Here is a 55,743-nt window from a genome sequence, read left to right as displayed (position 1 = left end):
GGGCCAAGGGCCTGTTCCGGGGATGGCTGCATTTCTCGAGCCGGATGATGCCGTTCGGCAGACTTTCTCGGCACCACGCCGAAATGGTGATCATCCGGACCGCCCATCTGCGCAACTGTCAGTACGAGCTCGACCATCACAAGCGGCTCGGCCGGCGGGCCGGTATCGACGAGGCCGAGTTCTCACGGCTACTTCAGGGCCCCGAGGCGGGCTGGTCCGGGGTTGACGAGGCCTTGCTCCGCGGCGTCGACGAGTTGGTGGGCACCAAGGACCTGAGCGATGCCACCTGGAAGGACCTGACCTCCCACCTCGACGAGCGTCAGCTGATCGAGTTCGTCCTCCTTGTCGGACAATACGATTCCCTCGCCACCACCATCGGAGCCCTGCGGATCCAACGAGACTTCTGAGTACTTCATCAATAGCGGCTATCGCTGAGCGCCAGTGGCGGGTAGGCCGTGGATGGCTCACCGTCCACGGTGGCGCCACCGAACTGGAGCATCGCCCGCACCGCGCCGTTCACCTGGGCCGGGTAATTCAAGATCGGCTCGGACACTGCATCGAGGCGCTGGATCTGCTCCGCCGTCAGGGACAACTCGAGGGCGGCCAGGTTGCCGGTGAGGTGCTCGATCCGCCGAGCACCGATGATCGGCACGACGGTGCCGATGCGCCCGCGTAACCAGGCCAGCGATACGGCAGATGCACTGGTCCCCAACTCGTCCGCGACCGCAACAACGGTGTCGATCACCTCGAACTCCTCCTCGCTTGGACCACCGACAAAGACGGCGCGGACCGAATCGAGGACCTCCGTGCCACGGCGGTATTTGCCGGACAGAAAGCCGTTTTTGAGTGGGCTCCACGGCACCAGTGCCATCCCCATATCCGCTGCGAGCGGCGCGATCTCACCCTCTACGGTCCGCGCCAGCAAGGAGTACTCGACCTGCAGCGCGATCAGGGGCGTCCAACCTTTGAGCATGGACATCACCTGCGCCTGAGCGGTTACCCACGCCGGGGTATTCGAGAACCCGATGTATCGGATCTTGCCGGCCCGCACCAGGTCGTCGAGGGTGCGCAGGGTTTCCTCGATCGGAGTGTTCCGGTCCCAATTGTGCAACCAGTACATGTCGAGGCGATCGGTCTTCATACGTCGCAGGCTCTCATCGAGCTGGGCGATGATCGATGCGCGGCCGGCACCCCCGCCGTTGGGATCACCGGGATGGAGATTGGTGAAGAACTTCGACGCCAACACCACCCGATCGCGTTGTCCGGGACGGGACGCGAAGTAGTCGCCGAGTATCGCCTCTGAGTGGCCATTGGTGTAGAAGTTCGCGGTGTCGATGAAGTTGCCCCCCAGGTCCAGATAGGTCGAGAGGATCTTCTCGGACTCTTCGACGCTGCACCCGGCGCCTCCCGGATCCTCACCGAAGGTCATGGCTCCGAGCGCAAATGGGCTGACGCGCAGCCCTGAGCGGCCCAGTGTGACGTAGTGGTCGAGTGACATGGTGACTCCTGAATCCTGTTGGAAATGCTGCAATCCGGTCACTCTCCACTGAACTCCGATTGCCACCGCGACGGTAGATCAATCCTCTCCCAGTCTTGCCCAATCCTGCCGGATGTGCCTGAAATAGGTTGCCTGAGCCGCCTCCGGGATGCTTGTGTTGGGCATGGACGAATCCGCCGGACTCCTGGCCGAGATCTGCCAACGCATTGAAGCGGCAGCGCGGTCCGACATGCGAACCACGATCGATGGGTTGCTGCTGTCCAGGGTCGACACTGCCACACCGGACCATTCACTGACCGAGCCGCTTTTGGTGGTGATGGCCCAGGGCGGTAAACGACTCTTGCTGGGCGAGAAGGTATTCGAGTACCATGCCGGTCAGTGCCTGGTCGTGACTGCAGACCTTCCGGTCACGGGCCACTTCATCGGCGCGAGTGCGCGCACTCCCGCGCTTGGTGTCGGCCTGAGGCTACGTCCGGGCAGTATCGCCCCGCTGTTGCTGCAGACCCCGGCCGAGGCCTGGGGGCGCAACAAGACCGGCAGGCCGGCGATCACCACCAGCGAGGCCCAGCCGGTGTTGCTGGATGCGGTGGTCCGGATGTTGCGACTGCTCGATCGCCCTTCGGATGCCCAAGTCCTGGCACCATTGATAGAGCAGGAAATCCTCTGGCGCCTACTCACCGGTCCGCACGCCGATGCGGTACGCCAGATCGGGTTGCCAGACAGCGACCTCGCCCACATCAACCACGCCATCAGATGGATCCGTGGAAACTATGCAGAACCGGTGCGCATCTGCGACCTGGCAGGCATGGCCGGGATGAGCACGTCGACGTTTCATCGGCGCTTTCGGGCCATCACGGCGATGAGTCCGCTCCAGTTCCAGAAGAACATCCGCCTACAGGAGGCGCGCACCCTGTTGCTCGCCGATGCCGGCGACGTCACCGGGATAGCCCATCTCGTCGGATATGACAGCCCGACGCAGTTCAACCGCGAGTACCGACGAATGTTCGGTGCACCACCCGGCCAAGACGCCAAACGCCTTCGCGCACTGGATATCGCTCATGACGGCCGCCGTCTCCCGTGATGGGGGTCAACTCGTCGCGTGAAGATCCTTCGCTGTCGGCGACTTCTCGACGGACTCCGGATCGGGATTCGTACCGAGAAGTCGATCTGCGGTTCCCGCGGTGGTCACAGTGAACCAGTAGTGCTCGTTTTTGTAGTGGTGGAATCGGTGATGTCGCCAGGCCGCCCGGTAGAGGCGACTCCTGGGTTTGTAGTCGGTGTGGATCAGGTAGTGCGTCCACTCGTAGATCAACCCGAGAAACCCGAGGGTCACCATGAACGTCAAACCCAATCCCGTTCTGCCGAAGGCAAACAGGCCGAGCGCGATCGCCACCGGCAATATGAGACAGAGCACTTGCCAGGGAATGAAGATCAGCGGGACGTCGCGCGGATTGTTGTGGTGCTCGCGGTGTTTGCGCGACAGCAGGGTGTCGATCTTCAGGCCGGCGACGGTCCGGGGTCGCCAGTGCAGGATGCAGACGTGAATCACCCACTCCGCAAACGGGAATGAAACGATCATCACCACCGGGACGAGCGCATCGGTCCAGGCGAAATCACCGACCAGAATACGGGCGATAGCCGACGCACCCAGGAAGACGATGATCATCCACGGTGACGGGTACCCGACGAACTCACCAAACGCGCTCCATAGCGAGACCTTCCGGCGATCCCTGCGCCTCGGCGCCGCTTGTTCAGTCACCATCGGGGGCCTCCCGGAGCAGGTCTTCCATCTCGGTGAACGCCGACATCAGAGTTGTGGTGGCGGGTTCGAGCAGAACGGTCGCGGCGCGGGCCGCCGCGTTCGGATCGCGTCGTTCAACGGCGGCGACTATCGCGCGATAGCCATCGGAATTCCCGACCTCCGCCGACAACGCACCCGCCAGCGCCGGGAGCGCAGGTTCGTACGCCGCCCGCATCGTGTTGTACATCAAACGGAACGCAATCGAATCCGCGCCGTCCACCAACGCGTCCCAGAAGTCCAGCGCGACAACCTGTTGTTCGATGGGGTCGACCAGATCGGCGAGCCTGGTCGCGGCCTCGCGCACGGCAGCGATTTGAGTGCTGTTCGCACGTAGCGCCGCCAACTCGGCCACCTTGGGCCCGATGTGGGCCCTGGCCTCGATGACCGAACGGGCCACTGACACATCGAGTTCGCCCTGCCTGATGAGCAGGCGGGGCAACAGGTCGAGGCCACCGAACTTCCGCACATCCCGGACCGTGGTGCCATCACCCTGCCTGATCGTGACAAGGCCGGCAGCGGCCACCCGCTTCAACGCCTCCCGCACCGCAGGCCGTGACACACCGAGCACCCGCGCGAGTTCGCGTTCGCTCGGCAACGACTGACCGGGAGCCAGATCACCACTGAGAACGCCTTCGATGATCTGCTCGAAGACGTCCTCGGGGACGCTGCGGTGTTCGATCGGCTGGAACGGCATGCTTCGACGGTAGAACCGTCAGCGGTAAGAGGTCAAGTGGTCTTACCAATCATCTGCAGTACCGTAAGCGCATGGCCGACCGCACCCACGTCCACGCTTTCACCGACGATGCACTGGGCGAGCACGATGCGGTGTCATTGGCGGCCGCCATCGCGGCCGGTGAGATCAGCGCCGACGAAGCCGCCGCCGCGGCGATCGCCCGCGCCGAAACTGTCGAACCAGACCTCAATGCGCTGGTCATCAAGGACTTCGACCGGGCTTTGGCAGCAGCGAGAACACCGGCGACCGGGGTGTTTGCCGGTGTCCCCACGGCCATCAAGGACAACAGTCACGTCGCCGGCCTGCCTACCGCATCCGGCTCGCGAGCGGTCCGACCGACACCGAAAGCGGCCAACGAACCGTACGTCGACCAATACCTGTCGACCGGTATGACGATGCTCGGCAAAACGCGTCTACCCGAGTTCGGCTTCAACGCCACCACGGAATTCGTCTCTGCGCCACCCACCCGGAACCCTTGGCACACCGGCTACTCCTCGGGTGCGTCGTCCGGTGGTTCGGCGGCACTCGTGGCCGCGGGCGTGGTGCCGATCGCGCATGCCAACGACGGCGGCGGCTCGATCCGGATTCCGGCTGCGGCCTGCGGATTGGTCGGCCTGAAGATGACGCGCGGCCGCGAAGTCCAGTCGATACAGGGCAAGGCGATGCCGATCGACATCATTTCCAACGGCGCCCTGACCCGAACGGTGCGTGATACCGCCGCATTCGTTGCCGCCATCGAGAAGTACCGGCCTGCAAAGAAACTACCCCCGATCGGGTCCGTCCACGGCCCGTCGGACCGTCGGCTGCGGGTCGGTCTGGTCCTCAACTCCATCGTCGGGGATCCGACCGACAGCGAGACCAAGACTGCCGTCGTGCAGACCGCGGAACTGCTGGAGTCACTCGGCCATGAGGTCTCGGAGATCGCCGTGCCCACCGACCAGACGTTTGTCCGCGACTTCGTGCACTACTGGGCAATGATGGCGTTCTCCATGAAGTACTTCGGCAAACAGGTCACCGGTGACAGGTTCGACAGACGCGAGCTCGATCCACTCACGGCGGGATTGGCCCGTGACTTCCTGCGACGCCCCTGGCTGACGCCGGCGTCGATCCGCGGGCTCAAGCGCAGCGAGAAGCAATACCGGGCGGCATTCTCCGACCTCGACGTGGTGCTCTCCCCCGTGCTGGGCCACACCACACCTGAACTCGGATTCCTCTCGCCCGCACTGGGTTTCGACGTGATGTTCCCGCGTCTGGTCAACTACGTCAGCTTCACGCCGCTGAACAATGCCGCCGGCAGCCCGGCGATCTCACTGCCCATGGGTCGCACCCGGACGGGACTACCCATCGGCGTCCACTTCTCGGCAGCACACGGCGACGAGCGCACCCTGCTCGAGCTCGCGTTCGAACTCGAAGCGGCCAAACCCTTCGCCAGGATCCAAGACCAGGAGCGCTCGACTGCGTACCGAGCTCTCTAGGCCCGCGCACCATGACCATCGAAGTTCGTCCGGCTTCAGCCTTCTCCGATGTCCGTACCCTGGTCGGCCCGAAGTCACCGGGGGCCAACGTCTGCTGGTGCCTGAGCTACCGGATCCCGTCCAAGCTCAACAACGAGCTTCGCGGGTCTGCCCGCGGTGAGTACGTCGCCGAGCTGTGCCGAGCCGAGCCCCCGCCCGGGGTGCTCGCCTATGACGGTGACGAGCCGGTCGGTTGGGCGGCCGTGGCGCCACGCTCGGACACCTCCTTCGCACGCAGCCGTAGGATCCCTTGCGTTGACGACCTGCCGGTCTGGTCGCTGTGGTGTATCCGCGTCCGTCCCGGTCATCGCAAAAAGGGGATCTCTCACGCCCTGATTGCCGGCGCGGTCGAGTTCGCCCGCGCCCACGGCGCACCGGTGATCGAGGCATACCCGCTCGACAACGGTGGTGCCAAGGTCGACCTGACGATGGCGTACGCCGGGATCCGGAAGAACTTCGAGCGCGCCGGGTTCAGCCACGCCGCCGACACCACCTCGGTGTTGGCCGGCCACCCCAGAGTCCTGATGCGGCTCGACCTGCGCTGATAGCTCAGCCCGGCGACTCAACGTCCGGCATGACGGTGGTCAGTGATCGAAGCAGTCGCTCAGATAGACCTCAGTTCGTGCTCGCCAGCGCGAACGGCAGTACCTCCGAGACTCCGGCGCGGCGTAGCTGCCGAGCCGCCATGGTCAATGTCCACCCGGTATCGGCAAGGTCGTCGACCAGGAGCACCGGTCCGGTGAGCGCGGCAACGGTCGCCGGGTCGGGATCATTCCATGCGTTTGCCAGGCCGGCCACCCGATACGCCGAGTTGGCGGCCGTCACCGGTCGGTGTTCTGGTGAGTAACGCAATGTCCCGAGATTGGTCAGACGTCCCAGTTCGGACAGCCGATCGACCACGGACCCGATCAGGATCGGATGCGAGTCCGAATCCAGCCCCATGATTGCAGTCGGCCGCGTCTGCCACGGCCACGCGGCGAGAACCGCCACCGCGGCGCGCACAACCTCTTCGGGAGCAGGCGCGTCGGGCTCATCCAGCAATCGGCGCAATCGGGTACCCCATCCGAGGTCACTGAGTCGACCGATCACGCGGCCCGTCGAGGGTCCATCCGAGATCTTGCCCGACAGTTCGACACCCAGCTTCTTCATACCCGTCGGCCACTGCTTGCGGGGTGCCAGCTCGACACCGGGACGCTGCAACTGTTCGCGCGCCGCGTCCAGCGACTTGCCGTCGACCGTTGCCGAATACCGTTGGCCCGCACAGTTGTCGCATCGACCGCATTTGCTGTCGGGGATCAGATCGGGATCGTCGAGCTGAGCACGCAGGAACACCATCCGACAGTTGGGGGTGTTCTGGTAGTCGAGCATCGCCTGCTGTTCGCGCTTTCGGGCCATCTCGAGCTTCTCATAGCGGGCCTCGTCATACGCCCATGGCTGACCCGTCCCGATCCAGCCACCCTTGACCCGCTTGACCGCACCATCGACGTCGAGCACTTTGAGAACCATCTCGAGTCGTGAGCGACCGAGGTCGACCAGCGGTTCGAGTGCCTGGGTGGACTGCGCCCTATCGGAATCCAGAACCTCGATCACCCTGCGTACCAACGTTTCCGAAGGGAATGCCACCGACGCGAAGTACCGCCAGATCTCCTGGTCCTCACTTCCCGGCAGCAAGATCACCTCGGCGCTGGCCGTCGAGCGGCCGGCACGGCCGACCTGCTGGTAATAGGCGATCGGCGACGACGGAGCCCCGAGATGGATGACAAAGCCGAGGTCGGGCTTGTCAAAACCCATACCGAGCGCGGAGGTGGCGACCAGCGCTTTGACCCGGTTGGCCATCAGGTCAGCTTCGAGCTGCTCCCGCTCGCCCGAATCGGTGGCACCGGTGTACGCGGCGACCTTGTGTCCGAGATCGTTGAGCAGGGTCGCGACGTCACGAGCCGCGGACACCGTGAGGGTATAGATGATGCCCGACCCCTCGATCGAATCGATATGGGCCGCAAGCCATGCCACCCGTTCAGCCGACGTCGGAACCTTCACCACCGACAGATGCAGCGATTCCCGATCGAGTCCGCCGCGCAACACAAGTGTGTCGCCGCCGCCGACACCGAGCTGCGCCGCCACGTCGTCGACAACCCGGTCATTGGCGGTCGCCGTGGTGGCGAGCACCGGCACGTCGGTCCCGAGTTCGGCGACAAGCGTCCGGATCCGGCGGTAGTCGGGGCGGAAGTCGTGACCCCAATCGGATACGCAGTGCGCCTCATCGACCACCACCAAACCGGCATCCGCGGCCAGTGCCGGCAGTACGTTGTCGCGGAAGTCCGGATTGTTGAGCCGCTCGGGGCTGACGAGCAGAACGTCGAGATCGCCACTGTTCACGCGCTCATGGATGTCGTCCCACTCGGTGACATTTCCCGAGTTGATGGTCGCCGCTTTCACCCCGGCCCGTTCGGCCGAGGCGACCTGGTTGCGCATCAGCGCAAGCAGCGGCGACACGATGACGGTCGCGCCGCGACCTTCGGCACGCAGCAGCTTGGCGGCGATGAAATACACCGCCGACTTGCCCCAGCCGGTCCGCTGTACCACCAGCGCCCGTCGTCGTTGAACAACCAATGCCTCGATCGCGGTCCACTGGTCGTCGCGCAACGTGGCGCCCGGTCCGGCCAGTTGCTCGAGGATGGTCTGAGCCTGCTCGCGGGTGGCGGTGATTCCAGTGGTCATGTGCCCATGGTGCCCTGCCACCCCGACAAGGGTCGTCAGCGGCATGCGAGCGAACGACGGTCACCTGCCATGACCCGCCAGATCACGAGTCCGCAGATACCGATCACGACGAACGACACATTCGCCAGCACTCCGGCCAGATGCACGTGCGCGTCACTGGACACCGCAGACATGTCGAAGATCGAGGCGGCCAACCCGCGCATCACTGCGATTTCGCTTCCGACCAGCACCAACAGCGTCGCAAGGCGATGCCAACGGCCGGGCAGCTCCGCCAGGCAGACCAGGACGCATATGACGGCTGCGGCGAGCAGCAGGGCCCCGGTGACAATTTCGTAGGCCAGAAACAACGGCCGACCCGCGAGCAGTGTGGCATCGACCGGCAGGCCGGTGCGCCACCCCGACGCCCACGCGAAGTGCAGACCGGCGAAGGCTGCGCACAGGATCGCCACCACGCACGCCAACACCCGGAACTCCACGGTGTTCTGAGGTCGTTTGATCACAGAACCAGCGTCACAAGCACAGCTGCCCGAAGACAACCGACAAATGGCTGGCCTTGACCAGGACATCGGCGGCGCGGATTCACCACCACCACCTCCGGTGGCGCGAGTTGTCGCGCCCGGGGCAGGTACATCAGATAGAACCACAACACCAGCAGCGGAAACGACAGAGCCGACACAAGGACAGACTGGAGCCGGGCGAGATACCGTTTACTGCGTCTGTCCCGATTCAGAGGTCTCGATAGTCGCGGGTCGGCATCCTGGGTGCCCGGCGGGCGGGCATCGGCATGTACAACTCGATCAGACGGATCACGCGATAGCGATGGCCGGAATAGGGTTCGAGAAGCTCGAGCATCCCGTCGTCGTCGACCCGTTTACCGATGAGCGCACCGCCGACCATGGACGGATAGTGAAAGTCGCCCACCGGCACCGCATCGGCGTCCCCGACCGCTCGCACCCTGGTCTGCGCCGCAGTCCACGGCCCGATTCCGCGCAGGAGATGCAATCGATCGGCCTTGCGTTCCACGTCGTAGCCGGCTGCGGAGACGATCGTCCGGCGTCGCGCCGGTTCGGCACCGCTGGCATGCCATTCCCATTGCGGGATCTCACGCCACACCTGTTGCGGCGGTGGCACTCTCATACTCGGAGCACCCGGTGCCGGTTCCCCATACTTTTTCAGGATGTACCGCCAGGACCGCCACGCCTCGGCGCCGGTCACCTTCTGTTCGAGAACCCCGGCCGCCAGCGACTCCCAGACCCGATCGGTGCGTCCGATGCGCAGCCCTCGTCCTTGACGCGCGAGCTTTGCGATGACGTCGTGATGGGCCACGAACTCCTCCGGGTTGTCCTGACTGCCGAGCATTGTCGGCAGGTGTTCAAGCAGCCACGGACCGCCGGGTCCCCACGCCCGCCCCAACACCTCGGCGCCGTGATGCGAAACTGCAAGCGTCCCAGGCCCATCCGGGGTGTGAATCGCGCGCCAGATGGAACCGTTCGGCGCGAATCTCGTGGACGGATCACCACTACCGCGACGATGCAGACCCAACGTGGCCCGCAGATCCACTGGTCCGGGCGGTGTCCACAGCCGAGAAATGAATGAAGGGCCCGGCGAATTGTCGCCGGGCCCTTCATCGGTCATGAAAATCTACAGGTTGATCATGTGACCGATGGCGCCATGGAAGGTTTCCTGCATGGCCTCACTCATCGTCGGATGGGTGTGGACGTTGCGGGCCAGTTCCTTGGCCGTCAGGTCCCACTTCTGTGCCAGCGTCAGCTCGGGCAGCATCTCGGAGACGTTGTCGCCGACCAGGTGTCCGCCGAGCAGTTCGTCGTTGGCCTTGTCGGTGATGAGCTTGACGAAACCGGTGGGTTCGCCGAGGCCGTGTGCCTTGCCGTTGGCGGAGAACGGGAAGGTGGTGACCTTCACGTCGTAGCCCTCGTCATTGGCCTGATCCTCGGTGAGACCGAAGGAAGCAACCTGCGGCTGACAGAACGTCGCCCGCGGCATCATCCGGTAGTCGTCGATGACCATCGTCTCGGCTCCGCCGATGGTCTCGGCAGCGATGACGCCCTGCGCCTCGGCCACGTGGGCGAGCATCAGCTTCGCGGTGACGTCACCGATCGCGTAGATGCCGTCGACGTTGGTCCGCATGTGATCATCGATCGCGATCGCGCCGCGATCGGTCAGCTCGACGCCGGTCTTGTCGAGGCCGAAGCCTTCGACGCGCGGAGCGAAGCCCACCGACATGAGGACCTTGTCGACCGTGAGCTCACCGGCGTTGTCCTTGGCGTCGACGTACTTGACCACGACCTTCGAACCCTGGTCATCGATCGACTGCACCTTGGTGGAGGTGAGGATCTTGATGCCGAGCTTCTTGTAGGCCTTGGCCAGGTCCTTCGACGCGTCCTTGTCTTCGTTCGGAAGCACGCGGTCGAGGAACTCGACGATGGTGACGTCGACCCCGTAGTTGGCCAGGACGTAGCCGAACTCCATGCCGATGGCGCCTGCGCCGACGATCACGATCGAGCCGGGGAGTTCACGGGTGAGGATCTGGTCCTCGTAGGTGACGACGTTGTCGGACAATTCGACGCCGGGCAGAAGCTTGACCACCGAGCCGGTACTGATGATCGCGTTGTCGAACGTGATCTCCTGATCGCCGACCTTGATCGTCTTGGGCCCGACGAACTCGCCGAACCCGTCGATCTCGGTGATCTTGTTCTTCTTCATCAGGAAGTGGACACCCTTGACCATCCGGTCCGCGACCGAGCGACTGCGATCAAACGCAGCACCGAAGTCGAAGGTCACATCCCCCGACATGCCGAAGGTCTTCGCCTGATGGTTGAAGATATGCGCCAGCTCGGCGTTGCGCAGCAACGCCTTGGACGGGATGCAGCCCACGTTCAGGCAGACACCGCCCCAGTACTTCTCTTCGATTACGGCGGTTTTAGCCCCGAGTTGCGCCGACCGGATCGCGGCGACGTAACCTCCCGGACCTCCGCCAAGGACAACAGTGTCAAAGTGTTCAGCCACGCGCTCTACCCTACGTCGCTGCACTTCGGCGTGCTGACAGATACCCCCTAGCCAGAGCGTGATTCACATGAACGACACGTAGTGACTGATCAACGATCATCCAGCCGGGATCCACAGCCACCGATCCGGCGGCGCCATCAGCCCGGCGTACCCACCACCACCATCGGCGAACTCCTGGGCGTCGGGGTCGGCAGGCAGGGCTTCGAGCAAACCGTCACAGTCACGATCACAGGGTCGAAGATGCTGCTTGTGCTGCGCTTTCATGGTGCACCCCTTGCCTCTGCAGTCCGCGACCACCGCAGGCAGCGACGGCGATACGCCGCGGCGAATCGGACCTTTACGCGCTATTCGTCACCCACCCCCCGTCGGATGGAATCACCAGTCCGCCAGAACTAGAACCTGTTCTTGTTCGCAGGTCGATTGGGAGATACCCTCAGCAGAGTGCAGCCCACACCGTTTGCCCCCGCGTCCCTCGGTCCGCTCAAACTCCGCAACAGGATCATCAAATGCGCCACGTTTGAGGGGGCAACACCTGATGCGCTGGTGACACCCGAACTCATCGAGTTCCACCGAGAGGTTGCCGCCGGTGGTGTCGCGATGAACACCGTCGCCTACTGCGCGATCTCGCCGGAAGGCCGCACCGACCGCCATCAGATCTGGATGCGCCCGGAGGCCGTGCCCGGTCTGATCGACCTGACCGAGGCCATTCACGCCGAGGGTGCCCTCGCCGCGGCTCAGCTCGGGCATGCCGGTCCGGTTGCGAACTCCATCTCCAATCACGCCAAAGCCCATGCCCCGTCCCGCATTCCGGCTCCGATGGGCATGGCGCTGTGTAAAAAGCTCACCACCGACGACATCGCCGACTCTGTGCTGAAGTACCGGCGGGCCGCCCGGCTCGCGGTCGACAGCGGTTTCGACGGACTAGAACTCCACTTCGGTCACAACTATCTGGCCAGCTGTTTTCTGAGCCCATTGCTGAATCGCCGCCACGACGAGTACGGCGGATCGCTGGTCAACCGGGCGCGGTTCTGCCGCGAGATCGCCGAAGCCGTCCGCGACGAGGTCGGCGACGATGTGGCGATCTGGGCCAAACTGAGCATGTACGACGGCTTCCCGGGTTCCTTCGGTGTCGACGAGGCGTGTGAGGTCGGCCGCATGTTCGAGTCCGACGGTTATCTCGATGCCATCGAACCGACCGCGGGCAGTTCGCTGCTCAACCCGATGTACCTGTTCCACGGCGAGGTACCGCGCAAAGAGTTCTCCGATGCCTTCCACGGCGTGATGCGCTGGGGCCTCAAAGCGGTTGCCCCGTTCTTCCTGAAGAAGTACGACTACGAGCCCGCCTACCTGCTGCCCCTCTCGCGCCAGTTGCGTGAAGCGGTGTCGATGCCGCTGATCCTGTTGGGCGGCATCACCGATCGTGCATCGATGGATCTGGCGCTGGCCGAAGGCTTCGACTTCGTTGCCATGGGCCGGGCGCTTCTTCGCGAGCCCGACCTTATTCTGCGCATCGAGGCCGACCCGACAACGGTCTCCAAATGCGTGCACTGCAACCTGTGCATGCCGACCATCTATTCGCGTACCCGCTGCCCGGTCCGCACCGGCGAGGTCTCCGAAGCCGAGGCCGTCAGCTGAGTTCGCGGCACCGACGTTCGAGATCCTGGCGCTGTGCCGGGTCCGTGGTCAGAGAGATGGCCTTGGCGAACGCATCCCGGGCCTCGGGTGTTCTGCCGAGTTGCCCGAGCAGGTGTGCGCGAGTGCTCCAGGCCGGCTGAAAATGGCCGGTCCGGTCCGCGATCGCATCGAGTAAGTCCAACCCGGCCGCCGGGCCGTCGACCTCCGCCGTCACCGCGGCCAGTGCGACAGTGCTGCCCAGTGTCGGTGCGACCGTGTCGAGTAGCCGGTAAAGATCACGCAGGACCCACCAATCGGTGGTCCCCAACTCCCGACGGGCGATATGCACCGACTCGATCGCGGCCTCGAGTTGAAAGCGCCCGAGTACACCGCAACTGTGCGCGGTGCGCAAGTGCTCCTGACCACGTTCGATGAGCCCGCCATCCCACCGCCTCACATCCTGTTCGGCCAGCGGGACCAGGGCCCCGTCCGAGCTGTAGCGGGCAGGCAGCCGGGCATTTGACAGGCAGATCAGGGCCGCGAGTCCGTGCGCCTCGGCCGAGATCTCCCGCGCTTCGGCCGGTGCCAGTTCGGCCAGCGTCTCGGCCAGATACAGCGCCTCGGTGGTCAGACCATCTCTGCGCTGCGTTCCGCTGCTGTGCCAATCGATGGCAAAAGTGCCGTAGACGGCTTCGGCGACGGCCGGCATCCTTTCGGCAAGCACGGTCCGGTCCGGAATCCGGAATGGTATGCCCGCCTGTTTGATCCGGCGTTTTGCACGAACCAGACGCGCCGCCATCGTCGCAGTGGGTATCGCCAGTGCCCGGCCGATCTGTTCGGCGGTGAAACCGACCACCGTGTTCAACATCAGCGGGGTGTGCACAGCCGGGTTGATGGCAGGGTGCGCACACACCAGCATCAGTGCCAGGCGTTTGTCCCCGATGGCGTCGGGATCGACACCATCGAGGTGCACGCCGGCATGGCGATCAGGCTCCAGCACAACCGAATTGCGGTGGGCCGCAGATTTCCACCGATCCCGTTGCCGATTGCGGGCGACCGCGAGGATCCACCCGTCCGGGTTGTCGGGCACCCCTACGCGCGGCCACCATGTCAGGGCCCGCTCGAAAGCATCGGCCAGCGCGTCTTCGGCTGCCTGCACATCACCGTCGGCGGCAGCCAGCAACGCCAGCAACCGGCCGTAGGACGTGCGCGCGGTCATCGCCGCCCGCACGTCCACCTGCGCCCTGGACTCGGGCACTGTTCAGACCCAGCGCCCGTCCACCAACGAGATCCCGACCGGTCGCACTTCGATCACGCCGTACTGGGTCCCCGGGCATTTCTCGGCCCACGCCAGCGCGGCGTCCAGGTCGGGCACGTCGATCACGAACACCCCAGCCAAGGCCTCCTTCGTGTCGGCGAAAGGACCGTCCTGGATCTGCAGGCTGCCGTCTCTCCGGGTCACCGTCGTCGTGGCCGCCACCGGTTGCAGGATCTCCCCGGCAACGAGCACTCCGGCTGAGGCCAGAGCATTGCCGTAGACCCCGAATGCTTCCTGCATCTGGGCGATGTCGTCGGCGGAGATCTCACCCTCTGCGGGCTCCCGGTTGTTCAGAAGTAGTGCGTATCGCATCGTCTGGCTCCTCACATCTCATCCATTGTGGGCCGCATCTGGCGGTCCATCACGGTGATGACGATTGACGAGCCCACAATTCGACGTTTCCTCGAAAGAGATCGCGTAGTGCCCGGCCACGGATTCGAGTAGCGGACTACGCGTGCCCCGACCGCGGGATCACGGGATTCTCGAAGCACGCCACCACCTCGAAGCAAGCGAAGATCCTGGACCAGAACCCGACGAGGACATGCCATGACGATCGTCCAGACGCAGTCCGATGAGCTCACGCAATCACACCTGACCGCATTCGACTCCGAAAACCGACTTCAGACCGATGCCGCCGCGCGAAGAATCGCGGAGCGACAGGGCAAACGCAGCGGCAACGAGGACGCCATGTCGCAGGGTCGCCTCGCCGACGCGGATTCGGCGGCCCGGATCACCAATCGCCTGGCCCGGATCACTCGCTACTACGCTCCCGACTCAGCACCCCTGACACCCGAACCCACCATCGCCAGGGGTGTGGACCGGGCAGCTGACGCCCTCGACATAAAGGGTGCCAATCTCGAGAAGATCATCAACTCGCCTGACTTCCTCAGCATCCGATACCTCGACGAAGGTGTGATCTCATCGCGGTCGGTTGGTCGCGTGAACATCGGAGTCAGGACAGGTCGGCCAAGTGGGCACGGCACCGGATTCCTCGTCACCCCATCGCTGCTCTTGACCAATCACCATGTGCTGCCGGACGCCGACACGGCCCGCACGAGTCAGATCGAGTTCAACTACCAGGACGGGCCCGGCGGTGTTCCACTGTCCGGCACATCATTCGGCTTTGCCCCCGACCGCTTCTTCCTGGCCGACCGCCAACGTGATTTCGCATTGGTTGCCGTCGACGCCCCGGCACCGGAGCTGGCGACATTCGGCTACAACCGGCTCACCTCCGCACAGGGCACGGTGATCGTCGGCGAATCCGTCACCATCGTTCAACATCCCGGCGGCCGCAAGAAGCAGATCGTGTTGCGCGAGAACAAACTCGTCGACATCCCCGAGGGATTTGTCCACTACTCCGCAGACACCGAACCCGGGTCATCGGGCTCCCCTGTCTTCAACGACCAGTGGGAAGTCGTTGCACTGCATCACGCCAGCGTGCCCGCCCCCGAGCAGACCCGGTTCGGCGGCTACCTGAACGAGGGGGTCCGGGTCAGCAACATCCTGGCCTATCTGCGATCACAACCCCTGACGGCCGAGCAGACGGCACTCGTGGGCGCGCTGCTCGGCGACGGGGTGTCATCGTCGCCTGCGCGCAGCGACGGAGAGAGCGAACCGGGCCGCGGCGAGGCGCATTCTGCGAACACCGCCACGACGATCCAGGTGCCGGTGGAGATCACCGTGCATCTCAACGGCACCGCCACGACGATCCGGGCCGATGTGGGCACCGTGAACACCGGCACCGGCACCGGCACCGAGGCGGTGTCCATCGACCCCGACTACAGCACCCGTCGCGGCTACGACCCCGGATTCCTGACCCGGCCGGTACCGCTGCCGGTACTGACCGAAGCCATCAAACCGGTTGCTTCTCAAGAACTTCGGTACCACCACTTCAGCGTGGTGATGAATCGTCCACGGCGGATGGCGTTGTTCACGGCCGTCAACATCGACGGCGGCCAGGCGAACGATCCACCCCGTGAGTCGGACCGGTGGATTCGTGATCCGCGTATCGCCGCCGAGGAACAGACCGAGGAAGCCCTCTACCGTGACAACCCACTCGACCGAGGGCACCTGGTAAGGCGCCTCGATCCGGCGTGGGGTCCGCAGGCAAAAGCTGCCAATGACGACACCTTTCACTTCACCAATTGCACCCCGCAACACCACGATTTCAATGCGGGCAGAACATTGTGGGTGGGTCTGGAGGACTACCTGCTGCGTAGCGCCCAGAACAACGAAATCAAGGTGAACGTTCTCACCGGCCCGGTGTTCGCCGATGACGACCCGTCGTATCGCGGATTCAAGCTGCCCAAACAGTTCTGGAAGGTCGCGACGATGGTCAAGGACGACGGGACACTGTCGGCCACCGGCTACCTCCTCAGCCAGGAAGCACTTCTGGACGAATTCGCCACCGCGCCTGAAGCTTTTGCCTTTGGGGCGTACCGTACCTACCAGGTCCCGGTCCGCAGGATCGCAGGAGTATCCGGCCTCGACCTGAGTGCCTACATCGGCGCCGATCCGCTGGAGCACGTCGAAAGCTCGCACACCGCACGAGAACTCATCCGCACAGCAGACCTCATCCTCTGATCGGAGACAACCATGACCACCATCGAACCGCCGACCACGCGCCTGTGCGGGGCCATGCCCGAACACCGTAGATTGCTGACCGAATCAGCGGACTACCGTCGGGCGCGGGCCCAACTCGAAAACACAACCATCGAACTCCAAACCCTTGAACGGCTCAGCACCGAGATCGTCCACATCCCGTTGGTGGTGCATGTCGTTGCCCGCACCGACGCCGAGAACATCTCAGATGCTCAGATACACAGCCAGATCGAGGTTCTCAACCGCGACTACCGGGCCACCAACAGCGACATCGACAAGGTCCCGGAGTTCTTCAAAGACCGGATCGGTGACGCAGGCGTGGAGTTCTCGCTGGCGACCGTCGACCCGCAGGGCAACCCGACGACCGGTATCACCCGCACGTCGACCACCCACACATCGTTCGATGCCGACAACGCGATCAAATTCACCTCCAGGGGTGGCATCGACGCCTGGCCCACCGACCGGTATCTCAACGTGTGGGTCGGCCTCCTCGGTGGCGGATTGCTCGGATACGCGCAATTCCCAGGCGGACCCGCAGACACCGACGGCGTGGTGATCACCCACACCGCGTTCGGCACCACGGGAACCGCCAACCCGCCGTTCCAACTCGGCCGCACCGCCACCCATGAGATCGGGCACTACCTCAACCTGTTCCACATCTGGGGCGACGACGGGAGCGGCTGCGGCGGCACCGACGAGATCTCCGACACTCCGAATCAGGGCAGGGAGAACACCGGCAAACCGTCGTATCCACACGTCAGTTGCAACAACGCCCCGCACGGCGACCTGTTCATGGACTACATGGACTACACCGACGATGATTCGATGGTGATGTTCACCGCCGGGCAGGTCAGCCGGATGCGAGCCTGCCTCGACACGGCCCGGTCAGCGTTTGCGACGGCCGAGAGTACGCCCGCCGGCGCGGGCTCCCCCATCTCGTGACGGACCAACGTTGGTGGCACTCGTTCGAAGAAGACCACGACGATGTGGCCGTCTACCGACCCGACGGATTCGAGTTCCCTCCGGCCAGAGGTCGCCGAGGCCTCGAGATCGAGCCGGACGGATCGGTGATCGAGCTCGGTCTCGGCCGCGACGACGTACCCGGACAGCGGTTGCACGAATCAACAAGATCCCCGGCACCCGAGATCGTTCACCGCGACAGTCATCGGATCGAGGTCCGACGGCCATGACTGAGCCGCACTGAAAGGAATCTGCCATGCATACCGACGACACCATCGCGTTCGAGCGTGAACCGACGTGCAGACGGTCAGCGGCGCTGCGCATCGCGCCCACCATCGAACATCCGCCGATGGTCAGGGCCGTGCCGGATCCTGAGATCGCCGCCATTCTCTCGGCGTTGTCGAGTTCCCGCTACAACCGGTTCCTCTCGACCATCACCACCCCGGTCACCCGGCATTCCCTGAGTCCGGAGTTCCGGTCCACCATGTATTTCGCGGCCACCGAACTCGAGGGTGCCGGATACCGGCTGTACCGCGCACCGGTACCGGTCGGCGCGGGTTCCAGTGCGAACCTCATCGCACACCTACCCGGAAATGGCCCCGAACCACGAGACCTGATCCTGGCCACCGCACACCTGGATTCTGTCAACGAGGCCGGACGTTCGCTTCCGGCACCGGGCGCCGACGACAACGCGTCGGGCTCGGCCGGAGTCCTCGAACTCGGAGCGGTTCTGGCCGGTCGCACGTGGCACCACGATGTGGTGCTCATCCTGTTCGGAGGTGAAGAGCAAGGCTTGCTGGGGAGCATCGACTACGTCGGGGCGCTCGCACCCGAGGTACGCACCCGGATCGCCGCCGTCATCAACATGGACATGATCGGCCGGAAGAACACCGCCGCCCCCGGCGTCATGATCGAGGGTGGGCAGAACTCGCAGGCATTGATGAACGACCTGGTGGCGGCCGCGGGCACCTACACACAACTGTCGGTGTCCACGTCGCTGAACCCGTTTGCCAGCGACCACGTGCCGTTCATCGATGCCGGGATCCCCGCGGTCCTCACCATCGAAGCCGATGATCGCGCCAATACGGACGTACACAGCGACCGCGACACCCTCGCGACCGTCGACTCCACGCTGGCCATGGAGATCCTGCGCATGAACCTGGCAGTCCTGGCCGCCCGCCTCGACCCCCTGAGCACCGGACCGCTGATGAACGTCGAGAGCGCCGGTGCGGCAGACTGGTCGGCGTGAGTGATTCCGACCCCTACCTCTGGCTCGAAGATGTGACCGGCGAAGACGCCCTGACCTGGGTGCGTGAGCACAATCAACCCACCCTTGATCGCCTGACCACCGGAACCCGTTTTTCGGAACTGCAAGACGCCGCCCTCGAAGTCTTCGACACCGACGACCGCATCGCATACGTCCGACGCCGCGGCGACCACCTCTACAACTACTGGCGTGACGCCGCCAACCCGCGTGGACTGTGGCGGCGCACCACGTTGGAGCAGTACCGCACCGATTCCCCCGAATGGGACGTGCTGATCGACCTCGACGCGGTCGCCGCCGCAGAAGACGAGAACTGGGTCTGGAAGAGCGCCCTGGTACTGCGCCCGGCCCATGAGCGGGCACTGATCCTGCTCTCGCGCGGCGGGGCCGACGCCTCGGTCGTGCGCGAGTTCGACATTGTCTCGCGGACATGGATCGACTCCGCCGACGGTGGGTTCACCCTGCCGGAGAACAAATCCGACATCGATTGGATCGACAACGACACCGTCTACGTCGGCACCGACTTCGGAACCCACTCCGACGGCAAACCAGCGCTCACCAACTCCGGATACCCCCGCGTCGTGAAGCGCTGGACCAGGGGAACACCACTCGAATCAGCCGATACCGTATTCGCCGGATCTGTCGAAGACGTTGCCGTACAGGCGATGTACGACGACACACCCGGGTTCGAGCGACACTTCGTTGTCCGGTCGACCGACTTCTTCCACCAGGAGTTCTATCTCCTCGGAGACGGCGCGGGACCGACGCTGATCGATGTCCCCACCGACGCACACACCAGCGTGCACCGTCAGTGGCTGCTGGTGTTCACCCGCTCACCATGGGAACTGAGCGAGACTCAGACCTACCCCACCGGAACGCTGCTGGTCTTCGACCACGATGCGTACCTGACCGGGGATCGTGAAGCGACAGTGCTGTTCTCACCCGATGACCACACGAGCCTGCAGAATTTCTCGTTCACGTCCAAGCATCTGGTTCTGGTGACCTTGCGTGACGTGCAGACACAGGTGCGACTGCTCTCGGTGTCCGACTGGTCGGTCTCCGAACTCGCCGGTCTTCCGGAGTTGGCCACCATCTCCGTCCTCGACACCGATCCCGATCACAGCGACGAACTGTTCCTGTCGGCCAGCAGCTTCACCACCCCACCGAGCCTGCTGCACGGGTCGAGCACCGATGGCGTCGCCCCGATCAAACAGTCACCCGCACTGTTCGACACGAGCAATGTCACGGCCTCCCAGTTCTTTTCGACTTCAGATGACGGGACCCAGATCCCGTACTTCGTGGTCAAACGCGACGATGTCGATTCGGGACCGACCCTGCTGTACGGCTACGGCGGATTCGAGAACTCGCTGACACCGAGCTACGGCGCGGTCTCCGGCCGCAGCTGGGTAGAGCGCGGCGGCATCTACGTCATCGCCAACATCCGGGGCGGCGGTGAATACGGACCGACCTGGCACACCCAGGCCCAACTCGCAGGCCGTCACCTCGTATACGAGGACTTTGCCAGTGTCGCAAAGGATCTGATCGCGCGCGGCCTGACCACCAGTGAGCAACTGGCAGCGCAGGGCGGATCCAACGGCGGCCTGCTGATGGGCGTGATGCTCACCAGCTACCCGGAACTGTTCGGCGCCCTGGTCTGCCAGGTCCCACTGCTCGACATGAAGCGCTACCACCTGCTGCTCGCAGGCGCCTCCTGGGTCGCCGAGTACGGCGACCCCGACGACCCGGAGCAGTGGGAGTTCATCTCGAAATACTCTCCGTACCAACTACTCCGCAAAGACGCCGACTATCCCAAGCTCCTGATGACGACGTCGACCCGCGATGATCGCGTGCATCCCGGTCACGCCCGCAAGTTCGTCGCCCGGATGGAAGAACTCGGGCATTCGGTGAGCTACTACGAGAACATCGAGGGTGGCCACGGCGGCGCCGCCGACAACAAGCAGGCGGCCTTCAAATCAGCACTGGCCTACGAGTTCCTCTGGGAGAGCATCAGCGACTGAGTAGCTGCTGCACCGGCCCGATCAGCGCCGGTGCAGCAGGACCACGCCGCCACGTTCGCCGACCTCAAGGTACTGACCACCGGCTTCGACCTGCTCCAGTTCTTTGCGAACACCATCGGGACTGGTCGGGAACATGTTGTAGGTGTTCGTGTCGACAATGATCCATTCCGGGATGGAACGGTCACGATCCAACCGCGGGAACAGCGTCACCTCGTAGTCGGAAACAAGTTGCGGTGCAACGTTGTTGGTCGCGGCGACCGAATCACCGTCCGGGATCTGACGGGCGAGCGACTCCACCGATTCTGCAACCGTGGCCGGGGTGTAGAAATCGCTCTCCGCAAGGCGGTGCAGCGGACCACCCGCGGCCAGCGCCACCGCGATCACCGCGGCCCCCGCGGCGAACCCGGTGACCACCCGCCGCGACCGGCCCTGCCTGTGCAATGACATCAGGGCATCGATCATCGCAACGAACATGATCGGCATCAAGATGGCGTCGTAGTGGTAATCGTCGGACCAGTAGAGGTGGTTGGTGCTCCAGAATCGCCACGCGATGGTCGGGACCGCTATCAGTGCGATCGGCGAACGCACCGCGAGGAACAGCGTGATCACCAACAGCATGAAGGCAGTCGAGGCGCGCGCATCTCCGGCGGCAAATCCGAGGAGGAACTCCTTGACACCGTCGGCAGGCGACTCGGCGAACTTCGTCCCATAGGAATAGTCGGCGCTGCTGAACGCCGGGATGAACACCTTTGTCGCCAGGACCGTCCAGAGCACACCCCAGACCGCGGTGGCAGCCGCCCATCGATACGCCTGCGGACCGCATCGCCACGCAACAACGGCCGCGAGCACGGCAACGGTCAACCCGAGATCTTCTTTGCAGAAGACCAACGGCAGCGCATAGAGCAACGCGGCGCGCCACCGCTCCTCGACGATGGCGACCACGCTGAAGGCCAGCAGTGGTACCGCCAGAGCGATCTCGTGGAAGTCGAAGGCCAGCGCGTGCGCGATACCCCACGACAGCCCGTACGCGAGCGCGATCAGAACACCTACGACAACGCCCAGCTGCCGCGTCGCCAACCGCACGATCGGTATCGCCGCCAGCGCAAAGAGCAGCGCTTGGACCACCAGCAGCGTGATCGGCGTCGGAAAGACCCGGTAGATCGGCCCGATCAGGGCGATCCAGGGCTGGAAGTGGTCACCCATCAAGTTGATGTCGGTGCCTTCGAGCGGCACGATCGGCGCCTCGAAGCGGCCGTAAGCGCTGACCGCCTGCGTGAATATGCCCAGGTCCCAACCGGTGTATCCGAGCCGCTCGAAACGTCTGACCGAATAGACGATGTACACGACCGCCAGCCCGGCGAACGCGACGAACGCCAACACCCACGGCGCATTCCAGCGACGCGGATCGGCGAGTTGTTCTCGTCTGGTCCGGAGGGGCGGCCGTTCGCCGAGCCCATCTCCGGTCACGCCAGTGGTGTCCGCCACGATGGATGAAGACATTTTGCCACCGTAGCGTGGCTCGATGCCCTATGCGGCTGCCAACAGGATCAGTCCGGCAGCATTGGTACCTGCATTCCGCTGTCGCGGCCGAGGAGCACCGCCCTGGTCACGGCCCCGGCGCCGAACCGATCCCGCAGGCCGTCAACCGTGATGTCCAGCTGTTCCTGATGGTGCTCCTCGAAGGGCAGGGCCAACTGCACGACCTCGGTGCCGGACAGATTGGTGAGCGAGACACCCAGCAACGTGCAGCCCTTCTCCTCGATCATCGGCATGGCTGCGTCGAGGATCTTTCGCGATGCCGTCATCAAGACGTCGGTGCGGTCGGTGGACTCGTAGAGGGTGTGCGATCTGGTGGCCCGGGTGAAGTCGTCGAACCGCAACCGCAGGACAACGGTGCGCGTGCGCCGGTCGGCTTTGCGGAGCCGCTTTCCGAGCCGGTCGATGATCCCGACAATGGTGGCCTCGAGTTCGTCGGCCGACTTTGCACGACGGCCCATGGCGCGTTGCGATCCGATCGACCGGCGGCGGCGCCCGACCTCCACCCGCCGTGGGTCGCGGGCCATCGACAGCGCATACAGATGCCTGCCCGAACCACCACCGACGAGTGAACTCAGCAGCGCCTCACCGACCGAGGCCAGGTCTCCCACTGTGCGCAACCCCGCGTTGTGGAGTTTCTCGGCGGTCACCGCCCCAACACCCCACAGCCTCTCGACCGGAAGCGGATGCAAGAACTCGAGTTCGGCGCCGACCGCGACCTCGAGAAGTCCATCCGGTTTGGCCACCGCGCTGGCCACCTTGGCCAAGAACTTCGTGCTCGCGATCCCGACGGTGATCGGCAGGCCCACCTCGGTGGCCACCCGCGTCCGCAGTCGCGCGCCGATCTCCATCGGCGAACCGCTGATCCGGCGCAGACCGCCGACATCGAGGAACGCTTCGTCGATCGAAATCCCCTCGACGATCGGCGTGGTGTCCCGGAAGATCTCGAAGACGGCCTTGCTCGCTTCGCTGTAGGCCTCGAACCGCGGCGGCAGCACCACGGCCCGCGGGCACATCGCGAGTGCTTCTCGGCCGTTCATCGGTGTTCGGATCCCGAAGGCCTTGGCTTCATAGCTGGCCGCGAGCACCACACCGCCGCCGACGATCACCGGCCGTCCGCGCAACTCCGGGTGGTCGCGTTGCTCCACCGCGGCATAGAACGAGTCGAGATCGGCGTGCAAGATGCTCGCCTGTTCTCGCTGCTCGATCCGGGACACGAACATATGTTCGCATACAGCTCCGACAGCGCGCCATGTCCGATTCGCCGATAGGGTCATCTCCATGACACGGACCCGAATGTGCCTCGCAACACTGGCGGCCGCCGCCGGACTGACCCTCGCGTTGCCTGCCACCGCCACCGCTGCCACCCCGGCGGACGTGAAGGTGTCCGTCGAGTCCGGCGGCGACGATTTCGGGTTCAAGCTCTCCCTGTGCCCGGTGACCGCCACCAACGTCGGCGGGACCACCGCTTACAACGTGAAGGTGTCAGGATTCGCGCTTGAGGGGACGCAGTTCACCATCCCCGAGCTCGCCCCCGGCGAATCGGAAACGCAGATCGTAGGGTGTGGACTGGGAATTCCGGTCTTCGGGATGGCCGTCCCGTCGGACTGGAACATCCTCAACAACTTCGCGGTGTCCTGGCGCATACTGCCCGATCTGTCATGACGTAGGCAGCCGACTCGTCGTCCGTCTAGCGCCGACGCTCGAGCGTTGCCGACACCACGATGCCGGCAACAACGACGACCACGCCGGCGCCGGCGGCGATCAGGCCGACGTTCTGCATGCTGTCGACCACCTTGTCGACGATGAGTTCGGCCACCTCGCGCGCCGAACCTTCCGCACCCGAGATCTCGTCGTCCGCCCGACGTTGGGCGAACTCGCCCAACAGCCAGGTCAGCACGCCACCGACGATCACACCGAATCCGATTGCGGCAACGACCAATCCGCGCCGCCGCGCCACCACCAGCGCGCCGAGTCCCGCGACGACAGCGATCACCAGGGACCCGAACGCGATGTACCCGATCTGATCGCCGAGCTCGTGGTAGCGACCTGCTTCCAGACCTGACCGCGCCGAATCACTCAGCGGAACCTCGATGGGCCCGGAGATCTCGACACCGCTCAGGAGCTGGGTGTTGATCACGCGGTTCACCATCGGCGTCAGGTTCAGCGACATCACCTTGCCCTCGTCTTCGGGCGTGGCCTCCTCGAACAGCCAATCGTGCTGCTGATTCATCGCCTCGACGAAGTCGGGTTTGAAGTTGTCGCTGCGGGTGTAGGCCTCGGCGAGTGGCCGGATCAGTTCGGTGGGGATCACCGGCGCAGCAGCCGACACCTGCGCGGTGATCTCGTCGGCGATCTGTTCTTGGACCTTCGAATTGTCCGCGAGTGGAGAGACCATCTCACTGAAGCCATCGCGGTCGACGAGATTCGAGTTGACCCAGAACGCCGGCACCGCAATGGCAGCAGAGACGATCGCAATCAGGCAGAGCACCGCAGCAAGGAATGAACGCACTGACCCAGGCTACCGATCGATCGGCACAAAACCCGGCAAGGACCTACTCTCCGATGATGTCGCGGGCTCGACCGACGATCAGCGGATCGGGACGTCCGACGATCTCGTCGTCCCGGTCTTCGTAGTCATAGAGGTTCAGGACGTAGCGCATGGCGCTGAGGCGGGCGCGCTTCTTGTCGTTGCTCTTCACCACGGTCCACGGCGCATGATCGGAGTCGGTACCGGCGAACATCTCTTCCTTGGCGGCGGTGTACTTGTCCCACTTGTCAAGGGAGGCAAGGTCCATCGGCGACAGCTTCCATTGCCGGACCGGGTCGACCTGCCGGATCGCAAACCGGGTGCGCTGCTCCAGCGGTGACACCGAGAACCAGAACTTGATGAGTTTGATGCCGTCGTCGATCAGCATTTCCTCGAACAGCGGGGCCTGCCGCAGGAACTGGGCGTGCTGTTCGTCGGTGCAGAATCCCATGACCCGTTCGACACCGGTCCGGTTGTACCAGGAGCGGTCGAACATCACGATCTCGCGGGCGGCGGGCAGATGCTGCACGTAGCGCTGGAAATACCATTCGGTCGATTCCCGCTCACTCGGCTTCTCGAGGGCAACCACCCGCGCGCCACGGGGATTGAGATGCTCCATGAATCGCTTGATCGTTCCGCCCTTACCTGCCGCGTCACGTCCCTCGAACAACAGCACATGTCGCTGGTTGGTCGCCTTGATCCACTTTTGGAGCTTGAGCAGTTCGATCTGCAGCAGACGCTTTTCCAGCTCGTACTGGTCGCGTCCCATACGTTCGTCGTACGGATAGTCCTCACGCCAGGTGTCGATGACATTGCGACCCGGCAGGGTCAACAGTCGCGGGTCGTCGTCGTCACGGTCGTCGACGAGGAACTGTGTCGTGTCGGCGAGGTCGACGATCTTCTGCAGGGCCTCGCGGCCGGCAACAACGCTGAAGTCAGGCCCGACATCGGGATGATCGGGACCAAAATCTGAAAGTCGCAGTATCTCGTTCACCGATTCAATCTAGTCTGATCTGCCCACGCTCAGGTGTCCTCTTTGTGAACCCGGGACCAACGACGCGGAGCCGAAGAGTGCCGATACACGAAGAGCGGCACCGTAAGCGGCACCGCTCTTCGTCGGAGAGTGCGGGGAACAGGCGCCCGCACCGTGGTTTGTTATCGGGGTGTCGAAAGCCAGATACCGCCGGCGCCGATGCAGCCTTGTCCGGTGTTGGTGTCGACTGCGGCTGCGAAGCTACCCGTGCACTGCGCCCCATAGCGTCCGGCGTAAGCACTGCCGCCCCATCCGGCGATCGCGATCGACGTGCCGCCGTCACGCGCCTGGCTGACCGACATACCTCCGGGGCCGGTTGTGACCGCGTAACCGTTGCCACCGGAAATCGCTCCCGCGAGGGCCGCGGCACCGGGCTGCAGGTTCAACGCGTTCGCGTTGCCACCGGTGTCCGCCGACGCCACAGCGGTGCCTGCACCGCTTTGATCTGTTGCCCGAGCCGTGCTGCCCGGGCCCGCCTTGGCACCACAGCCACCGTTGCCCTCGACATGGATGACGTTGTGCCCGTTGGACACCTCGCATGTCAACGGGTCGGCCGATGCCGTACCCAGCCCGCCAAAACCGGCCAAGGCCAGCGCTCCGGCACCGATCAATCCGGCTGCTGCAAGCCGGGATCGAAAGCGCGAGCAGACGCCAAAAATACTTGAATCAAACAAGTTTCGCCCCATCAAGACTGTCAAAGGAGATACCGGACCCACCGATTCGAGGCCCAGGAAGAACCCGGCCGCCTCACTGCGCGCCGACCACTGGGACAGACCATACTCCCCCGCCTGCCGTTCGGACCAAGATTCGATGGCAACGCTTCGGTCACAAACAACAGGCAGCGACGCCGGGACCAAACCCCGCCGATTCCGGGGCGCATCGGTGTAATTTTCTCTCCATGCCAGTGAACGCAAAAACCGAATTCGATATCGACGCTCCCCCGGCCGTGATCATGGAGATCCTGCTCGACGTGGAGTCCCTGCCCGACTGGTCGGGTCCCCACAAGAAGGCCGAAGTCCTCGAAGAGTACGACGACGGTTCCCCGAAGAAGGTGCAGCTCGAACTCCAGGCCTTCGGCATGACCGATCACCAGTTGCTGACCTATTCGTGGACCGAGAACACCTGCACCTGGGACCTCATCGAGGCCGACCAGCTGTCCCATCAGCACGGTCAGTACACGGTGACGCCCAAGGGCAAGGGGTCACACGTCGAGTTCGATCTCGACGTGGACCTGAAGATCAAGCTCCCCGGACTCCTGGTCAAGCAGGCCCAGAAAACAGCGCTGAACACTGCCCAAAAAGGTCTCAAGGAAGAAGCCAAACGCAGACTCGCGTGAGCGGGTTACTTCGCCATCCAGAGCCGGCGGCGCACAACTCCGCGCATCTGCTCGACCGCATTCGGCGAGAGCTGTATCGGCGGGCTCTGTCGCAGGAGGTCGTTCAGGGACGAGAAGTAGTCGCGATCCGACATCCCGAAACGCTCATGGATCTGGTCGGATGGCCCACCGCCAAGGGGATACCACTGGACCTCGAAATCCAGCATCTCCTGCGCATTCGGTGCCAAGACCCACTCCCTTCTACATGTGACCAGCGCCACTGATCAGTGACTGTAGACACAGGGTAGCGCGTCGCGCCAGTGGGTAGAGCTGTAGAAATCATAAGAATCGGAAAACGTTTGGGGGCCAGCGGACCACGACTCGAATTACGCGTGCCTCTGGGCTAATTGAGCGATCCGGTTGTCGCGGTCGGCGGCGTGGTGCGCCAGCATTGCCAGGCGTGCGCCGTCCCGATCACGATCACGCACCGCTGCGAGGATCTCGCGATGCTCGTCGATCGGACGCTCGAAGGCGCCGTCGGAATGCGAGGGCTTCCATGGTGCGCCGAGTTTGATCTGGGCGTCCAGTCGATCGAGCAGATCGGTCATCGTCCGGTTGTGCGCCGCCTCGCGCAGGGCGGTGTGCCACTGCCGCAACGCGAGGCGGACTTCAACCTGGTCCTGCTGCGCCGCCGACCGATCCTGGGCGTCCTGCAGGCGGAGCAGGTCGACGTCGGTGCGACGCTCCGCCGCCGCCGACGCCACCGCGGCGTCGAGCACGGCCTGGGCCTCGAAGAGCTCGAGCAGTTCGTCGTCGCCACGCTGGGTGATCATGAATCCGCGGCGAACCGGTTCGATCAGTCCGTCCTGCGCCAGCAATGCCAGCGCTTCGCGGACCGGGGTACGAGAGACTGCGAAGTCCTCACTGAGCACTCCCGGGATCAACGGACTGTCGACGGGGTAGGTGCCCGCCAACAGATTCTCGCGAAGTCTGCGGTAGATCCCGTTTGCGTGGCTGTCCATCAGAGCTCGTCGAAACGGGGCAGCAGATGCTCGGCCACCTGCCGAGCCTCCTCGGCGAGCGGCCAGCCGGCCAGGATCAGCGACGTGATACCGACGGCATCCTTCAGGCGACGGACTGTGCCGGTGATCGAGTCGGGGTCGCCGACGAAATAGAGAGCCGACGAGCGGGACCCGAAGATGTCCAGAGGTGACCATGCGGTGATGCCGGCATAGAGACCCTCATCGACCTGCAGTTCGGAGGGCTCCGGAAAACGGTTGGCCCGCAGTGCATCAACCCATCCCTGACGCTGTGCATCAGGTGCGGTGTACGTGAGCAGGCTCTGCTCGCCACCGGTGCGCTTCTTGACCGCGACATCGAGGGTGTCGCGGACTGCGTCGATGCCCGCGCCGGTGAACACCGTGTAGAACTTCTCGAGCGCGGCGGCAGCATTCGGGCGCACGATCACGCCACCGAGTGCACCGATGGAATCGAACTGTCGGCCGGCGGCAGAGACCGCTGTCCTCGCGGCCTCGATCCTGGGGGCCAGCTCACCCGCGGGACGCAGCATCGTCAGGTAGTTGTGGATGGTCGCTCCGGCGTGCTCGAGCCCGGCAGGCGAATCCCCGGTGCCCCACAGATCGATCACGTCCTGGGTCGGCTCGATGCGGACCGGTGAATTGTGGAAGTTCGAGTCGGTTCCCGCGCGGTAGTGCTCGAGCACCTCGGCCCAGTACTTGGTGCTACGGGTGTACCGATCGTCGTGATCGGCCTTCACACCGTAGGGGCCGACCCGGTCGTCGGTGCCGTTGATCACGTTGATGTCGAGGCGACCGCCGCTGAAGCGATCGAAGGTGAGCGCCTTTTCGGCGAAGGCCTTCGGCGGGATGACACCCGAGTAGGTCGCGACCAGAAAGCGCATCCGACTGGTCACGGCCGCGGCAAACGATGCCGAGGTCAACGGATCATTGGGCCAGGTGGCGACCAGCGCGCCGTAGAAACCGCCGTCGTCGATGGCCTGGGCGAGTTCCCGGTAGTGCTCGAAGTCCGGCGGGTAGAGCCGGCCCGGAGTCCAGGGATAGTCACCATTCGCCGTGGTCAGGTACCAGAGCGTGCGGAAGCCGGCGTTACCGCCGGAGTCGATCGAGGCCATTACTGCACAGATCCCTTCATTGCTTGGAACGCTCCCGATTCTCTGCGTCGGGGCACCGATCGTCACCCATTCAAATCATCTGGATTTTAATGCGTGCACAATCATCCGAATGAATGTAGCTGTATACACATGCCGCAACCAGGACCGGGAAGCGTGAACACCGACCAGGACACCCCTGGGCTGTTCACGTCCGCGCAGTGGCTGAAGGACCATCGGGCCGACCCGAATCTCGTGGTCCTCGATGCCTGCGTCACCCGCGACGTCCATCCCGACGACACCAGCACGTATTCGACCGGGCTTCCCACGTATCGCGAGGGACACCTGCCCGGTGCGATCCACGCCGACCTCGTCGACGACTTCTCCGATCCCACCGCAGCGACACCCTTCACCCGACCCACCCGGGAACGGCTGGCCGCTGCTCTCGGCCGGCACGGTGTCGGCACGGATTCGACGGTGCTGGTCTATGACCACCTCAACGGGATCTGGGCCGCGCGACTGGTGTGGGTATTGCACAGCTACGGGTTCGCCGCCGCCTCCGTCCTCAACGGCGGGTTCGACACCTGGCGCGAGGGCGGCGGTGCCATCGAGACCGGCGATGCCGCCCCGACGCCGACCACTCCCCCTGAGCTCGTTGCCGAGCCCGGTTACTTCGCCGACGCCGACGACATCCGAGCGCTGGGACCGGAAGCGAACTTGATCAATGTGCTTCGGCCAGAGGTCTTTTCCGGTGAAGAAGTGCCCTATGGCCGTGCCGGACACATCCCCGGGAGCGTGAACCTGCCGTTCTCCGATCTGCTCGGTTCCGACGGCACCGAGCTCGATCTCGATCAGGCGGCTCGCGCAGCAGACTCGCTTCACCCGGGGCCGGTGGTGACCTACTGTGGCAGCGGCATCACCGCCTCGGGATACGCACTGGCACTGCGCGCGTCAGGCCTCGACGACGTGCGGGTCTACGACGGTTCGATGTCCGAATGGGCGGCAGACCCCGACAATCCCCTCACCACATCACTGTGACAATCACACCCCGACACGAAGGACAGACCATGACCACCCTCGAACCGACCCGCGTACCCGACGTTGACGCAGTCATCGACGCGCTGCTCGAATTGCGTTCGCGGACACCACTGGTGCACGCACTGACCAACTACGTGGCAGCCGGGTTCACCGCCAACGTCCTGCTCGCCGCCGGTGCCAGCCCAGCCATGGTCGACAACGTGGAAGAGGCCGGCATCTTTGCCGGAGTCGCCGACGCAGTGCTCATCAACCTCGGAACACCGCAGGCGGCCCTGCACGACTCATACGTCGCCGCCGCGACCTCGGCCCGCGAATCCGGCACACCGTGGGTACTCGATCCGATCGGCGCCGGCGGACTGCCCTGGCGCGGCGAACTCGCCAGGGAACTGCTGGCCCAGCACCCGAGCGTGATCCGCGGCAACGCATCTGAGGTCATCGGCCTGCACGGCCTCGATGGTGGTGGCCGCGGAGTCGACAGCTCGGCAGATCCGGCCGCAGCGGTCCAAGCCGCTCGGGCCCTGCTCGCTTCCGCGGACGCCGTCTCGGCCTCCGGCCCTATCGATCACGTTGTCGGCGCCACCGGCACCACCCACAACCTGGTCAAGGTGGGCGGCGGACATTCGTTGCTGACCAAGGTCACCGGCACCGGATGCTCATTGGGCGCGCTGGTCGCGGCATATGCCGCCGTCACCCCCAACGGACTGACGGCCGCGGTGTCCGCGCACACCCACGTTGCGGTCGCGGCAGAGATCGCCGCCGAAAAGACCTCTGCACCAGGATCTTTCGCGGTTGCCTACCTCGACGCACTCCACGATCTGGGCCCCGACGACATCCGGTCGCGAGCCCAGATCAGCGGAAATCCGCTCAGCTGACCTGACCGTAGAAGCGTTCGGCGTGGAGGCGGATCACCAGCCGGCGTTCATCGACCATCGCCTGGGCATACTCGTCCCAGTCGTGGTGTTCCCCGGAGATGTCGCGGTAGAGGTCGATCAGTTCCGAGACCGTGTCGTCGTCGGTTGCCTGTGCGGCGACAGGGCTCAGTTCCACCCGGCCCTCTGCGACCGCATACGACCAACCGTCTTCGCTGCTGACCTGAAAACTCGCGCGCGGATCACGCCGTAGATTGGCGACTTTCGCCCGCCCGTCGGTGGACGAGATCCGGAAGACACACTCGCTTGGGTCGAATGAGTAAGCCACCGTGGACAACTGTGGCATCCCGTTGTTCCGGATCGTGGCGAGGGTGCCACGGCTGTGTTCGGTGATGAACTCGATGAACGCCGCGTTGTCGGTCATGCGTCGAAATACTCCTCGTCGGTGACGTGTTCGAGCCAGGTCGTGGTTTCGGCCGGATCGTCGGCGTTGTCGAGCATCGCCAGGTGTTCCATGAACGAATCCGGCGCAGCTCCGTGCCAATGCTCCTCGCCGGGAGGACAGTACAGCGTTTGCCCGGTTTGCGCCTCGATCTTCGGTCCGCCGCGGGACTGCACCCAGGCGATGCCTGCGGTGATGTGCAAGGTCTGACCCAACGCGTGGGAGTGCCACGCGGTGCGGGCGCCCGGCGCAAACCGCACCTTCGCGACGGTCATCCGCTGGCCGTCCTCGCGGGGATGGGCGATCGGGTCGAGCCACACATCCCCGGTGAAGTACTCGGGTGGATTTTTGATGGTCGGTACACGTGGGTCGATGTCCATTGTTTTCTCAGGCTTCCGGGATGTTCATGCCAAAGGATTCACGAGTGATCGCCTCCGGCTCGGGGCCACCGCGGATACCGGTGTCGAGTGCGTCGATGGCGGTGAGCTCGTCGTCGGAGAGCTCGAAGTCGAAGATGTCGAAATTCTCTGCGATCCGTGATGGTGTCACCGACTTCGGAATGACCTGCCGCCCTTGCTGCACATGCCACCGCAGCATCACCTGGGCCGCAGTCTTGTCATGCGCGTTCGCGATCGCGACGATGGTGGGGTCCTTGAGTGTCGAGCCTTTGGACCCGTCGCGGTAGAAGGTGATTCCGCCGATCGGAGACCACGCCTGCGTGAGAATCCCGTGCTCGGCGTTGGCTGCAAGCACGTCGGGTTGCTGGAAGTAGGGGTGCACCTCGATCTGGTTGATCGCCGGCACAACCGATGTCGCGTCCAACAGGCGGGTGAGGTGCTCGCGCATGAAGTTGCTGACGCCGATGGCGCGAACCTTGCCGTCGGACAACAACTTTTCCAGCGCATTGTACGCGCCGATCGTGAGATCGAACTCGGTCGGCAGCGCCTGATGGAGGATCAACAGATCGATCTGATCGACCCGGAGTTTGCCTGCGGCCTTGTCGAACGCGTGCAGTGTCTCGTCGTACCCGTAGTCACTGATCCAGACCTTGGTCTCGATGAAGATGTCCGACCGGTCGAGGTCCGACCGGCTGATCGCTTCACCGACACCCTGCTCATTGAGATAGGCAGCCGCGGTGTCGATGTGGCGGTAGCCGACCTCCAACGCGGTGGACACCGCGGCAGTCGTCTCATCCGGCGGGGTCTGAAATACCCCAAAACCTATTGACGGCAGTGTGATTCCATTGTTGAGAACATAGTTTGAAGGAGCCATGTCTTCCACGGTAACCCTCTACCGCACTCCCAGACAGTGACTGCGAGTACCTGGTTTCGGCGGTGCCGGTCACGGCCGGAGTGCAACTTTCAATGCCTCGCGGACCGGGGCGGACCACCGGTGAGGGTGATATTCGAACCGACCAAGCTCCCGAATCCGACAGGGGCCTGCTCATATTGCGGGCACACCGACACGGCTGATCACCATCGCCGGGCTCATGGATTGCCGGATCGGGTGCGTCGATGACCCGGACATCTCCGGCACCGTACATGTATGCAGCTTTCATGCCCTTCAATTGACCGCTGTTCTGCGATTTTCGGGAGTCACAGTTGTTCCGGGTAACGCCAGTACCTCCCTTGGATCCGCGGCGATGCCTACGGTGGATAGATGAGTTCTACCGAGCTTCGCACCGAGATCCGCGACTTCCTCAGCTCACGGCGTGCGCGCATCACCCCCGAACAGACCGGTCTTCCTGCCTATGGCGGCAACCGAAGGGTCAAGGGACTGCGCCGCGAAGAGGTGTCCCTGCTGGCAGGCGTGTCGGTCGACTACTACGTGCGGATGGAACGGGGGAACCTCTCCGGCGCCTCCGACAGCGTCCTCGGTGCCCTGGCCGGCGCATTGCAACTGGACGAGGCCGAACGCGATCACCTGTTCGCACTCGCCCGCCAGTGTCAGGAGAGTTCGGCGAACCGCCGCCAACGGACCCCACCGACCACCGTTCGCCCGGCGATCCAGCAGGTGCTCGACGCCATCACGGACGCACCGGCCTGGGTTCGCAATGGCCGCCACGACATCATCGCGATGAACCAGCTGGCCCGCGCGCTCTACTCACCGGTGTTGGCCGACCCCCGCCGCCCGACCAACACCACGCGATTTGTCTACCTGCAGCCCAGCGCTGCCGAAGAGTTCTTTGTCGACTACGACCAGATCGCCAGAGACGCTGCGGCCATGCTCCGACTCGAAGCCGGCCACAACCCCCACGACAAGGGCCTCATCGCACTCGTCGGGGAACTGTCCACACAGAGCGAATTGTTCCGCAAACGCTGGGCCTCACAGGACGTTCGTTTCCATCGGAGCGGCCGTAAGCGCTTGCGACACCCTATTGTCGGCCAACTCGACCTGGACTTCGAGAGCATGGAGTTCCCTTCCGAACCCGGCCTGCATCTCAACATCTACACCGCGGCCGCGGGCACGCCCACCGCCGATGCACTCAAACTGCTCGCCTCCTGGGCGGCCGGCCACGACCAGCTCGAAACCGAACGCCAACCAGTGCGCAAGACTTCTTGAGTTCTCGTCCTGCTCAATAGATTCAGCGAAATGTGGGGTTCGAGGGTTCGGCGGCAGGCGGGTTGGTGCGCGCCAGCGCTTCCAGGTACCAGCGGCCATCGAGCGCGCCGGGTATTTCCACCGCACGGTCGAGGGTGAAGTCGACGATGCGCCGGGCGCCGGGGACTGCGGCGGCACGATCAGCGGACCAGTCGGTGACGGCGGTTCCGGTCAGCTGGAGCACTTCGCCGGTTTCCCAGTTCACGAACAGGAGTCCGGCGTGCGGGTCGGCGTCGAGGTTGCCGAGAGTGTTGTACATCGAGTTGCCGCGGTAATCCGGCCAACTCAGATGACGCTCGTCGACGACGGTGACGAACCCTGGATCACCTCCGCGGTGCGAGACGTCCGCGCCGAAACTCTCGTGGCTGGTGGCGACGAAGAACGTGTCGGCACGACGGATGAGTTCTCTTTGTGAGCTGTCGATCCGGTCGAAAGCCCTGACCTGACGCTCACTCGAGTCCGACTCTGCCAGAGGTCCATCGGGCTCGCGGGTGCTGATGTATTTGGGGCAGTTGGAGTAGACCTGCTCCGTGCGTAGTTCCAGCACGCCGCCATTCATTCGGCCGACCCCGTTGATGCGCATGCGCCGACGGGTCCCGGGTTCGATCGCCAGCAACCCCAGCGCCAGCGGTCCCCCATCCAGTGCACTCTCCAGGGGGTCGCCGGCTGATGGTCGAGCGTCCACCCGGACGGTGCGGCTATCCGGTGTGGAAATGAAGCCGGGGCCACCGGCCAGAACGCTGGCCCAGACTGCGCCACCGAGGGCGCGATGCCCCACGAACAGCAGGCGTTGCTGCCCGAGGAACTCCGCCGCGACGTCCGGGATTTCTGGCTGGATCATTCCTCGACCGACCCGGGATGCGATCTCGCGTTCACCCGCCCGCGCCTGCACGCGGAGTTCCCCCTCGTGAAAAGTAGACATGACGATCCTCGATGGTCAGAAGAAGCCGCAGGTCGGTGCGGCGCCGGACGGCGCTGCGGCATGTTCACCCAGGCCGGAAGGGGTGTAAACCTCCAGTCGCGTCCCGTCAGGATCTTCGAAGAAGATGCCGCCGGACGGCGCTCCCTCGCCATGCAGCACGACGCCGTCGTAGTACAGCACGGTGCCCAGCTCGCGGATGCGCGTTTCGATCGCCCGAACCTGGTCGATATCCGACACCTGGAACGAGAGGTGGTGCAGACCGGGGGCGGCAGGGTTGAAACGTCCCGCGCTCTGCTGCCACAGCGTGACCAGCAACGCGTTGTCATCACCGAGGAACACCCAGCGCCGATCACCGTCGGTGCCCTCGCCCTTCACGTCCCATCCGAAGACCTGCTGATAAAAGCTGGTGGAACGGTCTGCATCGGTGACGTTCAGGCCGACATGTCCGGTCGACAAGCGTGGTGTCGTGGTCATTGCGTTCCTCCAGGTGATTCCTCAATGGCTATTCTGTCTTTATGAAGTTAGACGGTTACACAGAAGGCGTCAACAGCTACGACACCATTCGAGTTGGCGGATCTAATTACCCGAAGATGGTTACAGCTGGTGACGGATATACTTCCGACGTGGTGAATCGACCGCTCACGGGGGAGCCATTGCCGCTGGACCTGGCCAACACGTTCTGGGTGATTTCCGGCGAGTCGCATGACGCCCTGGAGGACCCCGACTTCGTAACCGAGTGGATGGCATCCCATGGTGGTCCAGCAGTTCCCGACCCTCGTCGTGCCACGCGAGCACTCGTTTCAGCTCGCTCCGCTATTCGGACGGCGCTGACGCGACCTTCCGAATCCGCCGACTACGACGCCCTCAATGCGTTGCTGGCTCGCGGACATCTCAGAGAGCGGGTCGATGCCGACGGCGTCCACAGCGTCGTCGAGGTGGACGACCCTCACCAGTGGCTGGCATGGAACGCCGCGCACACGTTGGTCGATCTGCTCAGAACCCAGCCACATCGCATCAAGCCGTGCAGCGGATGCGTGCTCTGGTTCTTGGACACCACGCGCAGCGGCACGCGGAGATGGTGTTCCATGGAAGCCTGCGGTAACCGCGCCAAGGTGCGACGTCACCGCGACGGCTCACTCTCTGAGTGATCCGGAACCGACCGGTACCCGAATCACGTTGAAGCACAGAACTCTTCACGTAGAGGTCGATCCGGGCACCGACTCCGCCAGGATTTCGAAGACCGAGAACGCGTCAGCCCCCGACGGCGGGACCGGGGTTACTCCGGTGCGCCGATATTGAGCTCGTCGGGATGGGCACCCACGCGGACGCCGTCGTCGAGGGTCGCGATGTCAGCGAGGTCGGCGTCACTGAGTTCGAAGTCGAAGACGTTGATGTTCTGGGCAATTCGGTCCGGATTGACCGACTTCGGGATGACGATGAGCCCGTTCTGCAGATGCCAGCGGATGAGAACCTGCGCGGGCGATTTGCCGTACTGCTCCCCCACCCGTGTGATGATCGGGTCGGTGAGCAATGTGTTCGGCTTGGAGTTCGGTCCCCAACCAGAATTGCTGGTTCCGCCGAGCGGACTCCACGATTCGACCGCGATCCCGTGCTTTGCAGCTGCCGCCCGGACCGCCTGCTGCGGTAGGTGCGGGTGGAGTTCGACCTGGTCAACGGCGGGTAGTCCGCCGCGGCTCACCAGCAATTCCAGGTGATGCGGTTCGAAGTTGCAGACCCCGATCGCCTTGGCACGACCCGATTCGGCGATGGTTTCCAGCGCATCCCAGGTCCGCAGCAGACGCGCGTCATCCTGCAGGGGCCAGTGGATGAGATACAGGTCGACGTAGTCCAGACCCAAGCGCGACAAGCTCTTGTCGAACGCGCTCAATGCGGGCTCATACCCTTGGTCCGCATTCCACAGCTTTGTCGTGACGAACAGTTCTTCGCGCGGGACACCAGCATTCGCGATGGCCCGGCCGACACCCTCTTCATTGCCGTAAGCCGCGGCGGTGTCAATGTGCCGGTAGCCGGCATCATCGATCGCCGACCGAACGGCCAGCTCGGTCTCGTCGTTGGTTGCCTGCCAAACACCCAGCCCCAGTTGGGGAATCGTGGTGCCCGAGTTCAATACGATGGTGGGTACTTGTGCGGCCATATGTCCACCTTACTGTCTTTCACCCACTGCGCGAGGCCAGAATGGTGCACTGGGGACGGGAGGGCTTGGCGTCCAACCTGATTGGGCGCCAAGATGAACCAACGTCGGCCAAAGGTTCGATGGGCCGAGCGGGCACCTAGTCGATGGTCAGCACGATCTTGCCTTGGATATGCCCGCGGGCGGCCCGTTCATGGGCCTGTTGCGCGTGCGCCAGCGGGAAGCTGCTGTCGATGGCGACTCGCAGAGTTCCGCTCGCCATCAAATCGGCGAGCTCGGCGAGCTGCGCACCGTTCGAGCGGACCTGGGTAGCCGTGACCGTAATACCCAATTCCGCATTCTCATCGTCGTCGAACTCACCGAAGTAGACCGGGTAGAGGGATCCACCACGTTTGAGGGTTCGCAGGAAACGTCGACTGTCCGGACCCCCGACGGCGTCCAGGACGAGGTCGACGCCCGCGGCGACTTCTTCGGGTCGGTCGGTGGTGTAGTCGATGAACTAGTCGGCACCGAGTTCGCGCAAAAAGCTCCGGTGGGCGCCGGAAGCCACGGCGATGACGCGGGCTCCCTTCCACTTGGCCAGTTGGACAGCAAGATGCCCAACGCCGCCGGCGGCGCCGTTGACGAGGACGGTGGTATCGCTGTCGAGTGCCACCGGTCGGTGCCGAGCCTCTTGGAACGGGGACGGGTGGTCGTGCCCGAGCGCGATCAGGAACTGCCACGCCGTCAAGCCCGACATGGCCAGACCGGCGGCGTGCATGTGGTCGACGGCGGCCGGTTTGTGAGCAAGGTCTGACGCCGGCGCGGTGACGTACTCGGCGTATGCGCTGCCCTGCAAGGAGGTTGGGAACCGGAGGAGACCGAACACGTCGTCTCCGACCGCGAAACCTTCGACATCGCTCGCGACGGCTTCTACGACGCCGGAGACATCGGTCCCGGGTATGAGCGGGAGTGTCATCGGGGGCTTGAGCTCGGGAGGCACGTTGGGCATCCCTTCACGCGCATACCAGTCGGGCGGGTTGATGCCGACCGCGTGGACTCGGATGAGCACCTCGCCGGACTTCGGCTCGGGAACGGGCACGTCGTCGTTGCGCAGTACCGTCGGGCCGCCGAACTCGTGTAGCCGGATCGCCTTCATCGTGCTCGTGCTTGTTGTCATCGTTCTCTCGTTTCTACCGATCGGGTGCCATGCGTGACGCAGAGCTTGTTAGTGGGACGAACCGTCAATATTGTTGTCGGACAGCGATACTGTCGCTTCTTGGATCTCACTGAAGCGACCGTCTGCGTCGTGTCGAGCGAATAGGTAGACCTCGGTGCGAACGAGCGTTTTGTCCAGCATGTGGATCTCGATTGTGTGGTGATCGGCGTAGAGCGAGCCATCGGTCAGCTCTTCGTGAACCTCGATGGTCCCGCTCGCCATCACTTTCCTGAGCTGGGTCATACGCTCGGCCAGCTCCGCCCTGCCGCCCCAGGCGCCGCCATCGATGCGCTGCCGGAATGCGGGGGTGAAGTGCCGTTCGATGGTGTTATCGAGGTCGATGGTCGGATTTAGCAGCGGCTCGATGGCAGCCGTGACGGTGGATCGCGTGTTCATGTCAGTCCTTGTTTCCGGCTTGGAGGGTAAGCTATCGGAGCACTGCTCCGAATATATGGAGCACTGCTCCGTTTGTCAAAGGGAGACCATGCGCGCCGACGCCAGAAAGAACTACGATCAGCTACTCGGGGTCGCCCGCACTGTCGTGACCGAGCAAGGGGCCGACGCGTCACTGCGCGACATCGCGCGCCGCGCCGAGGTTGGGCTCGGCACGCTCTATCGACACTTCCCGACGCGAGAGGCGCTGCTCGAAGCCTTGCTGCGCAAGAGCTTTCGCGAGCTGACGGAACTGGCCGACAAGCTCGAGGCGTCGAAATCGCCCGCGGACGCGCTCGTCGAGTGGTTTTGCGAGTGTGTCGCGGTCACGCACGAATATCGTGGCGCCATCACGCCGATGACGGCCGCCATCGAGGAACCCGGGTCTGCGCTCCATGCCTCGTGCGTGACGTTGCGCGCGGCGGGCGCGCGACTGCTCTCCCGGGCGCAGGACGCCGGCGTCGCGCGGACCGACCTCGATGGCATCGACCTCTTTGCGCTGATCGCAGCCCTCGCGTGGCTCAATGACCAGGCCGCGACGGCGCCACGCGTCGACCATCTCTTGGGCGTCATCACGGGAGCAATCCTCAAGGATCGCTCCCGTGATGACGACGCTCATGCACCGGTCACATAAACCGATTCCGGTTCAGCGGGCACGTACTCAGAGTCGACGGCAGGCCGAATTGACGTCACTCCGCGAATTCAGCCTCAGTGGTGCGTCGCGCCGCCGTTCGAAATACCCGGCGTAACCGACACCATCGCAAGCCGAATCAGCCTGCCAATTCGCCGACCGTCAGGCCACCCCAGATCCCGTACTTCTCGCCATATCGCTCGGCGTGCCTGCGGCATTCCCGCGCGACCGGGCAACTTCCGCAGATCCTCTTCGCGGCGGCTTCGCGACGTCGACGTTCCTTGGCGTATTCGCGTCCGGCCGGCGGGAAGAATATGTTCGCGTCGACGTCCTCGGTTCGGCAACTACCCTGCACCCGCCAATCCCAGCCGGTTTCTCCCCCGACGTAGACGTCGCCGAATCCGGTCATGCCGTGACGGCAAGCGGTGCGCGCACCGCCGCCAGATCTTTGGCCCACACGGCAGCGGCGACCTCGGTTCCGGGCAGTTCCGTGCCCGACGCCGGCTCGTACCCGGCCCGACGGAACAGTGCGTGCAACTCGGACTGATCCGAGCCGGTCTGCGCCAGCACGCGGCGATGCCCACGATCGGCGGCCTCTGCCTCGAGCCGGGCCAGGATCCGACTTCCGAGCCCACGGCGACGCTGCGCCGCGGCAGTCCAGATCCGGGTGATCTCGGCGGTGTGGCCGTCGGCGCGCCGATATTCTCCGCCGGCAACCGGGACGCCGTCGGCAACCGCGACCAGGAAGGCGTCGCCCGGCCGGACCCGTAACTGCGCAAACCACCCACACGACGTGCCGCCGTACCGTCGGCTGTTCTCGATCGCGACCTGTGACAACGCGGTGCGGGCCAACCGGTCTTCACGAGCCACGCGCACTATCTCGACCTTCGGCCGACATGCCTCGATCATCGGCAGTGCCTGCGGAGCCTCCGGATGGACTGCAGCCGCAGCCATCAGCATCTGGTCGACCGACAACAGCTTTCCGACAAACGACATGACTTTGCTCCCTCGACGGTGGTGCAACCATTCAGCCGCGAAATCGCGCGGCGGGCGATGGTTAGAACCACGCTGATCCGATGAGCGCAGATCGGGTATCACCTTCGGCACCCTTGTCGTTGGCGCAGGTGTACCAACTCTGACGGCCACCGATCACGATGAAGGAGTCTTCGATGTCGACAACTGCGAGCCTGCATCTTGCAGTCGCGCTGGAAGGGGCCGGTTGGCACCCGGCCGCCTGGCGCGAACCCGATGCCAGACCGGCCGACCTCCTGTCGGCCAAGTACTGGGCCGACCTGATCGCCGACGCCGAACGCGGCCTGATCGACTTCGTCACCATCGAGGATTCCTTCGGACTTCGGCCTGCCACACTCGGCGGGCTCGACGCCCGGACCGACCAGGTCAGTGGCCGCCTGGACTCGGTGTTGATCGCCGCGCGGACCGCGCCGTTGACGTCGAATATCGGCATCATCCCCACCGCCGTCGTGACGCACACCGAAACTTTCCATCTGGCCAAGGCGATCGCCACACTCGACTACGTGAGCACCGGCCGGGCCGGGGTCCGACTGCAGGTCTCTGTCCGGCAACACGAGGCAAAGCTGTTCGGCCGCCGCGTCTTTCCCGAGGTCTCGTACGCAGATCTGTCCGATCCGTCGACTCAGGCCCTGATCGCAGATCTCTTCGAAGAGGCCGGCGACTACGCCGAAGTGCTACGGCGACTGTGGGATTCATGGGAGGACGACGCCGAGATCCGAGATGCCGCAACCGGCCGTTTCGTCGACCGCGACAAGCTCCACTACATCGACTTCGAAGGCCGCTTCTTCAGTGTCCGTGGACCCGCGATCACCCCACGACCTCCTCAGGGCCAACCCGTGATCGCGGCGCTGGGTCATCAGCAGATCCCGTACGAGCTGATCGGCCAGTCGGCCGACGTCGGCTTCGTGACCCCGCACACCGGGGCACAGGCCACCGAGACGATCGCCGCGATCAGATCAGCTCAGGAAGCCGCCGGACGCGCGACGGACACCGTTCACGTCTTCGCCGATCTGATTGTCTTCCTTGATGATTCCGCGCAGGAGGCGGCCGATCGCCGCGCCCGTCTCGATGAGCTCGCCGGTGCGGAGTATCAGAGCGATGCACTGATCTTCGCCGGTACCGCGTCCGGTTTGGCAGATCTGATCGAGGAACTGGCGACGGCCGGGATCACCGGATTCCGGCTGCGTCCCGGCGCGATCCCCCACGATCTGCAGGCGATCAGCGACGCCGTGGTTCCGGAACTGCAACGCCGCGGCCGGTTCCGCGAGAGCTACACGTCGTCCACACTGCGCGGGAACCTGGGCCTGGATCTGCCGGCAAACCGTTACGCAACAGCCAACCATCACGTCTCAGGGGATCTGATCAACCGATGACCAAGCAGGTACACCTCGCGGCGCACTTCCCCGGGGTCAACAACACCACCGTATGGAGCGATCCGGCTGCAGGCAGCCACATCGAGTTCAGCTCGTTCACCCACTTCGCGCAGACCGCGGAGCGCGCCAAGTTCGACTTCCTCTTCCTCGCCGAGGGCCTTCGTCTGCGTGAGCAGAACGGGCTGATCTACGACCTCGACGTCGTCGGGCGACCGGACACGTTCACGGTGCTCGCAGCGCTGGCTGCGGTGACCGACAAACTCGGGCTCACCGGGACCATCAATTCCACGTTCAACGAGCCCTATGAGGTCGCCCGGCAGTTCGCGAGTCTCGATCACCTCACTGCCGGACGCGCGGCGTGGAATGTGGTGACCTCCTGGGACGAGTTCACCGGACAGAACTTCCGTCGCGGCGGCTACCTGCCACAGGAGCAGAGATACCAACGCGCACAACAGTTCCTGGAGGTTGCCACCGAGCTGTGGGACTCCTGGAACGACGATGATGTGGTTGCCGATCGCGAGTCGGGTACGTTCCTGCGACGTCCCGACGCCGGCACTTTCCATCACACCGATGACCAGTTCGACATCTCGGGCCAGTTCAACGTGCCACGCGGCCCACAGGGACGTCCGGTCATCTTCCAGGCAGGCGACTCCGAGGACGGTCGTGAGTTCGCCGCCGCGAAGGCCGACGCGATCTTCTCGCGCCATTCGACCCTCGACGACGGACAGTTGTTCTACAAGGACGTCAAGGCGCGTCTGGCCACGTACGGCCGCCTGCCAGAGGAGCTACTGATCCTGCCTGCCGCGACCTTTGTGCTCGGTGACACCGACACCGAGGCCGCCGAGCGGGCTCATGAGATCCGCCTTCAGCAGGTCAGCGGGCAGACCGCGATCAAGTTCCTCGAACAGCTGTGGAACCGCGACCTGTCCGACCACGATCCCGATGGCCCACTACCTGCCGTTGATCCGGCACCAGGGGAGAACACGGTCGCGAAAGGCCGCGCCAGTGTGCGCATGCATCGGGACCCGCTGGCTGTCGCCGCCGAGTGGCGTGCCAGGGCCGAGGCCGAGAACCTGACCACCCGTGAACTGATCATCGAGGTCACCGGGCGCCAGGCCTTCATCGGTTCACCGGCAACAGTCGCCGCCGAGATCAACAACTTCGTGCAGTCCGATGCCAGCGATGGATTCATCCTGGTCCCGCACATCACCCCGGGTGGTCTCGACGAGTTTGCCGACACCGTGGTTCCACTGCTGCAGGAGCGTGGGGTCTACCGGACCGAATACGACGGCGACACGCTGCGCGATCACCTCGGCCTACCGACACCCGCCAAACCCCGATGATGTGGCCTTTTGGCGGTGTCGACCTGGGCTTCTACTCGCTATAAGGGCACATCATCGGGTCAGCTCTCCCGCTCGATGAGGCGGTGCGGCCAGGCCTCGTCCGGGATGTCCCGCAATCGGCACGGGACATCGTGGGCGGTGAACCAGCCGCGATAGTGGATCAGCTCACCGATCACCGGATTGCGCACGGTCGCGTCGACCCGGAAGCGGTTGTGTCGGTCGTCCCAGCCCTCGGCGTATTGCATCCGGGCTGCCATGAACCCACGCATACCGACTTTGGGACCGGAGGTGAGCAGCCGCATGGGTCCGCTCTCGAACACCAGCGAGCCCTCCCTGTCGACCCTGGCATCCAGCGGCCAGAGCAGTTCCGGCCCATCGCCGAAGTAGTCGACCAGACCCTCGCGACCGTCCACCAGGAGCGAGTTCAGCCCCTGGGCACCACTGGTGTAGTTCAGGGATCGCATCACCGCCAGCGACTCCCGGCCGAGTTCGTCTTCATAACAATAATTTTCCATCGTGAAGGGAACCAGGCGGCTGGATTTTGTCGGCATGGCATTGCGTTTGCCGAAGTGCCGCAGCGCGGTTGACACAAGAGGCGAACTGTAAATCGACTCCATAATTCCGGTTGCCGACTGCGCCAAAAGGGATTTCGAATCAATCCCGTAGCGCCACTGTAAGTTTGGATGCAGACTTTCGAACTCTTGACCCAAAACATTCTGGATGACCGAGCTCACTGCAACCCCCCGTTCCGACAATGCGGCATGAGGACTGAATGTACTACGAACGGCCTGCCTAAAATGTTGGGTCGGAGCACGTATTACTGCACAACACAGAGGAGCATCACGTGAGCACTCAGGTCGAAGAGATGGAGTTCGCCGCCGAGACGCGGCAGCTGCTGGATCTGATGATCCACTCGATCTACTCGAACAAGGATTCTTTCCTTCGAGAGTTGGTGTCCAACGCATCGGACGCCCTCGACAAACTGCGGATGGAGTCGTACCAGGACAAGGATCTCGACGCCGACACCTCCGATCTGCACATCCAGATCTCCGTCGATCCCGAGGCCCGCACCTTCACGATCGCCGACAACGGCATCGGCATGACGCGCGATGAGGTCGTCGACCTGATCGGCACGCTGGCGAAGTCGGGTACCGCCGAGGTCCGCAAGAAGCTGAAAGAGGCCAAGGACTCGGCCGCGTCGGAAGAGTTGATCGGCCAGTTCGGCATCGGCTTCTACTCGACCTTCATGGTGGCCGACAAGGTCACCCTGCTCACCCGCAAGGCAGGCCAGTCCCAGGCCACCCGCTGGGAGTCCGCAGGCGCGGGTAAGTACACGATCGAAGAGGTCACCGACGCCCCGCAGGGCACCTCGGTGACGTTGCACCTCAAGCCCGTCGACGCCGAAGACGATCTGCACGATTACACGTCTGTGCCGAAGATCCGGGAACTGGTGAAGAAGTACTCCGACTTCATCTCGTGGCCCATCCGGATGGACGTCACCACCCCGGTACCGCCGAAGGCTGCCGACGCCGAGTCCGACGAGGGCGAAGCCGAGGACGACGCCCCCACCGAGACGACGGTGACCGAGACCCTGAACTCCCAGAAGGCACTCTGGACGCGTCCGCGCTCGGAGGTCACCGACGAGGAGTACGCCGAGTTCTACCGGCACGTCAGCCACTCCTGGGACGATCCGCTCGAAACCATCCAGATGAAGGCCGAGGGCACCTTCGAGTACCAGGCCCTGCTGTTCATCCCGTCGACGGCACCATTCGATCTGTTCATGCGGGAACACAAAGCCGGCGTGCAGCTGTACGTCAAGCGGGTGTTCATCATGGACGACTGCGAAGAACTCATGCCCGAGTACCTTCGCTTCGTCAAGGGTCTCGTCGACGCCGCCGACCTCTCGCTCAACGTTTCGCGGGAGATCCTGCAGCAGGACCGCCAGATCAAGGCCATCCGTCGACGGCTCACCAAGAAGGTCCTGAGCACCATCAAGGACATGCGGACCAACGACCGCGAGAAGTACGACACCCTGTGGTCGCAGTACGGCCGGGTCCTCAAGGAAGGTCTGCTCTCCGACATCGACAACCAGGCCGCCCTACTGTCGATCATCTCGCTCAGCTCGACGCACTCCACCGACACGGCAACAACGCTGGCCGAATACGTCGAGCGGATGAAAGACACGCAGAGCCAGATCTTCTACGCCACCGGCGAGTCGCGCGAACAGCTCGAACGCTCCCCCCACCTCGAGGCGTTCAAGGCCAAGGGCATCGAGGTGCTGCTGCTCACCGATCCGATCGACGAGATGTGGATCGGATCGATCACCGATTTCGAGGGCAAGCCGCTGCAGTCGGTGGCCAAGGGCGAGGTCGACCTGAGCGGCGAGGCCGACAAAGAAGAGGACAGCAAGAAGGACGAGGAGTTCGGCGAACTCCTCACCTGGATGACCGGTGTGCTCGTCGACGATGTCAGCGCGGTGCGGTTGTCGAGTCGCCTGACCGATTCGGCCGCCTGCATTGTCGGTGAGGCACAGAGCCTTTCACCGGCCCTGGAACGGATGTACCGGGACTCGGGGATCCCGATGCCCGACAGCAAGCGGATCCTGGAACTCAACCCGGACCATCCGCTGACGGTCGGTCTGCAGAAGGCGTTCGCCGAGCGCGGCGACGACGACGCACTTCGCCAGTCGGCCGAATTGCTGTACGGCGCCGCACTGTTGGCCGAAGGTGGCACCCCCAAGCAGCCCGCCGCCTTCAGCAAGACACTGGCTGATCTGTTGACCCGGACGGTCTCCGCCAGCTGACCAACCCCCGATGATGTGGCCTTCTGGCGAACAAAGCCCAGGTGGGCACCGCCACAAGGGCACATCATCGGGGTCGGGGAGCCCGTTCAGTGGATCCCGAACTCCTTGATCTTCCGATAGATGGTGGCGCGGGAAAGACCAAGTGCGGCTGCGGCTTCGGCCTTGTTACCGTTGTTGTCCAGCAGACTTCGCACGATCGCGTCACGTTCCAGCGATTCGATCTGGGACAGTGTTCGCCGGATCGTGGTGCGACATTCCGCCGGGAGATGTTCGACGTCGATGACCCCACCCCGTCGCACGGCCAGTGTTTCGGTGAGGATGCGGCGTAGTTGGGCAACATTTCCGGGCCACGGATGCTTGCTCAGCGCGCGGACCGCAGCCGGCGTGAGCCGGGCGGTCGACCCGGGATGGATCTGCTCGATCAGATAAGGCACCAGGGCATGAAGATCTTCGCTGCGATGCCGCAGCGCCTGCAAGGTCACCGTGTGTGAGAAGAACGGCAGCAACGTTGCCTCGACTTCGCTGCGTTCGGTGTTTCCGCTGGTGGTCGCCGCAACCCACCCCGTCCCCTCCACCGACTGCAGCAAAAGTGCCACCGGATCCACCAACAACGTTGGTAGCCGGTCGATGTCGGCAAGCAGAACGTTGAAGGCATCACTCGATTCGAGCTCCGCGGACAGCAGGTCCAGGTACCTCTCGTGATCGGCGGCATCACGGATCCCGAGCGTGAGCAGATGGGTGGCCGGGGCCAGTTTGTGCGCGGCCGCGGTCACCAGGGTGGCCCGCCCGGTACCGGGTTCGCCCTCGACGAGCACCCAGTGCCGGTCGGCGTAACAGCGTCGCACCTGGTTGTAGCTGCGCCGCAGTGAAGCGCTGTTCCCGACGAGTCCGGCGGGCAGGGGTTCTCCCTCGATCCAGGTCGGCGACGGGGACGGGGCAACCCAGGCGTCGGGGAAGTCGTCCACCGTCACGTGGAACACGATATTCACTGCACCGGAACGTATTTCGTCGCGATCGGCCACCGAGACCCGCGCGTTCCGTCCACTCGGCAGCTGCGCCACCAGGGTTCGCGTCGCGGCGACGGCCTGCACGTCGAGCGCGTGTTCGAGCAAAGCCGTCTGGTCGCGTGCGTCCAGGGTCCGCCGCAGATAGGCATTCATCAGGACCATCTCACCGGCGACGGCGAGGACTCCGCGGCTGTAGCGGCGGGCAGTCGTGAGGTAGGTGGTCAGCAGCGCGGTCTCGCGTTCGTTGGCCTGGCTCAGCAACTGATTCTCGATCTGCCTGCTCGCCGACTTCGCGAGCGACAACAGCAACGGATTGGCGTGCTCGGCGCGACAGGTCATGTCGAGCACTCCGAGGAGCGCACCGGAATTCGGATGCCGGATCGGCACGCCCGCACACGCCAATGTCCCGAGCTCTCCGACGTAATGTTCGCTGCCGAGGATGTACGTCGGCTGCCGGGTCTCGATGGTGGTCCCGATGCCGTTGGTCCCGACGAACTGCTCGGCGTAGCTGTACCCGCGCGCCAGCTTCACCTCGTCGAGGGTGCGGTTGATGCCCGCATCCGACGAGAACCGCTCCAGGATGAGCCCCTCCGCCGACGTCAGGATCACGCTGACCGGCTGGCTCGCCATGTCATCGGTGATCGACTTCAACACTGGGCCCGCGGCGTTCATCAGCGGGGTGTCGAGGTCGGGTTCTCGAACGAACGGCAACTCCACCCGGTCGACGTGGATGTGGAGCGCTTGCGACCGTCGCCACGAATCCAACACCGCAGGACGGACGGGATGAGCGGCCCGTCCATCTGTGGTCAGAAATTCCTCGCGGGCCAGCTGCCGTTCCCCTGCTGACCAGCCACGATCGGCGAAACTCGACATCCGCGCAGGTCACCTCCATGACCGGCTGTCAGATTCCGGTCTGGCGCCATCGTAAGAGCGTCTCGGAATGAGACGCGTCTCACATTGAGACGTCCTACCCATCGTAACGAGTGTGTCATCGGTCACAGGGAGCTTTGCGGCTCTCGCCATCGACCGCCCGCGTGCTTGAACGAGGAGGACTGCGTTGAGCAGACAGAGTCTGAGCAAGGCACACAAGAAGATCACAGAACTGTCCTGGGAGCCGACCTTTGCCACGCCGGCCACCAGATTCGGCACCGACTACACCTTCGACAAGGCACCCAAGAAGGATCCGCTCAAGCAGATCCTCCGTTCGTACTTCCCGATGGAAGAGGAGAAAGACAATCGCGTCTTCGGCGCGATGGATGGCGCCATTCGCGGCAACATGTTCCGGCAGGTCGAGCAGCGGTGGATGGAATGGCAGAAGCTGTTCCTCTCGATCATCCCGTTCCCGGAGATCTCCGCCGCCCGGGCCATGCCGATGGCCATCGACGCGGTCCCCAACCCGGAAATCCACAACGGGCTGGCCGTACAGATGATCGACGAGGTCCGGCACTCGACGATCCAGATGAACCTCAAGCGCCTCTACATGAACCATTACATCGATCCCGCCGGCTTCGACATGAGCGAAAAGGCGTTCGCCAACAACTACGCAGGCACCATCGGCAGGCAGTTCGGCGAGGGCTTCATCACCGGTGACGCGATCACCGCGGCCAACATCTATCTGACAGTGGTCGCCGAGACCGCATTCACCAACACCCTGTTCGTCGCGATGCCGTCGGAAGCGGCCGCCAACGGTGACTATCTGTTGCCCACGGTGTTCCACTCCGTCCAGTCCGACGAGTCACGGCACATCTCCAACGGCTACTCCATCCTGTTGATGGCCCTGGCCGACGAGGACAACCGCCAGCTCCTCGAACGCGATCTCCGCTACGCCTGGTGGAACAACCACTGTGTGGTGGACGCGGCGATCGGCACGTTCATCGAGTACGGCACCAAAGACCGTCGTAAGGACCGCGACTCCTACGCCGAGATGTGGCGGCGGTGGATCTACGACGACTACTACCGCTCCTACCTCATCCCGTTGGAGAAGTACGGGCTGAAGATCCCGCACGATCTGGTCGAGGAGTCCTGGAACCGCATCGTCAACAAGGGTTACGTCCATGAGGTCGCCCAGTTCTTCGCCACCGGCTGGCCGGTGAACTACTGGCGCATCGACGCGATGACCGACGAGGACTTCGAGTGGTTCGAATACAAGTACCCGGGTTGGTACGACAAGTACGGAAAGTGGTGGGAGGCCTACAACCGGATGGCGTATCCGGGAAAGAACAAGCCCATCGCCTTCGAGTCCGATGCCAACTACCAATATCCGCATCGCTGCTGGACCTGCATGGTGCCCGCCCTCATCCGTGAGGACATGGTCACCGAGAAGGTCGACGGTCAATGGCGGACCTACTGTTCGGAAACGTGCGCCTGGACCGACATCAAGGCGTTCCGTCCCGAATACGAGGGCAGGCCGACGCCGAACATGGGCCGCCTCACCGGTGACCGTGAGTGGGAGACCCTGCATCACGGCCGCGATCTCGCCGACATCGTCAAGGACCTCGGATACGTCCGCGATGATGGCAAAACCCTTATCCCGCAGCCACATCTGCACCTCGATGATCCGAAGAAGCTGTGGACCCTCGACGACATCCGGGGCATCGAGTTCGGCAGCCCGAATGTCGCGCTGAACGAGATGTCCGATGCGGAACGGGAGGCACACATCGCCGAATACAAGGCCGGTGGCCCCGCCGGTCGGCCGGCGAAACAAGCGGCAGGCGTCTGACCCCTCGCCGGGCCCCACCACCCGGCCAGGCGTCTGCTCAGAACTCGGGGGCAGTGTGGTTGCACGCGCCACGCTGCCCCTGGGCTCAATCCATTCACTGCCTCCATCCATCTCAGTGCAAGGACCTCGACCCATGGGTGACACCCACAATGTTCGGTTCGAACCCGTCGACCTCGACATCGAAGTCGACGAGGACGAAACGATCCTCGATGCCGCTTTCCGCCAGGGTGTTTCGCTGATGCACGGCTGTCGCGAAGGGCAATGCTCGGCCTGCAAGTCCTTTCTCCTCGACGGCGACATCCAGATGGACCGGTACTCGACGTTCGCGCTGGCAGACTACGAGAGCGAGGAAGGCTACGTACTGCTCTGCAAGACACACGCGTATTCGGACTGCGAGATCGAACTCATCAACTTCGACGAGGACGAACTGCGCAATGCCGTACCCCTGCAACACCTCAGGACCAGGATCGTCGGTCTCGACGACCTGACCCACGACATCGTGTCGGTCAAGCTGGAACTGCTCGAACCCGAGACGTTTGTGTTCAAGCCGGGGCAGTACGCCGATCTGATGATTCCCGGTGCCGACGAGCACCGCTCGTTCTCCATGGCCACCACCCCCACCATGGCGGGGCGACTGGAGTTCATCATCAAAAAGTATCCCGGTGGCCGATTCTCCGGCCTGCTCGAGACGTCGCTGGCCGTCGGCGACGAACTCGAACTCAACGGCCCGTACGGGTCTTTCACCATCAAGGAGTCCTCTGTACGGCCCATCATCTGCATCGCAGGCGGTGCAGGCATGTCCCCCATCCTGTCCCTGCTCCGCCATCTCTCCGAGCTGGAGAGCGCCGGCGGTGCGCCGGTCCGGCCGGTGCACTTCTACTACGGGGCCAGGACCGCCAAGGATCTGTTCTATCTGCACGAGATCAAGGAGATCGGCAACCAGTTGCCCGACTTCACCTTTGTTCCATGTCTGTCCGAGGAGACCACGGCAGATTGGGAAAGCATGGGCGTGGCAGGCGATTTCGGTTTCGTCACCGAGGTGGTCGAGCGACGCGAGTCCGGAATGGAATCCGCGGACTTCTATCTCTGCGGTCCACCACCGATGGTCGACGCCGCGATGGCATTGCTCGACGGTGCCGGAGTGCGGATCGACCAGGTCCATTTCGACAAGTTCACCACCACCATTCCGCAAGACAGTTGACTCTTCGTCCCCGACCGAGATGCGCCCCGACCGACCGCAACCGAAAGTGAGTTCAAAGATGAGCGCCCCAGCAGCCCCCAAACCCGATACCGGCGGCGAGAACGGGAAACCGGTTCGCAGCTTCCCGAAGCCCCACTTCACCGATGCCGAGGCCGGAGCTCTCGACTTCCCGAGTTCGAAGAGCCGGAGCTACAACTACTTCAAGCCCGCGAAGATGCGGGCCACCACCTACGAGGACGTCACCTTCGATGTCCAGCCCGATCCGGAACGCCACCTCAGCCAGGGCTGGATCTACGGATTCGCCAATGGACCCGGCGGCTACCCGAAGGACTGGACTGCGCTGAAATCAACTGACTGGCACCAGTTCCGCGATCCCAACGAGGAGTGGGAACAGACCATCTACCGCAACAACGCGAACGTGGTGCGGCAGATCCAGCAGAACCTGGCCAACGCAAAACTGGTCGGCGCCTACGACTCATGGACTCCGAGCTGGGCAACGTTCATCGAACGTAACCTAGGTGCCTGGATGCACGCCGAGAACGGCTTGGGACTGCATGTGTTCACCGCAGCACAACGGTCGGCACCGACCAACATGCTCAACAACGCCATCTGCGTCAACGCCGCCCACAAGATGCGGTTCGCGCAGGATCTCGCGCTCTACAACCTCGACCTGACAGACACGATCGAGGGCTTCGACGGCGCGGTGCACCGCGATGTCTGGCAGTCCGACCCGGTGTGGCAGGGCGTGCGCGAGAATGTGGAACTGCTGACTGCCGAGGGTGATTGGGCCGAAGCGGTGTTCGCCACGAACATCATCTTCGAACAGCTCGTCGGTGTCCTGTTCCGGTCGCTGCTGGTGATGCAGATCGCGGCCCGCAACGGGGACTACGTCACTCCCTCCCTTGTCGGATCCGGTGAACACGACTACAACCGCGACCTCGGCTACACCAGGGCCATGTTGCGCATGCTGGTGACCGACGCCGAAGACGGTGAGGCCAATCGTGAACTGCTGGCGACCTGGGCGGACAAGTGGATTCCGCTGAGTCTGGCCGCCGCCCGCGAGTTGCAGCCGATCTGGTCGCAGCCGGCCGAACGACATGTGCCGTTCGCCGATTCGTTCGCCGCCGCCAAGACCGGGCTACGGACCGTTCTCGAAGATCTCAACATTCCTGTATCGAAGGAGCTGTCAGCATGAGCGAGATGACCTTTGGCGCCGACATCGGATCGTCCAACATGTGCGGTGTCACCCTGATGAACAACCAGAACGGCTACGTGGTCGCCGAGATCATGGGCCGCAAAGAGGGTGTCGAGATCGAAGAGTTCCCGTCGATGATCCGCGTCGACGGGCAGAAGGTCCTCACCTTCGACTTCGACGAGATCACCAATGCGCTCGGCTCCGAGTTCGATCAGTCCGACTTCGAGGAGATCATGTCCACCCACTACGGGCGGATGGTCCACTTCGACGACCGGACGATGCTGTTCGCCAACCCCGAGGATGCCGCCGAGTTCATCGATTTCGACCTCAAGGTCGTCGAGTAACCCTACCCATCACCAGTATTGGAGCAATCGATGTACAACAAGGATGGCGAGAGCTACTACATCGTGGACAGCCACATCCACTTCTGGAACGGTGGACCACGCAACCAGAAGAACCGGTACGGCAAGGGTTTCACCGGTTGCTTCTATGACTATCACGCGAATCTGTCCCCGGAATCAGAGAAGTGGACACTGGAGAAGTTCGGTAACTACACCGAGGACGACCTGATGCACGACCTGTTCGAGGTCGGGTATGTCGACAAGGGCATCTTCCAGCCCACCTACCTCTCCGACTTCTACATCGACGGTTTCAACACCACCGAACGCAACGGTGCACTGGCAGAGAAACATCCGGACAAGTTGATGACCAACGGCGCCTGGGACCCGCGCAACGGGGAGGCCGGACTCGAGGACCTGGAGAAGCTGGCCGCCCGGTGGAACCTGCAGGGCGTCAAGCTCTACACCGCCGAGTGGAAGGGCAACTCCAAGGGGTACAAGCTCACCGACGACTGGTCGTACCGCTACCTGGAGAAGTGTCAGGAACTGGGTATCAAGAACATTCACATCCACAAGGGACCCACGATCTATCCCCTCAACCGGGACGCCTTCGACGTGGCTGACGTCGACGATGTGGCAACGGCATTCCCGGAGCTCAACTTCATCGTCGAACATGTCGGGCTGCCCCGCCTGGAGGACTTCTGCTGGATCGCCACGCAGGAGCCCAATGTGTATGGCGGCCTTGCCGTTGCGATGCCGTTCATCCACACCCGGCCACGGTACTTCGCGCAGATCATCGGCGAGTTGCTGTACTGGGTTGGTGAAGACCGGCTGACGTTCGCCAGCGATTACGCCATCTGGAAGCCGGCGTGGCTCATCGAGAAGTTCGTCGACTTTCAGATCCCCGAGGACATGCAGTCCGAGTACGGCACGCTCAACACTCAGATCCGCAAGAAGATCCTGGGCCTCAACGCGGCCAAACTCTACGGTTTCGACGTCCCCGAGCAGGCCCGGATCCAGCCCGACGAGTCCGCACCCGCCGAGAAGCCGGTCGGCAGCAGCCCGGCCAAGCCGACCTCGTCATCATCGGCGTCGGTCACGGTATGACTGTCACAAATAGTCCGGCCCGGACGGCCACAAATAGTCCGGCCCGGACGGCCACAAGTGAACCGGCCCGGACGGTCATCAGCTGGCCCACTTCAATCGGTACGGTCACGGCGGCGACGGCGCGGCGGGTCTGGGATGCACTGGGGACTGTGCGCGATCCCGAGTTGGACGAGCCCATCACCGACCTGCAGTTCGTGACGTCGGTCGATCTGGACACCGCGGGTTCCGGCATCGGGGTTGCAATCCGGCTACGCCTCCCGACGTACTTCTGTGCGCCCAATTTCGCCTATCTCATGGTCGCCGACGCGTACGACGCGGTGGCAGCCCTACCGGAGGTGGACCGCACCGTCGTGCGCCTGGAGGATCACTTCGCGGCCGAGGAGATCAACGACGGTGTCGCAGCGCGGGCCGGGTTCACCGGATCCTTTCCCGGGCTGGCGATCGATGAACTCGAAGAGCTCCGTCAGACCTTTCAGCGCAAGGCCTATCTGGCGGCACTGGAACGGATGTCACGTCGGTTGGCCGCCGATGGTGTTGATGTCGAGCAGTTCTCGGCCCTGACCATCGGCGATCTTCCGGCCGGTCACGAGCTCGATTCCCTCCTACGTCGTCGGCGCGATGTCGGTTTGGGATCGGGGCGGTCCGAGCTGGTCATGGTCGAGCACGATGGCCTGCCGATAGGCGCGGACGTCCTTCCCAAGCGGCTGCGTTTCGCCAAGTCCGTGCGGGTGAGCATCGAAGGCAACGGCATCTTCTGCCGCGGCCTGTTGACAACCCGCTACGGCGACGACATCACCCCCGGAACCGGCAGCAGCGTAGGTGAATCGGCGGGCACCGACCTGGGGATGCCAACGATGAGGAGCGAGTCATGAAAGCGGTGCAACTGTCGGCCTATGACACCAAACCCGAGCTGGTGGACGTCCCCGACCCCCATGCCGGCGGCGCCCTCGATGTGGTGGTGAAGATCGGTGGTGCCGGTGTCTGTCGCACCGATCTGCACATCATCGAAGGGCAGTGGGAACAGAAGTCCGGTGTCACATTGCCGTACACGATCGGACACGAAAACGCCGGCTGGGTACAGGAAGTTGGTAGTGCGGTCACTTCGGTCAAGCCCGGCGATCCGGTGATCCTGCATCCGCTGGCAACGTGTGGTTTGTGCCGGGCCTGCCGTGCCGGCGACGATGTACATTGCAGCGCTTCGGCTTTCCCGGGTATCGACAGCGACGGCGGGTACGCCGAATACCTCAAGACCAATGCCCGTGCCGTGGTCAAACTCGATCCGTCATTACAGCCCGCCGATGTCGCGGCCCTGGCCGACGCCGGCCTCACCGCCTACCACGCGGTGGCCAAGGCGGCCCGGTTCCTTCGTCCCGGCGACACCGCGGTGGTGATCGGCGCGGGTGGTCTCGGCCATATCGGGGTCCAGGTGCTCGCGGCACTGTCAGCGGCCCGGATGATCGTGGTGGACCGGTCCGAGCCGGCGCTGGCGCTGGCCGCCGAACTGGGTGCCCATCACACGGTCGTTGCGGACGGCACCCAGGTGCAGCAAGTTCTCGACCTGACAGACGGGAACGGCGCCGAGGCCGTCATCGATTTTGTCGGTGAAGGTGGCGCCATCGAAGACGGTGTCGGGATGTTGCGCCGGGCAGGCAACTACTACGTGATCGGATACGGCGGCACCCTGTCGATTCCGACGATCGACATCATCTCCACCGAGATCAATTTCATCGGA

General features: G+C 63.9%; 58 protein-coding genes (2 of these 58 running past the window's edge). 27 read left to right on the top strand and 31 right to left on the bottom strand.

Annotation, left to right across the window (positions count from 1 at the left end; genetic code table 11):
• Positions 1-407, top strand: the 3' portion of a protein-coding gene (locus AC1D75_RS20340; RefSeq protein WP_495517142.1) for a carboxymuconolactone decarboxylase family protein. 124 nt of this gene lie to the left of the window's left edge; the window shows 407 of its 531 coding nt (coding positions 125-531); its start codon lies beyond the left edge, outside the window; the stop codon is at positions 405-407.
• Positions 408-415: 8 nt separating this feature from the next.
• Here AC1D75_RS20340 and AC1D75_RS20335 read toward each other — a convergent pair whose 3' ends face one another.
• Positions 416-1,498: an aldo/keto reductase gene (locus AC1D75_RS20335; RefSeq protein ID WP_495517141.1), complete on the bottom strand. Its 1,083-nt coding sequence runs from the start codon at positions 1,496-1,498 to the stop codon at positions 416-418.
• Between the two features lie 163 nt (positions 1,499-1,661).
• On the opposite strand from AC1D75_RS20335, the gene AC1D75_RS20330 reads away from it, so the two are divergent.
• Positions 1,662-2,579: an AraC family transcriptional regulator gene (locus AC1D75_RS20330; protein ID WP_495517140.1), complete on the top strand. Its 918-nt coding sequence runs from the start codon at positions 1,662-1,664 to the stop codon at positions 2,577-2,579.
• Positions 2,580-2,585: 6 nt separating this feature from the next.
• On the opposite strand, the gene AC1D75_RS20325 is transcribed toward AC1D75_RS20330, so the two are convergent.
• Together AC1D75_RS20325 and AC1D75_RS20320 are read right to left on the bottom strand one after the other, a co-directional pair.
• Complete coding sequence (locus AC1D75_RS20325; protein WP_495517139.1) at positions 2,586-3,260, bottom strand: sterol desaturase family protein; 675 nt, start codon at positions 3,258-3,260, stop codon at positions 2,586-2,588.
• Positions 3,250-3,993: a FadR/GntR family transcriptional regulator gene (locus AC1D75_RS20320; RefSeq protein WP_495517138.1), complete on the bottom strand. Its 744-nt coding sequence runs from the start codon at positions 3,991-3,993 to the stop codon at positions 3,250-3,252. Before AC1D75_RS20320 ends, AC1D75_RS20325 begins: the two co-directional genes overlap by 11 nt.
• A gap of 71 nt (positions 3,994-4,064) precedes the next feature.
• Between AC1D75_RS20320 and AC1D75_RS20315 the strand changes: the two genes are divergently transcribed.
• Both AC1D75_RS20315 and AC1D75_RS20310 read left to right on the top strand, forming a co-directional pair.
• The gene (locus AC1D75_RS20315) at positions 4,065-5,507 is read left to right on the top strand and encodes an amidase (protein ID WP_495517137.1); all 1,443 of its coding nucleotides are present in this window, start codon (positions 4,065-4,067) and stop codon (positions 5,505-5,507) included.
• A gap of 11 nt (positions 5,508-5,518) precedes the next feature.
• The gene (locus AC1D75_RS20310) at positions 5,519-6,091 is read left to right on the top strand and encodes a GNAT family N-acetyltransferase (RefSeq protein ID WP_495517136.1); all 573 of its coding nucleotides are present in this window, start codon (positions 5,519-5,521) and stop codon (positions 6,089-6,091) included.
• Positions 6,092-6,161: 70 nt separating this feature from the next.
• On the opposite strand, the gene AC1D75_RS20305 is transcribed toward AC1D75_RS20310, so the two are convergent.
• From AC1D75_RS20305 to AC1D75_RS20285, 5 genes are all read right to left on the bottom strand, one after another.
• Entirely contained in the window at positions 6,162-8,264 is a 2,103-nt protein-coding gene (locus tag AC1D75_RS20305; protein ID WP_495517135.1) for a RecQ family ATP-dependent DNA helicase, read from the bottom strand.
• Positions 8,265-8,299: 35 nt separating this feature from the next.
• Complete coding sequence (locus AC1D75_RS20300; RefSeq protein WP_495517134.1) at positions 8,300-8,764, bottom strand: hypothetical protein; 465 nt, start codon at positions 8,762-8,764, stop codon at positions 8,300-8,302.
• A 226-nt stretch (positions 8,765-8,990) separates the two neighbouring features.
• On the bottom strand, positions 8,991-9,899 hold the full coding sequence (locus AC1D75_RS20295) for a DNA-3-methyladenine glycosylase family protein (protein ID WP_495517133.1): 909 nt from the start codon (positions 9,897-9,899) through the stop codon (positions 8,991-8,993).
• Between the two features lie 6 nt (positions 9,900-9,905).
• Positions 9,906-11,291 (bottom strand): dihydrolipoyl dehydrogenase, encoded by a 1,386-nt coding sequence (gene lpdA, locus AC1D75_RS20290; protein WP_495517132.1) that lies wholly within the window; start codon positions 11,289-11,291, stop codon positions 9,906-9,908.
• 96 nt (positions 11,292-11,387) lie between these two features.
• Positions 11,388-11,555, bottom strand: coding sequence for a hypothetical protein (locus AC1D75_RS20285; RefSeq protein WP_495517131.1), 168 nt, complete (start codon positions 11,553-11,555; stop codon positions 11,388-11,390).
• 177 nt (positions 11,556-11,732) lie between these two features.
• Here AC1D75_RS20285 and AC1D75_RS20280 point away from each other — a divergent pair, with 177 nt between their 5' ends.
• Positions 11,733-12,926, top strand: coding sequence for an oxidoreductase (locus tag AC1D75_RS20280; protein ID WP_495517130.1), 1,194 nt, complete (start codon positions 11,733-11,735; stop codon positions 12,924-12,926).
• Here the strand turns inward: AC1D75_RS20280 and AC1D75_RS20275 are convergent.
• Together AC1D75_RS20275 and AC1D75_RS20270 are read right to left on the bottom strand one after the other, a co-directional pair.
• Positions 12,919-14,124 (bottom strand): RNA polymerase sigma factor, encoded by a 1,206-nt coding sequence (locus AC1D75_RS20275; protein ID WP_495517661.1) that lies wholly within the window; start codon positions 14,122-14,124, stop codon positions 12,919-12,921. The genes AC1D75_RS20280 and AC1D75_RS20275 overlap by 8 nt on opposite strands.
• Positions 14,125-14,166: 42 nt before the next feature.
• Positions 14,167-14,535 (bottom strand): YciI family protein, encoded by a 369-nt coding sequence (locus AC1D75_RS20270; protein ID WP_495517129.1) that lies wholly within the window; start codon positions 14,533-14,535, stop codon positions 14,167-14,169.
• A gap of 234 nt (positions 14,536-14,769) precedes the next feature.
• On the opposite strand from AC1D75_RS20270, the gene AC1D75_RS20265 reads away from it, so the two are divergent.
• From AC1D75_RS20265 to AC1D75_RS20245, 5 genes are read left to right on the top strand one after another with little or no spacing between them, the layout of a single operon-like run.
• On the top strand, positions 14,770-16,806 hold the full coding sequence (locus AC1D75_RS20265; RefSeq protein WP_495517128.1) for a DNA/RNA non-specific endonuclease: 2,037 nt from the start codon (positions 14,770-14,772) through the stop codon (positions 16,804-16,806).
• Positions 16,807-16,818: 12 nt separating this feature from the next.
• Complete coding sequence (locus AC1D75_RS20260) at positions 16,819-17,766, top strand: zinc metalloprotease (RefSeq protein ID WP_495517127.1); 948 nt, start codon at positions 16,819-16,821, stop codon at positions 17,764-17,766.
• On the top strand, positions 17,763-18,014 hold the full coding sequence (locus tag AC1D75_RS20255) for a hypothetical protein (protein ID WP_495517126.1): 252 nt from the start codon (positions 17,763-17,765) through the stop codon (positions 18,012-18,014). The genes AC1D75_RS20260 and AC1D75_RS20255 overlap by 4 nt, the downstream gene beginning before the upstream one ends.
• A 26-nt stretch (positions 18,015-18,040) precedes the next feature.
• Positions 18,041-19,033: a M28 family metallopeptidase gene (locus tag AC1D75_RS20250; protein WP_495517125.1), complete on the top strand. Its 993-nt coding sequence runs from the start codon at positions 18,041-18,043 to the stop codon at positions 19,031-19,033.
• Positions 19,030-21,066, top strand: a complete 2,037-nt coding sequence (locus AC1D75_RS20245) for a prolyl oligopeptidase family serine peptidase (RefSeq protein WP_495517124.1) — start codon at positions 19,030-19,032, stop codon at positions 21,064-21,066. The genes AC1D75_RS20250 and AC1D75_RS20245 overlap by 4 nt, the downstream gene beginning before the upstream one ends.
• Before the next feature lie 21 nt (positions 21,067-21,087).
• On the opposite strand, the gene AC1D75_RS20240 is transcribed toward AC1D75_RS20245, so the two are convergent.
• Together AC1D75_RS20240 and dinB are read right to left on the bottom strand one after the other, a co-directional pair.
• Positions 21,088-22,566, bottom strand: a complete 1,479-nt coding sequence (locus AC1D75_RS20240; protein WP_495517123.1) for a DUF2079 domain-containing protein — start codon at positions 22,564-22,566, stop codon at positions 21,088-21,090.
• Positions 22,567-22,613: 47 nt separating this feature from the next.
• Positions 22,614-23,825, bottom strand: coding sequence for a DNA polymerase IV (gene dinB / locus AC1D75_RS20235; RefSeq protein WP_495517122.1), 1,212 nt, complete (start codon positions 23,823-23,825; stop codon positions 22,614-22,616).
• Between the two features lie 58 nt (positions 23,826-23,883).
• On the opposite strand from dinB, the gene AC1D75_RS20230 reads away from it, so the two are divergent.
• Complete coding sequence (locus tag AC1D75_RS20230) at positions 23,884-24,267, top strand: hypothetical protein (RefSeq protein WP_495517121.1); 384 nt, start codon at positions 23,884-23,886, stop codon at positions 24,265-24,267.
• Positions 24,268-24,292: 25 nt separating this feature from the next.
• Here the strand turns inward: AC1D75_RS20230 and AC1D75_RS20225 are convergent, their stop codons facing one another.
• From AC1D75_RS20225 to AC1D75_RS20215, 3 genes are all read right to left on the bottom strand, one after another.
• The gene (locus tag AC1D75_RS20225) at positions 24,293-25,114 is read right to left on the bottom strand and encodes a hypothetical protein (protein WP_495517120.1); all 822 of its coding nucleotides are present in this window, start codon (positions 25,112-25,114) and stop codon (positions 24,293-24,295) included.
• Between the two features lie 43 nt (positions 25,115-25,157).
• Positions 25,158-26,126: a polyphosphate kinase 2 gene (gene ppk2, locus AC1D75_RS20220; RefSeq protein WP_495517119.1), complete on the bottom strand. Its 969-nt coding sequence runs from the start codon at positions 26,124-26,126 to the stop codon at positions 25,158-25,160.
• A gap of 161 nt (positions 26,127-26,287) precedes the next feature.
• Positions 26,288-26,851, bottom strand: a complete 564-nt coding sequence (locus AC1D75_RS20215; RefSeq protein ID WP_495517118.1) for a DUF6764 family protein — start codon at positions 26,849-26,851, stop codon at positions 26,288-26,290.
• Between the two features lie 212 nt (positions 26,852-27,063).
• On the opposite strand from AC1D75_RS20215, the gene AC1D75_RS20210 reads away from it, so the two are divergent.
• Positions 27,064-27,501, top strand: coding sequence for an SRPBCC family protein (locus tag AC1D75_RS20210; protein WP_495517117.1), 438 nt, complete (start codon positions 27,064-27,066; stop codon positions 27,499-27,501).
• A 5-nt stretch (positions 27,502-27,506) separates the two neighbouring features.
• Here the strand turns inward: AC1D75_RS20210 and AC1D75_RS20205 are convergent, their stop codons facing one another.
• The 3 genes from AC1D75_RS20205 to AC1D75_RS20195 form a co-directional block, all read right to left on the bottom strand.
• Positions 27,507-27,707, bottom strand: coding sequence for a DUF3263 domain-containing protein (locus AC1D75_RS20205; protein WP_495517660.1), 201 nt, complete (start codon positions 27,705-27,707; stop codon positions 27,507-27,509).
• A gap of 159 nt (positions 27,708-27,866) precedes the next feature.
• Entirely contained in the window at positions 27,867-28,502 is a 636-nt protein-coding gene (locus tag AC1D75_RS20200; RefSeq protein ID WP_495517116.1) for a GntR family transcriptional regulator, read from the bottom strand.
• Positions 28,502-29,632 carry an LLM class flavin-dependent oxidoreductase gene (locus tag AC1D75_RS20195; RefSeq protein ID WP_495517115.1) on the bottom strand — a complete coding sequence of 377 codons (1,131 nt, stop codon included), beginning with the start codon at positions 29,630-29,632 and terminating at the stop codon, positions 28,502-28,504. The genes AC1D75_RS20200 and AC1D75_RS20195 overlap by 1 nt, the downstream gene beginning before the upstream one ends.
• A gap of 153 nt (positions 29,633-29,785) precedes the next feature.
• On the opposite strand from AC1D75_RS20195, the gene AC1D75_RS20190 reads away from it, so the two are divergent.
• Both AC1D75_RS20190 and thiM read left to right on the top strand, forming a co-directional pair.
• Entirely contained in the window at positions 29,786-30,646 is an 861-nt protein-coding gene (locus tag AC1D75_RS20190) for a sulfurtransferase (RefSeq protein ID WP_495517114.1), read from the top strand.
• A gap of 29 nt (positions 30,647-30,675) precedes the next feature.
• On the top strand, positions 30,676-31,518 hold the full coding sequence (gene thiM / locus AC1D75_RS20185; protein ID WP_495517113.1) for a hydroxyethylthiazole kinase: 843 nt from the start codon (positions 30,676-30,678) through the stop codon (positions 31,516-31,518).
• On the opposite strand, the gene AC1D75_RS20180 is transcribed toward thiM, so the two are convergent.
• The 3 genes from AC1D75_RS20180 to AC1D75_RS20170 are packed head-to-tail and all read right to left on the bottom strand — an operon-like array spanning position 31,511 to position 33,229.
• Entirely contained in the window at positions 31,511-31,939 is a 429-nt protein-coding gene (locus tag AC1D75_RS20180; RefSeq protein WP_495517112.1) for a PPOX class F420-dependent oxidoreductase, read from the bottom strand. The genes thiM and AC1D75_RS20180 overlap by 8 nt on opposite strands.
• Positions 31,936-32,337 carry a (R)-mandelonitrile lyase gene (locus AC1D75_RS20175; RefSeq protein WP_495517111.1) on the bottom strand — a complete coding sequence of 134 codons (402 nt, stop codon included), beginning with the start codon at positions 32,335-32,337 and terminating at the stop codon, positions 31,936-31,938. Before AC1D75_RS20175 ends, AC1D75_RS20180 begins: the two co-directional genes overlap by 4 nt.
• A gap of 7 nt (positions 32,338-32,344) precedes the next feature.
• Positions 32,345-33,229, bottom strand: a complete 885-nt coding sequence (locus tag AC1D75_RS20170; RefSeq protein ID WP_495517110.1) for an aldo/keto reductase — start codon at positions 33,227-33,229, stop codon at positions 32,345-32,347.
• Positions 33,230-33,616: 387 nt separating this feature from the next.
• On the opposite strand from AC1D75_RS20170, the gene AC1D75_RS20165 reads away from it, so the two are divergent.
• A complete protein-coding gene (locus AC1D75_RS20165; protein ID WP_495517109.1) occupies positions 33,617-34,519 on the top strand; it encodes a helix-turn-helix transcriptional regulator in 903 nt (300 codons plus the stop codon).
• A 22-nt stretch (positions 34,520-34,541) separates the two neighbouring features.
• On the opposite strand, the gene AC1D75_RS20160 is transcribed toward AC1D75_RS20165, so the two are convergent.
• On the bottom strand, positions 34,542-35,480 hold the full coding sequence (locus AC1D75_RS20160; RefSeq protein ID WP_495517108.1) for a pyridoxamine 5'-phosphate oxidase family protein: 939 nt from the start codon (positions 35,478-35,480) through the stop codon (positions 34,542-34,544).
• A 15-nt stretch (positions 35,481-35,495) separates the two neighbouring features.
• Positions 35,496-35,954, bottom strand: coding sequence for a VOC family protein (locus AC1D75_RS20155; RefSeq protein ID WP_495517107.1), 459 nt, complete (start codon positions 35,952-35,954; stop codon positions 35,496-35,498).
• A 149-nt stretch (positions 35,955-36,103) separates the two neighbouring features.
• On the opposite strand from AC1D75_RS20155, the gene AC1D75_RS20150 reads away from it, so the two are divergent.
• Positions 36,104-36,628, top strand: a complete 525-nt coding sequence (locus AC1D75_RS20150; RefSeq protein WP_495517106.1) for a CGNR zinc finger domain-containing protein — start codon at positions 36,104-36,106, stop codon at positions 36,626-36,628.
• Between the two features lie 128 nt (positions 36,629-36,756).
• Here AC1D75_RS20150 and AC1D75_RS20145 read toward each other — a convergent pair whose 3' ends face one another.
• From AC1D75_RS20145 to AC1D75_RS20130, 4 genes are all read right to left on the bottom strand, one after another.
• Complete coding sequence (locus tag AC1D75_RS20145; protein ID WP_495517105.1) at positions 36,757-37,635, bottom strand: aldo/keto reductase; 879 nt, start codon at positions 37,633-37,635, stop codon at positions 36,757-36,759.
• A gap of 136 nt (positions 37,636-37,771) precedes the next feature.
• A complete protein-coding gene (locus AC1D75_RS20140) occupies positions 37,772-38,128 on the bottom strand; it encodes a zinc-binding dehydrogenase (protein WP_495517659.1) in 357 nt (118 codons plus the stop codon).
• A 3-nt stretch (positions 38,129-38,131) separates the two neighbouring features.
• Entirely contained in the window at positions 38,132-38,791 is a 660-nt protein-coding gene (locus AC1D75_RS20135) for an NADP-dependent oxidoreductase (RefSeq protein WP_495517104.1), read from the bottom strand.
• Between the two features lie 48 nt (positions 38,792-38,839).
• Positions 38,840-39,226, bottom strand: coding sequence for a nuclear transport factor 2 family protein (locus AC1D75_RS20130; RefSeq protein ID WP_495517103.1), 387 nt, complete (start codon positions 39,224-39,226; stop codon positions 38,840-38,842).
• Positions 39,227-39,314: 88 nt separating this feature from the next.
• On the opposite strand from AC1D75_RS20130, the gene AC1D75_RS20125 reads away from it, so the two are divergent.
• Positions 39,315-39,896, top strand: coding sequence for a TetR/AcrR family transcriptional regulator (locus AC1D75_RS20125; protein WP_495517102.1), 582 nt, complete (start codon positions 39,315-39,317; stop codon positions 39,894-39,896).
• A gap of 136 nt (positions 39,897-40,032) precedes the next feature.
• On the opposite strand, the gene AC1D75_RS20120 is transcribed toward AC1D75_RS20125, so the two are convergent.
• Both AC1D75_RS20120 and AC1D75_RS20115 read right to left on the bottom strand, forming a co-directional pair.
• The gene (locus tag AC1D75_RS20120) at positions 40,033-40,302 is read right to left on the bottom strand and encodes a WhiB family transcriptional regulator (protein WP_495517101.1); all 270 of its coding nucleotides are present in this window, start codon (positions 40,300-40,302) and stop codon (positions 40,033-40,035) included.
• Positions 40,299-40,889 carry a GNAT family N-acetyltransferase gene (locus AC1D75_RS20115; protein WP_495517100.1) on the bottom strand — a complete coding sequence of 197 codons (591 nt, stop codon included), beginning with the start codon at positions 40,887-40,889 and terminating at the stop codon, positions 40,299-40,301. The genes AC1D75_RS20120 and AC1D75_RS20115 overlap by 4 nt, the downstream gene beginning before the upstream one ends.
• 173 nt (positions 40,890-41,062) lie before the next feature.
• Between AC1D75_RS20115 and AC1D75_RS20110 the strand changes: the two genes are divergently transcribed.
• Both AC1D75_RS20110 and AC1D75_RS20105 read left to right on the top strand, forming a co-directional pair.
• Positions 41,063-42,298 (top strand): LLM class flavin-dependent oxidoreductase, encoded by a 1,236-nt coding sequence (locus tag AC1D75_RS20110; RefSeq protein ID WP_495517099.1) that lies wholly within the window; start codon positions 41,063-41,065, stop codon positions 42,296-42,298.
• Positions 42,295-43,641, top strand: coding sequence for an NtaA/DmoA family FMN-dependent monooxygenase (locus tag AC1D75_RS20105; RefSeq protein ID WP_495517098.1), 1,347 nt, complete (start codon positions 42,295-42,297; stop codon positions 43,639-43,641). The genes AC1D75_RS20110 and AC1D75_RS20105 overlap by 4 nt, the downstream gene beginning before the upstream one ends.
• A gap of 59 nt (positions 43,642-43,700) precedes the next feature.
• Here the strand turns inward: AC1D75_RS20105 and AC1D75_RS20100 are convergent, their stop codons facing one another.
• Positions 43,701-44,375: a DUF4166 domain-containing protein gene (locus AC1D75_RS20100; RefSeq protein WP_495517097.1), complete on the bottom strand. Its 675-nt coding sequence runs from the start codon at positions 44,373-44,375 to the stop codon at positions 43,701-43,703.
• A 110-nt stretch (positions 44,376-44,485) separates the two neighbouring features.
• On the opposite strand from AC1D75_RS20100, the gene htpG reads away from it, so the two are divergent.
• On the top strand, positions 44,486-46,444 hold the full coding sequence (htpG, locus tag AC1D75_RS20095) for a molecular chaperone HtpG (protein ID WP_495517096.1): 1,959 nt from the start codon (positions 44,486-44,488) through the stop codon (positions 46,442-46,444).
• A gap of 86 nt (positions 46,445-46,530) precedes the next feature.
• Here htpG and AC1D75_RS20090 read toward each other — a convergent pair whose 3' ends face one another.
• Positions 46,531-48,324, bottom strand: coding sequence for a sigma-54-dependent Fis family transcriptional regulator (locus AC1D75_RS20090; RefSeq protein ID WP_495517095.1), 1,794 nt, complete (start codon positions 48,322-48,324; stop codon positions 46,531-46,533).
• A 184-nt stretch (positions 48,325-48,508) separates the two neighbouring features.
• Between AC1D75_RS20090 and AC1D75_RS20085 the strand changes: the two genes are divergently transcribed.
• The 7 genes from AC1D75_RS20085 to AC1D75_RS20055 all read left to right on the top strand — a co-directional run.
• Positions 48,509-50,170, top strand: a complete 1,662-nt coding sequence (locus tag AC1D75_RS20085; protein WP_495517094.1) for a ferritin family protein — start codon at positions 48,509-48,511, stop codon at positions 50,168-50,170.
• A 133-nt stretch (positions 50,171-50,303) separates the two neighbouring features.
• Entirely contained in the window at positions 50,304-51,371 is a 1,068-nt protein-coding gene (locus AC1D75_RS20080; protein ID WP_495517093.1) for a 2Fe-2S iron-sulfur cluster-binding protein, read from the top strand.
• Between the two features lie 58 nt (positions 51,372-51,429).
• Positions 51,430-52,566 carry an aromatic/alkene monooxygenase hydroxylase subunit beta gene (locus tag AC1D75_RS20075; protein WP_495517092.1) on the top strand — a complete coding sequence of 379 codons (1,137 nt, stop codon included), beginning with the start codon at positions 51,430-51,432 and terminating at the stop codon, positions 52,564-52,566.
• On the top strand, positions 52,563-52,910 hold the full coding sequence (gene mimD, locus AC1D75_RS20070) for a propane 2-monooxygenase effector subunit MimD (protein WP_495517091.1): 348 nt from the start codon (positions 52,563-52,565) through the stop codon (positions 52,908-52,910). Before AC1D75_RS20075 ends, mimD begins: the two co-directional genes overlap by 4 nt.
• Positions 52,911-52,940: 30 nt before the next feature.
• The gene (locus tag AC1D75_RS20065; protein ID WP_495517090.1) at positions 52,941-54,011 is read left to right on the top strand and encodes an amidohydrolase family protein; all 1,071 of its coding nucleotides are present in this window, start codon (positions 52,941-52,943) and stop codon (positions 54,009-54,011) included.
• Positions 54,008-54,883, top strand: a complete 876-nt coding sequence (locus AC1D75_RS20060) for an iron-sulfur cluster assembly protein (protein ID WP_495517089.1) — start codon at positions 54,008-54,010, stop codon at positions 54,881-54,883. Before AC1D75_RS20065 ends, AC1D75_RS20060 begins: the two co-directional genes overlap by 4 nt.
• Positions 54,880-55,743, top strand: the 5' portion of a protein-coding gene (locus tag AC1D75_RS20055; protein ID WP_495517088.1) for an NAD(P)-dependent alcohol dehydrogenase. It continues 162 nt past the right edge of the window; only the first 864 of its 1,026 coding nucleotides appear in the window; it begins with the start codon at positions 54,880-54,882; its stop codon lies off the right edge, out of view. The genes AC1D75_RS20060 and AC1D75_RS20055 overlap by 4 nt, the downstream gene beginning before the upstream one ends.

The sequence above is a fragment of the Williamsia sp. Y712 genome, assembly GCF_059445525.1.
The sequence above is the reverse complement of the archived record's forward strand: the minus strand, read 5'-3'. Positions and strand labels throughout refer to the sequence as shown.

What these genes read in the sequence shown, in the direction of transcription:
- AC1D75_RS20200 (WP_495517116.1), bottom strand. Translation starts at nt 28,502, where the DNA reads ATGGACAGCCACGCAAACGGGATCTACCGCAGACTTCGCGAGAATCTG.
- AC1D75_RS20335 (WP_495517141.1), bottom strand. Translation starts at nt 1,498, where the DNA reads ATGTCACTCGACCACTACGTCACACTGGGCCGCTCAGGGCTGCGCGTC.
- AC1D75_RS20205 (WP_495517660.1), bottom strand. Translation starts at nt 27,707, where the DNA reads ATGCTGGATTTCGAGGTCCAGTGGTATCCCCTTGGCGGTGGGCCATCC.
- AC1D75_RS20105 (WP_495517098.1), top strand. Translation starts at nt 42,295, where the DNA reads ATGACCAAGCAGGTACACCTCGCGGCGCACTTCCCCGGGGTCAACAAC.
- AC1D75_RS20285 (WP_495517131.1), bottom strand. Translation starts at nt 11,555, where the DNA reads ATGAAAGCGCAGCACAAGCAGCATCTTCGACCCTGTGATCGTGACTGT.
- AC1D75_RS20215 (WP_495517118.1), bottom strand. Translation starts at nt 26,851, where the DNA reads ATGGGGCGAAACTTGTTTGATTCAAGTATTTTTGGCGTCTGCTCGCGC.
- AC1D75_RS20305 (WP_495517135.1), bottom strand. Translation starts at nt 8,264, where the DNA reads ATGACCACTGGAATCACCGCCACCCGCGAGCAGGCTCAGACCATCCTC.
- AC1D75_RS20180 (WP_495517112.1), bottom strand. Translation starts at nt 31,939, where the DNA reads ATGACCGACAACGCGGCGTTCATCGAGTTCATCACCGAACACAGCCGT.
- AC1D75_RS20130 (WP_495517103.1), bottom strand. Translation starts at nt 39,226, where the DNA reads ATGAACACGCGATCCACCGTCACGGCTGCCATCGAGCCGCTGCTAAAT.
- mimD (WP_495517091.1), top strand. Translation starts at nt 52,563, where the DNA reads ATGAGCGAGATGACCTTTGGCGCCGACATCGGATCGTCCAACATGTGC.
- AC1D75_RS20160 (WP_495517108.1), bottom strand. Translation starts at nt 35,480, where the DNA reads ATGTCTACTTTTCACGAGGGGGAACTCCGCGTGCAGGCGCGGGCGGGT.
- AC1D75_RS20120 (WP_495517101.1), bottom strand. Translation starts at nt 40,302, where the DNA reads ATGACCGGATTCGGCGACGTCTACGTCGGGGGAGAAACCGGCTGGGAT.
- AC1D75_RS20145 (WP_495517105.1), bottom strand. Translation starts at nt 37,635, where the DNA reads ATGGCCGCACAAGTACCCACCATCGTATTGAACTCGGGCACCACGATT.
- AC1D75_RS20195 (WP_495517115.1), bottom strand. Translation starts at nt 29,632, where the DNA reads ATGGCCTCGATCGACTCCGGCGGTAACGCCGGCTTCCGCACGCTCTGG.
- AC1D75_RS20325 (WP_495517139.1), bottom strand. Translation starts at nt 3,260, where the DNA reads ATGGTGACTGAACAAGCGGCGCCGAGGCGCAGGGATCGCCGGAAGGTC.
- AC1D75_RS20170 (WP_495517110.1), bottom strand. Translation starts at nt 33,229, where the DNA reads ATGGCTCCTTCAAACTATGTTCTCAACAATGGAATCACACTGCCGTCA.
- AC1D75_RS20125 (WP_495517102.1), top strand. Translation starts at nt 39,315, where the DNA reads ATGCGCGCCGACGCCAGAAAGAACTACGATCAGCTACTCGGGGTCGCC.
- AC1D75_RS20060 (WP_495517089.1), top strand. Translation starts at nt 54,008, where the DNA reads ATGACTGTCACAAATAGTCCGGCCCGGACGGCCACAAATAGTCCGGCC.
- AC1D75_RS20065 (WP_495517090.1), top strand. Translation starts at nt 52,941, where the DNA reads ATGTACAACAAGGATGGCGAGAGCTACTACATCGTGGACAGCCACATC.
- AC1D75_RS20295 (WP_495517133.1), bottom strand. Translation starts at nt 9,899, where the DNA reads ATGACCGATGAAGGGCCCGGCGACAATTCGCCGGGCCCTTCATTCATT.
- AC1D75_RS20115 (WP_495517100.1), bottom strand. Translation starts at nt 40,889, where the DNA reads ATGTCGTTTGTCGGAAAGCTGTTGTCGGTCGACCAGATGCTGATGGCT.
- AC1D75_RS20310 (WP_495517136.1), top strand. Translation starts at nt 5,519, where the DNA reads ATGACCATCGAAGTTCGTCCGGCTTCAGCCTTCTCCGATGTCCGTACC.
- AC1D75_RS20080 (WP_495517093.1), top strand. Translation starts at nt 50,304, where the DNA reads ATGGGTGACACCCACAATGTTCGGTTCGAACCCGTCGACCTCGACATC.
- AC1D75_RS20110 (WP_495517099.1), top strand. Translation starts at nt 41,063, where the DNA reads ATGTCGACAACTGCGAGCCTGCATCTTGCAGTCGCGCTGGAAGGGGCC.
- AC1D75_RS20210 (WP_495517117.1), top strand. Translation starts at nt 27,064, where the DNA reads ATGCCAGTGAACGCAAAAACCGAATTCGATATCGACGCTCCCCCGGCC.
- AC1D75_RS20135 (WP_495517104.1), bottom strand. Translation starts at nt 38,791, where the DNA reads ATGACAACAAGCACGAGCACGATGAAGGCGATCCGGCTACACGAGTTC.
- AC1D75_RS20240 (WP_495517123.1), bottom strand. Translation starts at nt 22,566, where the DNA reads ATGTCTTCATCCATCGTGGCGGACACCACTGGCGTGACCGGAGATGGG.
- AC1D75_RS20250 (WP_495517125.1), top strand. Translation starts at nt 18,041, where the DNA reads ATGCATACCGACGACACCATCGCGTTCGAGCGTGAACCGACGTGCAGA.
- AC1D75_RS20090 (WP_495517095.1), bottom strand. Translation starts at nt 48,324, where the DNA reads ATGTCGAGTTTCGCCGATCGTGGCTGGTCAGCAGGGGAACGGCAGCTG.
- AC1D75_RS20270 (WP_495517129.1), bottom strand. Translation starts at nt 14,535, where the DNA reads ATGCGATACGCACTACTTCTGAACAACCGGGAGCCCGCAGAGGGTGAG.
- thiM (WP_495517113.1), top strand. Translation starts at nt 30,676, where the DNA reads ATGACCACCCTCGAACCGACCCGCGTACCCGACGTTGACGCAGTCATC.
- AC1D75_RS20320 (WP_495517138.1), bottom strand. Translation starts at nt 3,993, where the DNA reads ATGCCGTTCCAGCCGATCGAACACCGCAGCGTCCCCGAGGACGTCTTC.
- AC1D75_RS20260 (WP_495517127.1), top strand. Translation starts at nt 16,819, where the DNA reads ATGACCACCATCGAACCGCCGACCACGCGCCTGTGCGGGGCCATGCCC.
- AC1D75_RS20275 (WP_495517661.1), bottom strand. Translation starts at nt 14,124, where the DNA reads ATGACCGCGCGCACGTCCTACGGCCGGTTGCTGGCGTTGCTGGCTGCC.
- AC1D75_RS20155 (WP_495517107.1), bottom strand. Translation starts at nt 35,954, where the DNA reads ATGACCACGACACCACGCTTGTCGACCGGACATGTCGGCCTGAACGTC.
- AC1D75_RS20165 (WP_495517109.1), top strand. Translation starts at nt 33,617, where the DNA reads ATGAGTTCTACCGAGCTTCGCACCGAGATCCGCGACTTCCTCAGCTCA.
- AC1D75_RS20230 (WP_495517121.1), top strand. Translation starts at nt 23,884, where the DNA reads ATGACACGGACCCGAATGTGCCTCGCAACACTGGCGGCCGCCGCCGGA.
- AC1D75_RS20330 (WP_495517140.1), top strand. Translation starts at nt 1,662, where the DNA reads ATGGACGAATCCGCCGGACTCCTGGCCGAGATCTGCCAACGCATTGAA.
- AC1D75_RS20315 (WP_495517137.1), top strand. Translation starts at nt 4,065, where the DNA reads ATGGCCGACCGCACCCACGTCCACGCTTTCACCGACGATGCACTGGGC.
- AC1D75_RS20075 (WP_495517092.1), top strand. Translation starts at nt 51,430, where the DNA reads ATGAGCGCCCCAGCAGCCCCCAAACCCGATACCGGCGGCGAGAACGGG.
- AC1D75_RS20265 (WP_495517128.1), top strand. Translation starts at nt 14,770, where the DNA reads ATGACGATCGTCCAGACGCAGTCCGATGAGCTCACGCAATCACACCTG.
- AC1D75_RS20175 (WP_495517111.1), bottom strand. Translation starts at nt 32,337, where the DNA reads ATGGACATCGACCCACGTGTACCGACCATCAAAAATCCACCCGAGTAC.
- dinB (WP_495517122.1), bottom strand. Translation starts at nt 23,825, where the DNA reads ATGTTCGTGTCCCGGATCGAGCAGCGAGAACAGGCGAGCATCTTGCAC.